Genomic DNA, 54,008 nt, shown 5'->3' with positions numbered 1-54,008 from the left:
GCAGGCGATCTCGTACGTCACCAGGGTGATCGGGTACGCGCCCTCGGCCTTGGTGGTGTAGTTGAGCTTCAGGGCCAGGTCGTTGCCCTGGCCGGCGGGCTTGGCCTCGGAGATCGCCTTGGAGGCGTTGTCAACGGTGGCCTCGACCGGGGCCTTGGCGCCGGTGTTCAGCTTGACCGTGGGGATCTTGGTGGAGGTGGCGTAGGACAGCTCGAAGTAGGAGATCGCGCCGCTGGTCTGCTTGACCTGCGAGGAGACGCCGGCCGAGCCGGACGCCGCCTGGCCGCCCTCGCCCTCCCACTTCTTCGCCGGCTCGTGCTTCCAGCCGCCGGCGGCCTTGAGGTACTTGGTGAAGTTGTCCGTCGTCCCGGAGTCGTCGGAGCGGTGGAACGCCTGGATCTTGAGGTCCGGGAGCTTGGCGTCCGGGTTCAGCTTCTGGATCGCCTTGTCGTTCCACTTGGTGATCTCCGAGTTGAAGATCTTCGACAGGGTCGGGGCGTCCAGGACGAGGTTGTCCACGCCGGGGACGTTGTAGCCGATCGCGATCGGGCCGCCGACCATGGGGAGGTCGATCGCCTGGCCGCCCTTGCAGACCTTCTTCGACTTCGCGATCTCTTCGGGCTTGAGCGCCGAGTCGGAGCCCGCGAAGGCGGTCTGGCCCTGCAGGAAGGTGGTCACACCCGCGCCGGAGCCGGTGGGCTGGTAGTTGATCTCGGTGCCCTTGCAGGCGCCGGAGTAGTTCTGGACCCAGACGTCCATGGCGTTCTTCTGCGCGGAGGAGCCGGAGGCGAGCAGCTTGCCCTTGCCCTCACACTTGATGTCCGCGGCCTTGGCGGAGCCGCCGCCACCGCTGGAGCCGCTGGTGTCGTCGGAGCCGCACGCGGACAGGGCCAGGGCACCGGTGACGGCGAGAGCGCCAACGGCGAGGGCGCGAACCCGGTTCTTGCGCTGAAGCTTCACTGTCGGGAGTTCCTTCCTGGGGCGCGCCGCTTCACCGGCGAGCTGGGGGACCTTCGGGGGTGTGATGACCAGCGCTGCTTCCAGCGTCGGCCCGCCGCGTCGCGCTTGCCATCGGGGCGTGATGCGCACTCGGTACGGCCGAAATTAGGCAGATCAGGTGAAGCGGCCGATGGAAGAGAGTGAACGCAAGGTGAACCTCGGCCGTCAGCTGGGGGCGGGGCGGGCGTGTCCGAAAAAGTCCGGCGGCGCGCCCGTATAGGGCTCGTTTGTTCGGTTTCTGCGGAGGGTGATGGCCTGTTTACGCACCCGGCCCGCCCATGCGAAAAACCCTCCCGTTCCCCTGAGGGGAAGGGGAGGGCCTGGTCCGCCGCGGCGCCGTCAGGGGCGGCTGCCGGTGCCCGGGGCGGACCCGGCGGACGGGACCCGCAGCTCCGCCACGACGGCGAGGTGGTCCGTGCCGGGGATCGTCCGCTCGTGGACGTCCACGGCCTTGAGGCCCCCGGCGAACAGCACATGGTCCAGGTGGAACAGCGGGAGGCCGGACGGCCAGGTGCGGACGAGGCCGCGGCCGAGTGCGTCGTGGACGTCGGCCGGTCCGGCCGCCAGGACCTTGCGGAACGGGCCGTGGTCGAGCGTGGCGTTGAAGTCGCCGAGCAGCACCTGCCGGCCCGGAGTGACGCGGGCCCGGCGGGCGAGCGCCGCGAGGTCATCGCTCCATCTGCCCTCGCGCAGCGGCAGCGGCGGAAAGGTGTGGACGGCCTGGATGCGCACCGGCCCGCCCGGCAGGTCCACGACGGCCCAGGGCATGGCGAAGGTGGTCGGCTCCTTCAGTACGCCCGTGGCGCGCAGCGGCAGCCGGGAGTACAGGCCCATGCCCGCCACCCCGGGCTCGGCCCGCAGGATCCGGTGCGGCAGCGCCTTCGCCAGGCCCGCGGCGTCGAACCGCCTGACCGCCGCGGGCGTCAGCTCCTCCACGGCCAGCACATCGGGCGCCTCCCGGCGCACCGTGGCGACGACGTCCTCGGCATCCGCACCGCCCGCCAGCACGTTGGCCGTCATCACGCGCAGGGTGTCCCCGGCGGCTCGGGCACCGGGCCGGACGGTCAGCCCGGGGTCCGTGACGAAGCGGGGTGCGAGCAGGGCGACGGGGACGGCCACCAGCACCGCGGCGACGGCGGCGGTGCGCCAGATCCGCAGGGCGAGGGCGCCGAGGAGGGCGAGGGCGGCGACGGCGGCGGCGTACGGAAGGAACACCGCCAGCTGCGGGAGCGGGGTGGCCGTGCCGCCCCCGAGTAGCCGGGCCAGCAGCGATGCGGCGGCAGCGGCCAGGGCCAGGCGGACCACCCACACCAGCAGGCGTACGAGCGGGGGCCTGTTCGTCATGCCGCGGTCCGGTCGGCCGGTGCCGTACGGGCGCCCGGGCCGTACGACAGGGCCGCCAGCAGAAGTGCGGGCAGCGCCGTGACGGTGAACACGGGGAGGCCGCGGAGGAGCGCGGTGGCGAGGACCAGGAGGTGGAGCAGGGTGCACACCACCGCGAGGGTCTTGGCTGCCCCGGCGAGCGGTCCGCGGTTGCGCAGCGCCGCGGAGAGCAGCACGGCGGCGGTCACCAGAGAGAGGAGCAGGGCGGCGCCCCCGCCGCCGAGGAGGACGACCCCCGCTTCGTTCGCCATGCCCTCCTCGCCCTCGAACGCGTAGGACGTGGCGACGAAGCCGGTCAGGAAGGTGAGCGTGACGGCTCCCCAGAGGGCTTCGACCAGCAGAACGCCGCCGGAGACGGCGGCGAGGATCCTCCAGGGCCGCGTCGGCGGGGGTGCGCTTGCGTTCATCGGTGGTGCTCCGGTCGCAGATACGGGTGCGCGGGAAGGCCCGGAGCCGGGACCTCGTGGGAGATCCCGGCCCCGGGCCCGGGCCTGGTCACCGTCCGCGGATCAGGCGGGCCGGCGGAGCCCGGCACGATACCGGTCAGGAACGGACCAGCCGGCCGTTCCTGATGATGCGCAGCTGGCCGTGGCGCGCCTTGTAGGAGCAGCGCTCCGAGGCGTCCGCGTACGACGACGGCTTCGGGTCGAGCGAGCGGCCCTTGTCGTTGTTGAACAGGTCCATCTTCTTTTCGATGGCCGGCTGGCCCGGGGTCTGCTCATGACGGTCGGCAAAACCCTTTGCCGTTCCCGCGCCCATGTCCTTGGTCATGCGCGCATTCCAGTAGGCGTGCCGGAATGCATCTCCGCGGCCATTGTGGAGAGAGCCGCTGTATCGCCGCTGTGCCTCGGCGAGGGCCTTCTTGGCGTGGTCGCTCGCCTTGTTGCAGATGCTGACGTGGCTGGGCACGGAACAGAACCGGAATTCTGCTTCGTTCATTCCGCCCGGGTAGCCGGACCGCACCGCCTTGCCGGGCTGCCCGTCCAGCGCCGCCGAAACCTCCCAGTGCAGCTTGGGCTGCGGCCTAGTGATGTCGGCGGAGGCCGTCCCCGCGAACCCGCCGACCGTGACCGCCAGGGCCGAAAAGCCGACCGCCAGCGACTTCAGCGAATTGCTTCGCATATTTCCCCGTACTCCCTGTTTTCTGTTTTTCCCCCGACCGGAAAAGGGCAGGGGTGGGGACGCAATCGCCTGGTCTTTTCCTGGACTTTGCCCCCGTGGCCGGGACTTTAGCAGCAGAACCGACCGGCCGGAAGGAAAATAAAATGGATGGAGTTATTCCGTTCCGTGAAATGGACGTGGTAATTCCGTTTCGTGGCTGCCTGCGCCCCGTGTGATGTCGTCCGCACCCCGACGCGACGGCCCGTCGCCCTGTTGAATTACCGGCAGGTATGGCAGCATCCGCGCCGGAGACGAACACGCGAATCGGTGCGGAACGACCGGAGGTGGCTGGTGGGGAGCCAGGGGGCACGGCAGGGCGTTCGGGACGTACGGGGCAACGGGGGCCGGAACGCCGGGCGGGGCGGCCGGGTCGTCGTGGGTACCGCGGTGGTCCTGTGTGCCATGGGCCTGCTCGGCGGAACGGCGACGGCGGCATACGCGGATCCCGGGGCGCGGGATCCGAAGGCGGGGGATCCGAAGGCGGGGGAGCAACGGAACGCGGCACCGGCGGCGGTGGATTCCGGTTCCGCCGGGGAGTCGCTCAAGCGCCTCGAGGCCGTACGGAAGAAGATCGACGATCTCTACCGCAAGGCGGAGCGGGCCACCGACGCCTATAACGGGGCCAAGGAGCAGGTCGAGCTCCAGCAGAAGGAGATCGTCAAGCTGGCCCGGAACATCGACCGCACCCAGCAGAGGCTGGCCGCCCTCAAGCGCCAGGCGGGCGCGCTGGCCAGCGCGCAGTACCGCAGCGGCGGAATGCCCTCCGAGGCCAAGCTGGTGCTCGGCGCCGACTCCGGCGCATTCCTCGACAACGCCACCCTGATGCGCAAGGCGCAGCAGGCGGCGAAGCGCGTGATCGGCCAACTCTCCCGGACGAAGGGCGAGTTGGAGGACTATTCGCAGGCCGCCACGGACCGCTGGGAGCGGCTCGAAGAGAACCGCAAGAAGAAGGACGGCGCGCGGCGGGACATCAAGAAACAGATCGACGCGGCGAAGAAACTCGAATCCCGGCTGGCCGCCAAGGAAAAGGAACGGCTCAAGAAGCTGGAGGACGAGCTGGCGCTGCGGCAGCAGCAGAAATGGCTTGACTCCGGTGTGCTGGAGGAGATCGACAACAAAGCGTCCCGCTTCGGCAAAAAGGCGATCTCGTATGCCACGGCACAGATCGGCAAGGACTATGTATGGGGCGCCGAAGGGCCGGACACCTTCGACTGCTCGGGTCTGACGCTGCGCGCGTGGCAGGCCGGCGGCACGACGATTCCGCGGACCTCGCAGGAGCAGTGGCGGCAGCTGCACCGGGTCGCGATCAAGGACATGCGGCCGGGTGACCTGATCATTTACTTCTCGGACGCCAGCCATGTGGGCATGTACATCGGCGACGGCGCGATCGTGCACGCGCCGCGTCCGGGCCGCCAGGTGACCATCACCGGCGCCGGTTCGATGCCGATCCTGGGGGTCGTACGGCCGGATGCCGAATCGGACCGATAAGCACCGGACCGATAAGCCGGGGACCGATTAGCGGGGGAGTGCGGCGGCCCGAATCGTGATCTGGGCCACCGATAAATGACCGGATTGATCGGTATCGGGCGGTTAACCGCCCGTCACTGCACACGGTCAGGATTCGGTCAGGCGGGGTGATATTCGTCATTCCGCTTTCCGCCCGCCCCGCCCCAAACACGCAGATGAGCCGCCGCATATGACATTGGCCGATTGCCGTCGGCCATTCCAAACCGCTCGGCACTGACGCTATGGTCGCCTCTCAGCGCCTGTTGGTGTCTCGACTCATTTGTCCGATGAGCGGGGCGAAAACGGGCACGGTGGTGCGTCGCTCGGCGTGCCGCCAGCCCCTCGGGGGGAGGGAAGGAACCGAGGAATGCCCGTACCCGTACCGCACCAGCGGACGGCTGTGCTGCCGCCACAGGCAGGACCGGTGGATGACGCCTGCGCGAATGCCGCGCAGCCGGCCGTCGCACCGGTGTCGGGTGATGCCTCTCCCCAGGAGATGGACGCCGCGGTGACGGCGGACGGTTCCGCCCACGGCGCGCTGCCCCAGGGCCTGACCCTGCTCCTCATAGGCGAGGACCCCAACAGCACCGTCCCCGACATGTGGGACTGGGCGGGCCGCCGGGCCCGGCTGCGCACCGCCCGCAATCTCACCGAGGCCGAGCGGCTGCTCACCGACGATGTGGACTGCATCCTGCTCGACCTGGCTCCACCCGAGCACGCCGGGTGCGATGCGGGCGATGACGGCTGCCCCGGCGACGAGCTCGGCGTCCTGCACGAGGTGCTGCGGATGGCGACCGGGCAGGCCGTCCTCGTCCTCACCTCGGAGACGGACGCGGAGCGCGCCGCCGACGCCGTACGCGTCGGCGCCCAGGACTATCTCTTCCGTGACGAGCTGGACGGCTCCGTGCTCAGCCGCGCCGTCCGCTACGCCGTCGAACGCAAACGCGCCGACCTCGCCCAGCGCCAGCTGACCGAGTCCCGGATGCTCGCCCAGGAGAACGCCCGCCTCGAGCGCGGCCTCCTGCCCACCCCGCTGCTCGACGGCTCCGATCTGCGGTTCGCCGCCTGCTACCGCCCCGGCCGCAGCCGCGCGCTGCTCGGCGGCGACTTCTACGACACCGTCCGCACCCCGGACGGCACCGTCCACGCCATGATCGGCGACGTCTGCGGCCACGGCCCCGACGAGGCCGCCCTCGGCGTCGAGCTGCGCATCGCCTGGCGGGCGCTGACCTTCGCCGGGCTGTGCGGCGACGAACTCCTCGCCACCCTCCAGAAGGTGCTGGAGCACGAACGTTCCGACGACGAGATCTTCGCGACCCTGTGCACCGTGGACATCTCCCCCGACGGCCGCCGCGCGGGCCTGTGCCTGGCCGGCCACCCCGCGCCGCTGCTGGCCCGTGCGGGACGCCCGCCGCGCCTGCTGCCGTACGAGTTCGGCGGCCCGGCGCTCGGCCTGCTGCCGCACGCCCGCTGGCCGCGCCGCCAGGTCGAGCTGGGCGGCTCCTGGAGCCTGATGATGTACACCGACGGCCTGATCGAGGGCCGCATCGGCGAGGGCAACCAGCGCCTGGGCCAGGACGGCATGACCGACCTGGTCAGCCGCCAGATGGCGGCCGGCCTCCAGGGCGAGGAACTGCTGGCTGCGTCGGTGCGCGAAGTGCGCGATCTCAACGGCGGCGAGCTGACGGACGACGTGGCCGTCCTGCTGCTGGACCGGAGATAGCCGGGGCCGGGTCTCCCGGCCGGGGGGCAAGGGGTTATCGCCCGCCGTTGTACGGCCCGTACGGACCGTCCGAGCTGGAGCCGCCGCGGCGCGGGCCACCGCCGCCGGAGACCTGGCGCAACGCCGGCCGGACGTCCACGGTGTAGACGATCACCGCGATCAGGCCGAGGACCGGCAGGAAGGCATCGACGGGCATCAGCAGGAGCAGCGCCGTGGCCAGGCCGAGGAAGATCAGCCACATGCCCTTGTTCTGCTTGTCTGCCGCACGGTAGGCGTCCTCGCGGCGCATCGCGGCATCGATCAGCATGACGGCGGCGTACACGCCCAGGGCCTTTCCGACCCAGTACAGAAGCTCCATGAAGCCGAACACCAGCACGCTGCCACCACCCGTTCGTTCTCTGTCGGTCCCGGCCTGTGCGGGCCCACCGTAACCGAACAACGGGCCGGGCACCCGGAGTGTGCCCGGCCCACTCGCCGGCTCAGCGCAAAGTGACAGACGTCACGACGTCATGACGGCACGCGCCGCATCACTTCGCCGCGGGCGGCGTGGTCTTCTTCGCCACCGGCTTGCGCGCCGCCGGAGCGGTCTTCTTCGCCCCGGTCGGCTTGTCGTCCGCGGTCCTGGTGCCGTTCGCGGTGGCGGTCTCCCGCTTGCTCGCGTCGTGGTTCACCGTCGGCTGCGACTGGGGCTCGGACTTCGCGGCCGGCTCGGGCTCGATGGCCACCGCGAGGTCCTCGAAGGTGTCGGCGGTCTGCCCGCGCCACTTGTCCACCGCGCCGTGGCCCCGCTTGGCCAGCTCGTCATACGTCTCGCGCAGTTGCACGGCGGTCTCGGCGGCACGGCCGACGCCCCGCAGCGCGACCTCCTGCACCTGGTCGAGGACCTTCTTCAGGTCGCCGTCCAGCGTGCCGAGCAGCTCGGCCACCTTGTCCTGAGCTTCCTTGGCCTGCTTGGTGACGCGGTCCTGCACGTCCTTCGGGTCGGTGGCCTTCACCGACTCGAAGGCCTTGGGTGCCTCCGCACGGATCTTCTCGACGAGTGTCGGCACCTCGCCGAGCTTTTCGACGGCCAGATCGGCGGCCCCGGCCAGGGCGTAGAGCGGGGTCGCGTCGGTGACGGTCTTGCGGAGGTCATCGGTGATGGCCATGCGTTCTTCCTCCTGGAAACGGAATCGGTTGCTCAGGTGGCGTGCGGGCCGCCGTCGGCCTCTGACTCTGGGGAGTCCGGACCGCGCCCGTTCTCATGCCCGCTCGCAGTGCGGTCCGCGCCACTTCCGAGTCCGTTCTCTTTACGGAACGACTCGTAGATCTGCAGCAGGACCTGCTTCTGCTTCTCGTTGAGCGACGGGTCGGTGCGTATCGCGGTCTGCACCTCGACTCCGTCGAGCCCCTGTCGCTCATCGAGGATCCCGGCCTGGACGTACAGCGTCTCGGCGGAAATCCGCAGGGCCTTCGCCAGCTGCTGCAGGATCTCCGCACTCGGCTTGCGCAAGCCGCGCTCGATCTGGCTGAGATACGGGTTGGACACCCCCGCGGCATCCGCGAGCTGCCGCAGACTCAGCTGCGCCGTGCGCCGCTGTTCCCGCAGGAACTCCCCGAGATTGCCGACGTTGAGTGATGCCATGACTCCATGGTGCACGCTTGTGCTAACTATTGCAAGCAAGCGCTAGCAAAAGTGGGGGTGGCGTGTTCTGGCCTGCCGATGAGGGCGCCGCGCCTCATGGCGGCCGTGCGATGCTGGTCCGGTGACGCTTCCGCTTGCGGACCTGGTACGGCTCCGCAGAGCCCGTGACCTGATGGACCGCGACTACGCGGAGCCGCTCGACGTCCCCGCGCTGGCGCGCGCCGCCCATATGTCGCCGGGCCACTTCTCCCGCAGCTTCCGCGCCGCCTTCGGGGAGACGCCGTACAGCTATCTGATGACCCGCAGGATCGAGCGGGCCAAGGCCCTGCTGCGGCGCGGTGACCTGTCGGTGACGGAGGTCTGCTGCGCGGTCGGGTGCACCTCGCTGGGGTCGTTCAGCTCGCGGTTCACCGAGCTGGTGGGCGAGAGCCCGAGCGCCTACCGTGCGCGCCGGCACGAGGAGGGTGCGGCCGTCCCGGCCTGCGTCGCCAAGATCTTCACGCGGCCGGTCAGGAACGCGGAACCGGTCGGGGCCGCAGAACCGGTCGGGAACGGAGAACCCGTCGGGAACGGAGAACCCGTCGGGAACGGAGAACCGGTCAGGAACGGAGAAGCGCAGCGGGCGGCCCGCCCGTAGCGTGAGCCGCATGGACATCAAGCTTTCGCAGTGCTTCATCGCCGTCGACGACCACGACAAGGCGCTCGCCTTCTACCGCGACGTGCTCGGACTCGAGGTGCACAACGACGTCGCGTTCGAGGGAATGCGCTGGGTGACGGTCGGCTCGCCGTCGCAGCCCGGCGTGGAGATCGTGCTGGAACCGCCGCTGGCGCATCCGAACGCCTCGCCCGCCGACAAGCAGGCCATGGACGAACTGCTCGCCAAGGGCCTGCTGCGCGGCGTCATCTTCTCGACCGACGACGTCGACGCCGCCTTCGAGCGCATCAGCACCGCGGGCGGCGAAGTGCTGCAGGAGCCGATGGACCAGCCGTACGGCGTCCGTGACTGCGCCTTCCGCGATCCCGCGGGCAACATGCTGCGCTTCGCCCAGAGCCGCTGACCCACTTGACCCACCTGACCCACCTGACCATGGAGACCCGATAGGCATGGCCAAGAGGACGGACGCGCAGCCGCCTGCACCGCATGCTGCCGACAGCCACGATCTGATCCGTGTGCACGGCGCGCGGGTGAACAACCTCAAGGACGTCAGCATCGAGATACCGAAGCGCCGCCTGACGGTGTTCACCGGCGTCTCCGGTTCGGGCAAGAGCTCTCTGGTGTTCGACACGATCGCCGCGGAGTCGCAGCGGCTGATCAACGAGACCTACAGCGCCTTCGTACAGGGCTTCATGCCGACCCTGGCGCGGCCCGAGGTCGACGTACTCGACGGGCTGACGACCGCGATCATCGTCGACCAGCAGCGGATGGGCGCCGACCCCCGTTCCACGGTCGGCACCGTCACCGACGCCCACGCGATGCTGCGCATCCTCTTCAGCCGGCTGGGCAGGCCGCATATCGGCCCGCCCAGCGCGTACTCCTTCAACACCGCCTCGGTCCGGGCGAGCGGCGCGATCACGGTCGAGCGCGGCGACAAGAAGACGGTGAAGGCGACCTACCAGCGCACCGGCGGCATGTGTACGCGCTGCGAAGGCCGGGGCACGGTCTCCGACATCGATCTCGCCGAGCTCTTCGACGACTCCAAGTCGCTGGCCGAGGGCGCGATCACTGTCCCCGGCTACAAGGGCGGCGGCTGGAACTCCCGGCTCTACAGCGAGTCGGGCTTCGTCGACCCGGACAAGCCGATCCGCAAGTACACCAAGAAGGAGCTGCACGACTTCCTCCACCGCGAGCCGACCAGGATGAAGATCGCGGGCATCAACATGACCTACGAGGGGCTGATCCCGCGGGTCCAGAAGTCGATGCTCTCCAAGGACAAGGAGGCGATGCAGCCGCACATCCGGGAGTTCGTGGAGCGCGCGGTCACCTTCACGACCTGTCCCGAATGCGACGGCACCCGGCTCAGCGACGGCGCCCGCTCGTCGAAGATCAAGAAGATCAGCATCGCCGACGCCTGCGCGATGGAGATCAGGGACCTGGCCGAGTGGATCCGCGGCCTCGCAGAACCCTCGGTGGCGCCACTGCTCACCGCGCTGCAGCACACCCTCGACTCGTTCGTGGAGATCGGCCTCGGCTACCTCGCGCTCGACCGGCCGTCGGGCACGCTCTCGGGCGGCGAGGCACAGCGCGTCAAGATGATCCGCCACCTCGGCTCCTCGCTCACCGACGTCACCTATGTCTTCGACGAGCCCACCACCGGCCTGCACCCCCATGACATCCAGCGGATGAACGACCTGCTGCTGCGGCTGCGGGACAAGGGCAACACGGTGCTCGTCGTGGAGCACAAACCGCAGACGATCGCGATCGCCGACCACGTCGTCGACCTCGGCCCCGGCGCCGGTACGGCGGGCGGCACCGTCTGCTTCGAAGGCACCGTCGACGGGCTGCGGGCCGGCGGCACCGTCACCGGCCGCCACCTCGGCGACCGCACCGCCCTCAAGTCGACGGTGCGCAAGCCCACCGGCAAGCTGGCGATCCGCGGCGCGTCGACGCACAACCTGCAGGACGTCGACGTCGACATTCCCCGCGGCGTGCTGACCGTCGTCACGGGCGTCGCCGGATCCGGGAAGAGCTCGCTCGTGCACGGGTCGCTGGGTCAGCGGTCGGGGGCTCCAGAGGAGGGTGTGGTCTCGGTCGACCAAGGCGCGATCCGCGGCTCGCGGCGCAGCAACCCGGCGACGTACACCGGCCTGCTCGACCCGATCCGCAAGGCGTTCGCGAAGGCCAACGGCGTCAAACCGGCGCTGTTCAGCGCCAACTCCGAGGGCGCCTGCCCCACGTGCAACGGCGCGGGCGTCCTCTACACCGACCTGGCGATGATGGCCGGCGTCGCCACCACCTGCGAGGACTGCGAGGGGAAGCGGTTCGAGGCATCGGTGCTGGACCACCACCTCGGCGGCCGCGACATCAGCGAGGTGCTGGCGATGCCGGTGACCGAGGCCGAGGCGTTCTTCGCCGACGGCGAGGCGCGCACCCCGGCCGCGCACAAGATCCTCACCCGGCTCTCCGATGTCGGCCTCGGCTACCTCACCCTCGGCCAGCCGCTCACCACGCTGTCCGGCGGCGAGCGGCAGCGGCTCAGGCTGGCCACCCACATGGCCGAGAAGGGCGGCGTCTACGTCCTCGACGAGCCGACCACCGGCCTGCATCTCGCCGATGTCGAGCAGCTGCTCGGCCTGCTCGACCGGCTCGTCGACGCCGGCAAGTCGGTCATCGTCATCGAGCACCACCCGGCGGTCATGGCGCACGCCGACTGGATCATCGACCTCGGCCCCGGCGCCGGCCACGACGGCGGCCGCATCGTCTTCGAGGGCACCCCCGCCGACCTCGTCGCCGCCCGCGCCACCCTCACCGGCGAGCACCTGGCGGACTACGTCGGCGGCTGACCGGGGCTGTTTCGGTGCGTCGGGCGGTACCGCTATGTGTGCCGGATCACTCTCCGGGGCCCGAGGGCGCCGATGATTCCGGAGCGGTGCGGCAGTCTCCATCGCCGTACCGCCGACGTCCGATGCCGTACATCCGACATCCGGCATCCGACGTCCGGCATCGGAACAGAGGGAGAGGAGCGCACCCATGCGCATCGTGGTCAGTGAGTTCATGAGCCTGGACGGCGTCGTGCAGGCGCCGGGCGGACCCGACGAGGACACCGACGGAGGCTTTGCCCACGGCGGCTGGTCGCACCCGTTCTTCGATCCGGAGGTGATGGGCGGCGTCTTCGACGAGGCGCTGAACAACGCCGAGGCGCTGCTGTTCGGGCGCCGTACGTGGCGGACGATGGCCGCGGCGTGGCCCGAGCGGGCGGGTGATCCGTTCGCCGACCGGATGAACGCCATCCGGAAGTACGTCGTGTCCGGGACGCTGGGCGAGGACGAGCTGACGTGGGCGCACACCACGCGCATCCCCGGCGGTGAGGCCGTCGCCCGTATCCGGGAGCTGCACGCGGCCGACGGCGGCGACCTGCTGGTCATGGGGAGCCCCACCCTCGTACGCACCCTCCTGGGCGAGGGCCTGGTCGACGAACTCCGGCTCATGATCGAGCCGGTGATCCTCGGCGGCGGCAAGACGATCTTCCCCGGCGACGGTGCGCTGCGCACGCTCGAGCTGGTCTCGGCCGTCACCAGCGGTACGGGCGTGCAGGTGTGCACCTACCGGCCGGCCGCGCAGGAGTAGGCCGAAGCCGGGGCCGCCGGCCCGGTCACCTCTCGCCGCGGCCGGGCAGTCCGGCGGCGAGCGGCGCACCGATCGCGGCGACGGCGGCCAGGACGAGGAGCGTGGCGCCCGTCGCGGCGCCGAGGCTCACCAGCATGGTCGCCATGGCCACGCCCAGCGTCGGGCCGATGTTCATCGCGGTCTGCTGGAGGCCGCCCGCCACCCCTGCGTGGGCCGCGGAGGCATGGCGCACGATGACGGCCGTCGCGGTGACCATCACCGTCCCGAACCCGGCGCCCAGAAGCAGGAAACCGCCGCTGACCGCCACCGTGGTCACCGTCGTCGACGACCGCCCGAAACCGGGGAGGGAGAGGAGGAGGACTCCGAGGGTCAGCAGGGTCATCGCCGCGGCGGTCGTGCGCCGGGGACCGTACCGGCGCTGCAGTACGGCCGAGGCGGGCGCGCTCAGCACCATCATCACGGCCAGGGGCAGTACCCGCAGCGCGCTCTGGAACGGGTCCAGGGCGAGGACGTTCTGCAGGAAATAGGTGCCGACGAAGAGGGTGCCGAACAGCGACGCCGAGGCGGCGAGGAGGATCGCCAGGGCCGCGGCGACGGTCGGCGATCCGAGGACGTCCGGCGGCAGCAGCGGGTCGGCGGTGCGCCGTTCGTGCCGGACGAACGCGATGCCGGCCGCCGTCATCGCAAGGAATCCGAGTGCGGTCCCCACGGTCCAGCCGGCGTCCGGGATGCCGATGAGGGTGTGCACCAGGCACACCAGGGCCACCGCGAGCAGACCGGCGCCGGGCAGGTCGAGACGGGTGGGGGTCGCGCCCCCGCGGGGCGCGGGTATCCGTACGAGCAGCGCCAGTACGCCGATGACCAGCGCGGGCGCGACGTTGAGGAAGAAGACGGCCCGCCAGCCCAGGTGCGCGGTCAGCGCGCCGCCGATGACCGGACCGGCGGCGGCCGCCAGCCCGATGGCGCTCGTCCGCAGCGCGATGGGCATGCCGAGCCGGTCGGGCGGGTATGCGGCGCGCAGCATGCCCAGGGTGGCCGGCTGGAGCAGTGCGCCGAAGATGCCCTGGGCGATCCGCAGACCGATCACCCAGTCGGCGCCGGGCGCCAGGCCGATCCCTGCCGAGGCGGCGCCGAAGCCCAGGATGCCGAGGGCGAAGACCTGTTGATGGCCGTACCGGTCCCCGAGCCGGCCCGCGAAGACGAGCAGGCTCGCGACGGCGATGAGGTAGCCGGTGCTGGTCCACTGGACCTGGACGAAGGAGGCGTGCAGGTCCCGTTGCAGGGTGGGCTGGGCGACGGTCAGCACGGTGCCGTCGAGGGCGACGATGACGGCGCCGACGATGCTGCCGGTGAGGGCGAGGCGCCGGTGGTGGCGTTGCCGTCGAGGGCTCAGGTGGTGGCGCTCGGGGCTCGCTGTCGAGGTCACCGGCCCTCCTCCGGGCCCAGGTGCGCATCGACCGCGGCGCGGAGCAGCGGCTCCACATCGGCGGCGCCGGTGGCGAGTTGCAGGCTGCCCCAGCCCCACAGCTGGGCGATGCCGTGCAGAGTGCTCCACAGCGCGCCCGCGACGAGCTCCGGCGTCCTGTCCGGCTCCCCCTCCGGCCAGGTCCGCGCGCGGGTGACGAGCCCGACGAGTACGCCGAAGAGCGGCAGGCTGGTGTCCCGCAGGCCGAGCTGATTGCTCTCCAGCAGGTCGTGACGGAACATCAGCTCGTACATGCCGCGGTGGCTGAGCGCGAAGTCCAGGTAGACCCGGGCCAGGGTGCGGAGTTGGGCGCGGGCGGCGGCCCGGCCGTCGGTGCTGCTGTCCTGGCTGCTGTCCCCGGGGCTGCCGTCGCCGCCGTGGCCGCCGAGCGCCTCCGTGGTTCTGGCGCCCAGGTCGGCGAAGCCGCGGCGGGCGATGGCGGACAGCAGGGAGAGATGGGTCGGGAAGTAGCGGCGCGGCGCCCCGTGCGAGACCCCGGCCCGGCGGGCGATCTCCCGTAGGGACAGGGCCTGGACGCCCTCCCGGGTCACGAGGTCGACGCCGACGTCCACCAAGCGGGCGCGCAGGCCCGGTTCCTGATCGCCGCTCAGGGGCGTGGGCGGTTCCGGCGGGGTGGGTGGCGTGGAGGCATGCATAGACAGTGTCTACCAGAGGTCGTAGACGCTGTCTACGCAGCGGTCGGAGGGTCGGTGCGCGTACGCCCTCCCCTCTCGCGGGGTCGGCATGAGAAGCTGAAAGCCAAAGAAATGACGAATTGATCACCACAAGCCGACGCGCCTCATTGTGAGGAATACCGGCGGCCCGCCCGGACCGATATGGGACCCCGGACCGACACGGCAACGGTGGCGATATTCCGGCTGTTTCCCGGCCGCTTTTCCGACCCACCGCGTCCCGGCCGCCGCCCGGCAGTGCCGTGGCCTTTCGCATATCGCATGCGAGGGTGAACGCCGCGTGACTGCACCACCCCGATCTGCCGGTCCCAGGGCGGCCGGTCGGCTCCGCCCGGGGATCTCGATGCGGAAGAGAGCTCCCGATGAAACACAACGCCGAGCGACTGCGCGCCTCTCCCCCGCCCGACACCGGCACCGCGGCGCGGCCGTCGGTGTCCGCCGGTGACTGCGGTCTGCTCCTTGTCAGAATTGTCTTCGGGCTGGTGATGGCGGGACACGGTGCCCAGAAACTCTTCGGGATATTCGGTGGCATGGGCCTGACGGGAACCGGCAAAGGGTTTGACGCATTGGGCTACCACCCTGGCAAGGTCTACGCCGTCATTTGCGGCCTTTCCGAATTCCTCGGCGGGCTCGGCCTGGCGCTGGGGCTGTTCACCCCGCTGGCGGCCGCGGCCGTGATCGGCGTGATGATCAACGCCATGGTCACCGTCACCGCGGCGCACGGCCTGTGGGCGCCCGAGGGGCTGGAGTACAACATGTCCATCGCGTCCGTCGCCCTCGCCATCGCCGCCATCGGCCCCGGCCGACTCTCCCTCGACCGCCCCTTCCGGTGGGGGAAGGGAGGCTGGCGTGAGGCGGGCGTCGCACTGGGACTGGGGGGCGCTGCCGCGGCCGTTGTGCTGGCCATTTAGAGCCGATCTACTGACGTCCAGAGATGGCGGGCCCCTGGCGGGCGGCCCGCCATCATGGCGGTATGACGATCACCCCGGGAGCCGCCGCGGCGGCACCGCCCTTCTCCCACGTCAAGATCCGTACCGCCGCGCTGGTGTTCTGCGGTGACGAGATCGCCCTCATCCGACGCGAGCGGCCCGGCGGGGACCACTACAGCGTTCCCGGCGGCAACGTCGAGGACGGCGAGAGCCTGCCGGAGGCGCTCCGCCGGGAACTGGCCGAGGAACTCGCCCTCGACACGGACCGGGCCGAGGGCGGTGAGCTGCTGTGGGTGATCGACCAGAGGGTGACCCGGCCCGGGCCCGCCCCGTCACCGCGCAAGCTGCATCTGATCCACCGCCTGCGCATCGGCGGGGACGTCCGCGCGGACCTGGCCACCGAGGAGTGCGACGAGCTGCCCGACGGGACCCACGACGTGGGCGCGATCGAGTGGATCGACTACCGGAAGACGGCCGGGCTGCCGGTCTACCCCCCGGTCGGACCGGCCCTCGCCGCGCTCCCGCACCCGCGTGCCACCGTCGCCGACGCCGGGCTGGAGGCCTTCACGGACGGCAACTACACGTGGCGTTGAGCTCCTCGAGCCGCTCACTCCTCGAGCCGCTCACTCCTCGACGGTGACCGCTGCCGGTTCCGCCGGCCGGGTCCCGATGATCACCGTGGCGTGGAGCTCGTCGGAGACGGCCACCTGCGGTACCAGTCCGCTGCGGGCAACGGTCTCCACGGCCCGCTCGGCCTGGCGTTCGCTGGTCTCGACGAGGAGATGGCCGCCGGGCGCCAGCCACTGCGGCGCCGCGGCGGTCACCCGGCGCAGGACGTCGAGCCCGTCCGCACCCCCGTCGAGCGCCACCCGCGGCTCGTGCTCACGGGCCTCCGCGGGGAGCAGACCGACCTCCTCGGACGGTACGTACGGGACGTTGGCGACCAGGATGTCGATACGGCCCCGGAGGGCGGCGGGCAGCGGCGCGAAGAGATCACCCTCGTACACCTCGCCACCGGCGGCGGCGACATTGCGGCGGGCACAGCGCACCGCCGCGGGCTCGATGTCCGACGCATGGAGCTCGACCCGCTCCAGCGCCGCGGCCAGCGCGGCGCCCACCGCACCGGAGCCGCAGCACAGGTCGACGGCGACGACAGGGGCCGGGGCGGGGCGGGCGGCCCGGCGGCCGAGGGCGACGGCCCGGCCGAGGAGGAATTCGGTACGGCGGCGGGGCACAAAGACCCCCGGGTCCACGGCCACCCGCAGGCCGGAGAACTCCGCCCAGCCGAGGACGTGTTCCAGCGGCAGGCCGAGCGCCCGCCGTTCCACCATGGCGGCGAGTTCGGCCGGGGTGCGCGCCGTGGCGATGAGCAGCTCGGTCTCGTCCTCCGCGAAAACACAGCCCGCGGCGCGGAGCCTGGCTATGACCATGGGACGGGAGACCGCTGGGGACCCGTCCGGTGACGTGCGGGTAGGGGCAGTTGGTGCATCCGTCAGCGGGAAGAGGGGTGCGCTGTGGAGGGTCGCGCTGGGGGAGGAGCCGGGGAGCGGGTCGGCGAACGGGTGGGAGGACGACCGGTGGTACGACATGCGGCGGTGAGCCTTTCGGGACGCTGCGGGGCGCTCCCGGGTCACATGTGCCGGACGGTCACCTGAGTCCGGCGGACCGTACGGCGTGAGACGGGAGCACCTGCCTGCTCTGGCGGGGAATCGGTCTCACCTCCTCGGTGGGTCCACTGCTGGGGACGGCAAGAGTATCTGATGGCGCGTGGGCGACGGGCCGGGCTGCGGGGCCCGTTCTACGCCCCGATGGTCCCGACTTCGACGGAGGCGATGCGCCCGGCGTCGTCGAAGGAGACGTCGACCGCGGCGCCGCCGGGCAGTTCGGCGCTGATCCGGCCGGGGCCGGGGCGCTGCGGCAGACGGTGCCGGTCGAAGTAGCCGGAGACCACCGACCGTGCCGGGCCGCCCGGGTGGACTCCGGCGCCGGTGAGCAGCATGCGCGGCAGCGTTACGGGGTCGGGTGCGGCCCTCGGCACCTGCGGGTCGTCCGGGACCATATAGAGCCGCGCGTCGGGGGAGGCCTGGACACCGATGTATCCGGCGGCACCGAGCACACCCATCGCCGCGAACGCGAGGGTCTCCACCGCCATCCGCGGGTCCGCGCACCCGCCCAGCCCGAGAACCTCCTCGGTGAACTCGGGCACCCCGTGCGCCTGCCCGAACTCCCGCAAGGACTCCGCCGCACCGACCACCGGGGTGCCCCGGAAGCCGGGGTTGGCCCAGCCCCACAGCCATGAGCCATCGGTCGCGTCATAGCTGCCCAGGACGGAGATGCGCAGGTCGCGACCCGCCTGTTGATAGAGCCGGCGGTCGAGGTCCGCGGTCCACGGCCCGGTCGGCATAAAGGCGTTGAACGTTTCGAGCTGTTCCACGGCCCAGGCGGCGTGCGGCGCGGCGACGTGCACCAAGGCGTCGCTGAAAGGGGAAGCGGCGGGCGGGACCGGAGAGTTCGCGTTCACGCCGCGACCCTAATGGGAGCCGTGGCCGAAGACGGCCGCGGGTCCGGCTCCGCCACCGGTCCCTGCCTTCCGCGCCGCGCGGTTGACTTGGAGTGCGCTCCAACTCCTACCGTCTGGAACGGGATCACGGGGAAGGCCCGGGAATCCGTCCACGGTACGGCGCCAGGAGGCAGCAGCATGACCAACATTTCCACGCGTCACCTTGGTGAGCTGGCGGTTTCCGCGCAGGGGCTCGGGTGCATGGGCATGAGCCACGGTTACGGGGAATCGGACGACGCGCAGTCGATCGCCACCATCAACAGGGCCCTCGACCTCGGCGTCACCCTGCTGGACACCTCCGATTTCTACGGCGCCGGACACAACGAGGAGCTGATCGGGCGGGCCATCGCCGGGCGGCGGGACGAGGTGGTGCTGGCGACCAAGTTCGGCTTCGCCAACCGGCTCGGTGAGCCCACCGCGATCCGGGGCGATGCCGCGTATGTACGGCAGGCCTGCGAGGCCTCGCTGCGTCGGCTCGGCGTCGATCACATCGACCTCTACTACCAGCACCGGGTCGACCCCGACGTCCCGATCGAGGAGACGGTCGGCGCGATGGCCGAACTCGTCGCGGCCGGGAAGGTGCGCCACCTCGGCCTGTCCGAGGCGGGCGCCGACACCATCCGGCGGGCCCATGCGGTGCATCCGATCGCCGCGCTGCAGAGCGAGTGGTCGCTGTGGACCCGCGATCTGGAGCACGAGATCGCACCGGTGTGCCGTGAGCTCGGCATCGGCCTGGTGCCGTTCTCGCCGCTCGGGCGCGGCTTCCTGACCGGGCGTTACACCTCGGTGGAGGGGCTGCCGGAGTCCGATGTACGCCGGACCCAGCCGCGCTTCGCCGACGGCAACCTCGAGCAGAACCTGGCCATCGTGGACAAGCTCAACGAGCTGGCCGCCGCGAAGGGCGTCACCGCCGGGCAGCTCGCGCTGGCCTGGGTGCAGCACCGCGGGGACGATGTGGTGCCGATCCCCGGCACCCGTCGGCAGAAGTACCTGGAGGAGAACCTCGGCGCGCTGGCCGTGGAACTCTCCCCCGAGGAACTCGCCGCCATCGACGCGGCGGCCCCGGCCGGCCGGGTCGCCGGCACGCGGTACGACGAGGTGAACCTGACGTTCGTGGGCCGCTGAGGCCGGCGGCCGGTGAGCCCCGGCCGCCGGCACCCCGCCGGGCCCGGTCAGGCCGGGGCCATTATCTCGTAGAGAATCCGGCCCTCATCGGCGAAGAACAGGCCGCGGGCGCACAGCGGATGGTCGGTCCGGCCGTTCTCCGGCTCGGTGGGGCTGCTGCCGTAGGCGATGCCCGCGGCCCGGAGGCGGGCGAGGATCCCGTCGAAGGTCTCGGCGTCGACGTCGAAGGCCAGATGGCTCCCCTGGGGATCCGGCACGGTCATGAAGTCGAGGGTGAGCGTGTCGTTCACGCGGACGGGGGCGAAGTGCCCCTCGCGGCCGGCCGGCGGGAGCTCCTCGAGCCCCATGACCGTCGCGAAGCGCCGGGCGGCCGCGAGGTGGTCGACGGCCGGGACGATGGTGTGGTTGAGGGTGACGGTCATCGGCTGCTCCCTGGGTCGTTGAGGGTGCCGTGCAGCAGTACGGCGATGAGCTCTTCCGGCGTCAGCGGGGCGTCGGCCTCGGCGGCCGGGGCCTGCATCCGTGTGAAGAGCAGGCCGAGGAAGGCGGCGGCGACCTTCTCCGGCGGCAGGCGCAGGGCGTCCCGGTCGGGCTCTATCAGGTCCATGACGCCGTCGCGCAGGGCCGTCATGGACCGTGCCCGGCTGTCCGGCGCCGGGCGGTCCGCGGGGTGGGCGGGCTCGCGGCCGCGGCGGTGACCGGAGGCGTGCAGCGAGCCGACCACGGCGCCCACTCGCTCCAGATGGGCGTGCAGCGCCTCGGCCGCCTCCGTCAGCCGTATCCCGAGTGGCTCGGCCAGGTCGATGGAGGCGAGCTCGCGCAGCACATGGTCCGTGCCGACCGCCTCCGCCACGCAGGCGTCCAGCACCTCGTCCTTGTCCTTGAACGCCCGGAAGATCGTGGCCTCCCCGATTCCGGCGGCGCGCGCGATCTGGCTGGTGGTGACGGCCGCTCCGTACTCCGCGACCAGCGGCAGCGCGGCCGTCACGATCATGATCCGGCGCTGCTCGACGCTCATACCGGGAGCGCGGCGGCGGGGCGCGGCGGCAGTCGGGGTCTCGGACGGCTGTGCGGCCGGCGGTGAAGCCGGGGCGGCGTGCGGCGTTCCTGAGCTTCGTTGCGTCATGACCTTCACGGTACGGAGTGAGTACTCACTCCGTCAAGGTTTTTCCGCCCAGGGACGGCCGGTGATCCGAGCGCAAGCGCATCCGTCACCCGGTATCTACACTTTTGTCCGTCCCTTCGAGCCCTTCGAGGGAAGGACGACGCGCCATGGGCATGGACTGGAAGCTCGAACTGGTGCCGGTTCCGGTGTCCGATATCGACCGGGCGAAGCGTTTCTACAGCGAGCAGCTGGGCTTTGTGGTCGACCACGACACCCGCGTCGGGGACGACCTGCGCATAGTGCAGCTGACGCCGCCGGGGTCGGGCTGTTCCATCGTCATCGCCGTGGGGGCGGGCGTCGCCGAGCCGGAGCCAGGCTCGGTGCAGGGGCTGCAGCTGGTGGTCTCCGATATCGCGGCGGCCCGCGCCCAGTTGGTCGGGCGGGGCGTGGCGGCCGGTCCCGTGCAGCACGTGGAGAACGGAGCGCTGGCCGACGGGCCCGGTGAGCCGTGGAACTCGTTCGTCTACTTCAGCGATCCGGACGGCAACGGCTGGGCCGTGCAGGAGCGGCCGGCCGAGGGGGCGGAAGCGTAGCTCCGTAAATTCCCGGCCGCCGCCGGTCACATTCCTTCCTCGGGTTCCGTCAGACCTATGACGACGCAGAAGTGGCGACGCAGAGGCGACGACGGAATCCCGAGGAGAGCAGTGATGAAGGCACGTATGCAGAACCCGGCCGCGGTCCTCCCCGAGGCCATGCAGCCGATGCTGGCCGTCCTCAAGGCGGCGAAGCAGGGCGGTGTCCCGGAGGCGACGCTGGAGCTGGTGCATCTTCGCGCGAGCCAGATCAACGGCTGCAGCGTCTGCGTGGACCTGGGCACAAGAAACGCCAAGAAGGCGGGCGAGACCGACGAGCGGCTGCATGCGGTGGCCGCCTGGCGGGAGGCCCCGTACTTCACCGACGCCGAGCGCGCCGCCCTGGCGCTGGCCGAGGCCGCGACCCGGCTGGCCGACCGTCCCGACCCGGTTCCGGACGCGATCTGGGACGACGCCGCCGACCACTACGACGAGCGGCAGCTCGCCGCCCTGATCCTGTGGATCGGCATGACCAACCTCTTCAACCGCCTCAATGCGACGACGCGTCAGGTCGCGGGGGAGGTGTCCTGGTAGGGAATTCCGGTTGCCTCCGGGCGTTCCGGTGCGCTTGCATCGCGTACCGATACGCTTGCATTGAAACGTCCGCCGCGAGGTGCGCGGCGGGTCGGGACGAGCGGAAGAGGCGGGGCGATGACGGTGACCGACGACCAACTGGCGCGTGCAGAGAAGGCGTTGCAGCTCTACGGACTGTCCGAAGGCGGCTGGCGGCGCACCCCGAGCGAGAACCTCCAGGAACTGCTGGTGGACCTCATGCGGTGGTGCGACGCCACGCAGCACGGCTTCGACCGGCAGCTGGACGCCGCGCGGAAGCGGCATGCCGGTGCGGGCGGCCGGACCTCCGCCGGGTGACGCCGCCGGTGCCGTCCGGTCCGGGTCGTCCGGTCCGGCGGTGGCTGCCACCCGGCCCCGGGCCGGCGTCACAGGCCCTGTGCCGCCATCCACTCCGGGTCGGGATCGATGTTCTGGATCACCTCGATCAGGGTGCCCTCGGGGGCCCAGACGTTGAAGCGGCGCTGCCCCCAGGGCTCGTCGCGCAGCGGTTCCGCGAGGGGGATGCCCTTGCCGCGCAGGGCCGCTTCCTCGGCCGCGGCATCCGCCACCAGGAAGCCGAGGAGTACGCCGCCGGTCCCCTGGCCGCGGAACCCCGCCGGCATGGCCTCATGGCCACGCTGCACGAAGTCGAGGGTGTAGTCGGGGTGTTGAGGGTGCTGAAGGGAGGCGTACCAGCCGAGCTCGGCGAGCGGCCGGAAGTCGAAGTGGTCGGCGTAGAAGCGGGTGCTGGCGGCGACATCGTCGGCGAGCAGGGCGGTGCCGGTCTTGGTGATGCGCATAGGGCTCCTTGTGTACGGGTTCGTGCGGTGCAGGTCGGAGCCGACGGCGGCACATCACCCGCCCCCGGCTAACCACTCCGGTCGTAGTGCTTCATTTGTAGTACTCTTCCTGTAGTGGTTGCAAGGGGTTTCGGCCCGGAGTTTTTGATCAAGTGGAGGCCGGGATGGTGCGTAACCCGGAGCGGCGTACGGCACTGGTGGACGCCGCGATCGAGGTGCTGGCGCGGGACGGGGCGCGTGGGCTGACCTTCCGGGCCGTCGACACCGCCGCGGCGGTGCCGAACGGCACCGCGTCCAATTACTTCTCCAGCCGCGACGACCTGCTGAGCCAGGTCACCGACCGGGTCCATCAGTGCATCGCACCCGACCCGGACGAGGTCGCCGAGGTGATGGCGGCCCCGCCGAGCCGGGCGCTGGTGGTCGAGCTGATGCACTGGATCAACCGCCGGGTGACGGAGAACCGTACGGGCTATCTGGCGATGCTGGAGCTGCGCCTGGAGGCGACCCGGCGGCCCGAGCTGCAGGCGGAGCTGACCCGGGTCATGCGGGAATCGCTCGACGAGAACCTCCGCTTCCACCTGGAGGGCGGTCTGCCGGGCGACCGTACGGCCGTGATGCTGATGTACCTGGCGATGACCGGGCTGATGGTGGAGCAGCTCACGCTGCCGGGAGTCGTGCCGGCCGAGGGGACGGACGAACTGGTCTCCGCCCTGGTCGACCGGGCGACCGGCCCGGAGCGCGAGTAGCCGGAGCGACGGGCGCGGCCGGGCTACGCGCCGTACGGCCGCGCCAGCCGGGCCTCCCGGAGTGCCACCGCCCACCACGTCAGCTGCTTCAGCAGGGCGTCGGCGGCCGTTGCCGCCGGGGCCGGGTCGTGCAGTTCGCCCCGCTCGTCGAAGAGGTTGCCGGCGAGCGGGAAGCTGACCGTCTCGCGGACCGTGGTGGCATGCAACTCGGCGAAAACCAGGCGGAGCTGCTCTACGGCGCGCAGGCCGCCGGAGATCCCGCCGTAGGAGACGAAGCCCACCGGCTTGGCCTGCCACTGAGGGCGCAGCAGATCGATCGCGTGCTTGAGCGGGGCCGGGAAGGAGTGGTTGTACTCCGGGGTGATCACGACGAACGCATCCGCCCGGTCGACCCGCTTGGCGAAGGACTCGTACGCCTCGGTGCCGCCGCGGAGCTCGTACGGGCGGACGGTGTCCAGGTCGATGACGTCGACGTCGATATGGGCGTGGGTCTCGGCGTGCCGGGTGAACCAGTTCGCGATGACGGGCGCGAACCGGCCCTCCCGGGTGCTGCCGACGATCACGGCGAGGGTGTGGCGGGGCTCGGGCATCGGGGACCTTTCGTGGCGGGAGCGCGCACGGATGGGAGTGCGCGGGCGGCGGTGTCGCCGTCCGGTCCCCGACGCTAAGACCTCAAGCAATGTTGAGGTCAAGGCGTGTCCTTTCCCGCTGACCGCCCCTCACCTCCCGCCTGCCGCCGGTCACTCCGCGCCGAACAGCTTCAGCAGCTCCGTCTTCTCGAACATCCGCGCCGTCTCGATCGCCGACGGCGCGCCTGCCGCCGGGTCCGCGCCGTGTGCGACCAGGACCTTGACGACCTCGTCCGCGCCCTTGAAGACCGCCCCGGCGAGCGGCGTCTGCCCGCGGTCGTTGGTGCGGTTGGCGTCGCCCCCGCGCTCCAGCAGGGCCGCCACGGTGTCCGGGTGGCCGTGGTAGGCGGCGAGCATCACCAGGGAGTCGCCCTTGTCGTTCGTCAGGTTGGCGGGCACGCCCGCGTCCACATACGCGGCGACGGTGTCGGTGTCCCCGTGCCGCGCCAGGTCGAACACCTTGGCCGCGAGCTGCAGCACCTCGGGGTCGTGCGCGTGCTCGATCGCCTCGGGCCCCTGCGGCTCGGAATTCGCGTCGCTCATGGTCGCCGGCCTCCTGCTGTGGTGGGTGGTGCCCCGATGCACGGGAGGTGCACCGGGGCACTCGTGCGCTGTCTCTGTCCTCGCCACCTTATGCAGGCCAGGGGGCGTGGGGCAGCGGTCGCGGCCGCCGTTTCGGAAGGGATCGCACGGCGCCACCGGGCCGGCCGGGCGATCCCCCTCGGAACACGGCGGGTCCCGGTCAGAACATGTCCGGGCACCACGGCCGGCGCGCCGTGTGCAGCAGGGCGTCGGCGGTGGCGAGTGCACCCGGCCGCGCCTCGTGGACCCGGCCCAGTGCCGCCAGCCGCGCGGCGGCCGCGTCACCCAGATAGAGCTCGGCCAACTCGCCCACACCAAGGGAGAGTTCGGCGGAACGGGTGGTCGGCGTACAGGTGGCGCCCTCCGGGCCCGCGTCCAGGAGGAAGCGGCCGCCGGCCAGCCTGGCGCGGTCCTCGACCTCCAGGACGAGGGTGCCGGCCACCGGGTACGTACGTGCCTCCAGGAGACGGGGCACATCCAGCGGGCGCAGCCACAGATAGTCCGAGTGCTCCTGGATGGCGGCGGCCCGCGGGTCGCCCAGGAAGTGCGGCAGCAGATCGTCGGGCGCGCGCTGGCCGGTGTGGACGTACTGCACCCAGTCGATGGAGCACAGGAACTGCCACAGCGCCCGCTCGGCGTCCGGCGAGGTCGCGATGAGCCGCTCGACATGCGCGCTGTTGTCCGGCCGCTTTGCCTCCCACCGGTCCTCGTACGTGTAGCTGGCCAGACCCTCGATCGCGCCGGACGGGGAACGGTAGACGGCGTGATGACGCTCCGTCGGAGGGTCGTGGGCCAGGCGCACGGCGCCGGTGGCCCGCAGCCACCACTTGTCGTTACGGGAGACCGCCCCCGGCACCTGGACGCGGAAGCGGTCATGGAGGCCGGGGCCGAACCCGCGGACCTCCTCCGGGGAGGCGAAGTCGATCCGGCCGCCGCTCTCCGGGGCGGCGTGCCGCGGGTCGAGACCGGCCCTCGCCGTATCGATACGCCAGGCGGACGTCCAGGTCGCCGGGCCGAAACCGAACCGCCCGTAGATGGGGTACTCGGCGGCGATCAGCGTGGCGGCGGCATCGCCGCGCTCCTTGGCGGCCCGCAGGTCGTTCGCCATCATCCGGCTCAGCAGGCCGCGCCGGCGGTGCGTGGGCAGCACGGTCACGGCCGAGACGGCGTCGGTGGGCACCGGGGCGCCGCCCACCACCGTCAGCTCCTGCGGGAAGCTGCGGAAGGTGGCCACGCAGCGCCCGTCGTCGTAGGCGCCCCACGTCCGCTCGGGGTCGTAGTCCGACCGGCGGAAGGCGATGTCCTCGTCGGAGGTCACCGGAGGTTTGAGAAAGCCGGTTGCCACCGCCACGGCCCAGCCGCGGAGGTCGTCGTCGCCGACTGTACGGATCTCTAAGCTCATGACGGCACGGTAATCACACCTGTGCCCGAACGTCGCATGGATTGGCCGCGCGGCAGCGTTCCGGAGGCCGGGCCCGGTGTGCCGCCCGCGAAGGGGTCCGACGGTGACGGGCTGCGGCCCCGCCGTCTCCCGTCGCCGTCGGACCGTCTCCCGCTGCCGTCAGAACGCCGCGGCCCGGATCTCCCCGACCCGCGCCCCGCCGCCCAGCAGCGGCACGTCCTCGATCTTCTCCAGCACGGGGTGGTTGATGCCCATCCGGCGCAGGACCCGGGCCAGCACCGGGCCCAGGGTGCGGGCCGCGCCGTCGTCGATCTTGAAGGCGAGGGCCCGGCCGTCGGGCAGGGCCAGCGCCTGGACGGCCTCGGCGCCCATCTTGGACAGGGTGCCGGGGAGGGCCTGCATCAGCCAGGTGTCGGGGCGGCGGGTGCCGGCGACGTACTCGGGGTGGGCGCGCATGGCGTCCGCGACCCGGCGCTCCGGGGTGCCCGGCTCGGCCAGGACGAAGTACCGGAAGGCGCGGGCCAGACCGGTCAGCGACAGCGACATCAGGGGCGCGCCGCAGCCGTCCGTGCCGATGTGTGCGACCTCCTCGCCGCTCGCCTTGCGCACGCCCTCGAGGATCATCTGCTGGAGCGGGTGGTCCTGCGCCAGGTAGGAGTCGAGCGGCCAGCCGTTGAGGGCGCTGGCGGCCAGCATGGCGGTGTGCTTGCCGGAGCAGTTCATGGTGAGCGGCTCGCGGACGTTGCCCGCGGCCAGGTAGGCCTCCGCCTCCGCCGGGTCCAGCGGCAGATCCGGGGGCGTCTGCAGCTGCCCGGCGGTCAGACCGTGCTCGGTGAGCATGGTGCGCACAAGATCGAGGTGGAAGGGCTCGCCGGAGTGGCTCGCGGCGCTCAGCGCCAGCCGCTCGCCCGCGAGGTCCAGTCCGGCCCGCAGCACCGCCGCGGCCTGCATCGGCTTGTTCGCGGAGCGGGGGAAGACGGGGGCGGCGGCATCGCCGAGGGACCACTCCACGCTGCCGTCGGCCGCCAGCACCACCAGGGAGCCGCGGTGGCGGCCCTCGACGAAACCGGAGCGGACGACCTCGGCGAGGACGGGGGAGGAGGTGGCTTCCGGGGACAGCGCAAGTGACGGTGCGGATATCGGCGCGGAAACGGGCGCGGAATCCGGTGCAGATACCGGGCTGGTGGGCGAGGTCATCGGCGGCCTTCCGGAGGATGAGGTGAACCCGCCGCCCGAGGGCTTGTGGCCCGGTCAGGACAGCAGGTCGTCGACTTGTGCTTCGCCTTCACGGTACCTGCGGGCAATCTCTCCACTGCAATCATCGGCCATCCGCTGCAGGGACTGGCGGCGCTGCGAGATCTGGCGCTCGTAGCGGATCAGCCGGGCCATCGCCGCATCCAGCTCCTCGTCCGTCCGCGCGCCCAGGTCGGACAGTTCCACCTCGCCGAGCATCTCCTCGGCCAGCCGGCGGTACTCCTCGCTGTGCGGCGTGCCCACCGTCACATGCCGCGCCGAGGAGCGGTGCCGCGACGGGACGTCCGTGAGGATCTCCGGGAGGCGGTCCAGCAGCGGCGAATGCGGGGTGGCCCGATGGGCGATCTCGGCCCGCAGGATGTCGATGCGGCCCTGCAGCAGCCGGCGCAGATAGCTCAGATCGGCCTCTTCCTGCTGTGAGTCGCGCCGCACCACCCGCAGCTCGGGCAGGGTCAGACCGGACAGGTCGGGCGGGGCGACGGGGCGGAACCGGTCGCGCTGCTGCGGCGGGCGGGGGTGCTGCGCCTGGCCTGCCTGGGGCATGGGGCAATCCTCGGTGCGGACGGGCTCGACGCGAGCCGTTGCCGTGGTCGTGGTCGTCAGGGCGGCCGGGGACGGCCCGGTCGGCGGCGCGGGCGCGGCCGGTGGCGTACGCGCGGCGGGCGTCGTACGCGCGGGTGGTACGGGACCGGGTGTGCGCCCGGATCCGGCAGTGGTCATGAAGCGTTCCGTCCCCTCATCGGGTGCGGCATCCAGGGCATGTTGTCCGTGAAACGCACCACGTGCACGCATCGTGCCACTCTGGGCGGTCCGTGTGCAGGGCGAGGGCACCCGAACGGCCCCGAAAGGGGGTAAGGCCGCCCGGGCACCCGGCCGCCTGTGTGATGCGAGGCCGGGCCCCGGCATGATGGGCCCCATGCGAGCTGTGGTGCAGAGGGTCGACGGCGCCCGCGTCGAGGTGGCGGGCGAGACGGTCGGGGAGATCGTCGGGGAAGGGCTGTGCGTGCTGGTGGGGGTCACGCACGAGGACACCCGCGAGAAGGCGGCACAGCTCGCCCGCAAGCTGTGGTCGGTACGGATCCTGCAGGGCGAGAAGTCCTGTTCGGACAACGGGGCGCCGCTCCTGGTGATCAGCCAGTTCACTCTCTACGGTGACGCCCGCAAGGGCCGCCGCCCCACCTGGAACGCCGCCGCCCCCGGCCCGGTCGCCGAGCCTCTCGTCGACGAGGTCGTCGCCCAACTCCGCGCCCTGGGCGCCCGCGTGGAGACCGGCCGCTTCGGCGCGGACATGAAGGTGTCGCTGACGAACGACGGTCCTTTCACGGTGCTCGTGGAGGTCTAGCGGCACTTCCGGCCCCCGGCGTCACGGCTGGACGATGACCTCTTGGGCCGCCGCCGTGTCGCCCGCCATCAGCTGCGCGTCAACCGGGACATTGCGCTTGACCAGGGCCAGGGCGATCGGGCCGAGCTCGTGATGGCGGGCCGAGGTGGTGATGAAGCCGAGCTGACGGCCTTCCGCGCCGTCGGCGGTCAGGCGTACGGGGGTGCCGTGCGGGGGGAGATGGACCTCGCTGCCGTCCAGGTGGAGGAAGACCAGACGGCGCGGGGGCTTGCCCAGGTTGTGGACGCGGGCGACGGTCTCCTGGCCGCGGTAGCAGCCCTTCTGGAGGTGCACGGCGGTGCCGATCCAGCCCAGCTCGTGCGGGATGGTGCGGTGGTCCGTCTCCAGGCCCAGCCGCGGGCGGTGCGCCTCGACGCGCAGGGCCTCGAGGGCGAGCACGCCGACCGCGGGTCCGTGGGCCGCCGCGAAGGACTCCAGGTCGGCGCGGGGGAGGAAGAGATCGCGGCCGTGCGGGGTCTCCCGTACGACTGCGCCCTCGGGCACCTCGGCGATCGAACCCGCCGGGAGGTGGACGACGGCGGTCTCCTCGGTGCGGTCGGCGACCTCGACGCGGTAGAAGAACTTCATGCTCTCCAGATAGGCGATCAGCGCCTCCTGGTCGCCGGGCTCGGTGTGCAGCCAGGTCGTCTCGCCGTCGTCGACGAGGTAGAGGGCGTGCTCGATGTGGCCGTGCGCGGACAGGATCAGCGCCTCGGTGGCCCGGCCGGGCGGCAGCTCGCTGACGTGCTGGGTGATCAGCAGATGCAGCCAGCTCAGCCGCTCGGGACCGCTGACGGTGACCACGCCACGGTGCGAGAGGTCCACGAAGCCGGAGCCGTCGGCGAGGGTCCGTTGCTCCCGGAAGAGATCGCCGTAGTGCGCGGCGACACCTTCGTCGGGGGCCTCGGCGGGAACGGCACCGGGCAGCGACAGCAGTGGGCTCTTCATGGAAGCCAGCCTACGGCGCGACTATGCGTCGTTCCGAGCGGCCTTCGCATTGGCTTTTTCGGTGCATGCCGCACAGCGCCCGAAGATCGCGAAGTGCTTCATATCCGTATCGAAGCCGAATTGGCTGCGCAGTTGGGACGTCAGCGCGTCGGCCACCGACTGGTCCGCCTCGATGATCTCGGTGCAGTCCCGGCACACCAGATGGATGTGGTGGTGCCGGTCGGCCAGGTGGTACGTCGGTGAGCCGTGGCCCAGGTGGGCGTGGCTGACCAGGCCGAGCTCCTCCAGCAGCTCCAGGGTCCGGTAGACCGTGGAGATGTTCACGCCGCCCGCCGTCTTGCGGACCTCGGTGAGGATGTCGTCAGGGGTGGCGTGCTCCAGCCTGTCCACGGCCTCCAGGACGAGCTGGCGCTGTGGGGTCAGGCGGTACCCGCGCCTGCGGAGGTCGCTCTGCCAGTTGGTGGTCACCACACAGCCAGTGTAGGAGGGCGGTCAGCCCGTGTGTACGTCCCGCAGATACTCCGCCAGTGCGGTGACCGCGGCGGGATTGCGCGGGCTCTCGACCAGATCGGCGTAATCCATGACGTAGATGCGGTGGTGCTTGATCGCCGAGACGTGCGCGAGGGGCGGGTAGGACTCGAGGAACGCCTTCTTCCGGGCGGCGGAAGGGGTGCCGTAGTCGTTGATGACGATGACGTCCGGGTTGCGTTCGACGACGGTTTCCCAGCCGACGGTCGTCCAGGAGTCCTTGAGGTCCTTCATGACGTGCCGGCCGCCCGCCTTGGTGATGATGTCGTGCGGTCCGGCGTAGCGGCCCGAGGTCAGCGGTTTGTCCTCGCCTCCGTCGTAGAGGAAGACCGACGGCCGCTCGCCCTCCTCGGGGGCCTTGGCCTGGGCGTCGGCGACCTGCTTCTTGTATTTCTTGATCAGTGCGGCGGCGCGGTCCTCCACGTCGAAGATCTTTCCCAGCGTCTCCAGGTCGGTGTAGAGGGCCTCCAGCGGCGGCATCACACCGCGTGAGCCGTCGCCGGTGCCGTTGCGGCAGGACTCGGTCAGGACGTAGCTGCCGATGCCGAGCTTCTTGAGGGAGGCCGGGGTGACACCGCTCTCCTCGCCGAAGCCGTAGTGCCAGCCCGCGAAGACCAGATCGGCCCTGGCGTCCAGGGCCATTTCCTTGGTGATGGCCTTCTTGGAGAGCCAGGGGACCTTGCCGTAGGCGGACTTCCACGGGACGGCGGCGAGATCGCCCCGGTAGGCGGGCATGATGTAGCCCGCCATGTGGTCCTCGAGGCCCAGCGCGAACATGATGTCGGCGATGCCCACGTCGTTGGTGACCACGCGCCGGGGCGCCTTGTCGTACGTCGTCCTGACGCCGCAGTTGTCGATGGTGACGGGGTAGTGGGCCGAGGGGCGGTCGGCGGCGTTCCCGGTGCCGGGGGCCACGCGTGCGCCGCAGCCGGTGAGCGCGAGGGTGAGGACGGCGAGCAGGGCGGCGGGGCGGCGGATGGGCATGAAGGACCTCATGAGGCGGACGGGGACAGGCGGTCGAACAGCAGCTGCGGGGCGCCCGTTTCGGGATGCCGTACGCGATGGGCGCGGACGCCGAACACCTCGGCCAGCAGCCCGGCGGTGAGCACGTCGTGCGGCGGACCCGAGGCGACGATGCGGCCGTGGGCGATGACATGGAGCTCATCGCAGTGCACGGCGGCCAGATTGAGGTCGTGGAGTGCGGTCAGCACCGTCAGCCCGCTCTCCCGCACCAGCGCCAGAACCTCCAACTGCTGGGCGATGTCCAGGTGGTTGGTGGGTTCGTCGAGCACCAGGACCTTGGGCTCCTGGGCCAGTGCGCGGGCGATCAGGACGCGCTGTTTCTCGCCGCCGGAGAGGGCGAGGAAGCCGCGGTCGGCCAGATGGGCCGCGCCGACCCGGGCCAGCATCCGCGTGCACACCTCGGTGTCGGCGGCGCTCGCCCGGCCGGAGCCGCGCTGATGCGGCAGCCGCCCCATCGCGACGACCTCGGCCACGGTGAAGTCGAACTCCGTGCTCGCCTCCTGCGGCAGCGCGGCCAGCAGCCGGGCGCCCTCGCGCGCATCCATGGCGTGCAGGTCCGCGCCGTCCAGCCGTACGGTCCCGGCGGCCGGCCGCAGCGCGCGGTACACGCACCGCAGCAGGGTCGACTTGCCGCTGCCGTTGGGGCCGACCAGGCCGATGAGCCGCCCGCTGTCGGCCCGTAGCGTGATGTCGTGGACGAGGCGGTTTCCGGCCACCGCGACGGACAGCCCCTCGATGTCGATCCGCATCAGGCACCGCCTCCGAAGGTGTAGCCGCGCCGCCGCATCAGCAGCACGAAGCAGGGCACGCCGATCACGGCGGTGAGCACGCCGACCGGCAGTTCCACCGGTGCCAGCAGCACCCGCGACAGCAGATCCACCCACACCAGCAGCACCGCGCCCAGCAGCGGGGCGACGGCCAGCACCCGGCGGTGGCCGGCGCCGACCAGCATCCGCGTCACATGCGGCACCATCAGTCCGACGAATCCGATCGCGCCGCTGACCGCGACCACCGCGCCGGTGACCGCGGCGGCGACCACGAACAGCTCGCGGCGCAGCCGCCCGGCGTCCACCCCGAGGGCGGCGGCGGTCTCATCGCCCATGGCCAGCGCGTTCAGCCGGCCGGCCGAGAGCAGCAGATGGGCCAGTGCGGCGGTCACCGCGGCCGCGGCGATCGGCAGCGAGCCCCAGCCCGCCCCGCTCAGGCTCCCGAGCAGCCACATCATCGCCGAGCGGGCCGCCTCGCCCCGGTCCGCGGTGAACACCATCAGCGTGGTGACCGCGGAGAAGCCGTAGTACATCGCGGTGCCGGTCAGGACCAGCCGCAGCGGGGTGAGCCCATGGGCCGTACGGGCGGCCGCGTACACCAGGGCCATGGCGATCAGTGCGGAGACGAACGCCGACACCGACAGCGCCCACACGCCCAGGGCGCCGAGCGCCCCGAAGAGGAGGACGGCATTGGCGCCGACCGCGGCGCCGGAGGAGATGCCGAGGACGAAGGGGTCGGCGAGGGCGTTGCGGACCAGGGCCTGGACGGCGACGCCGATGGCGGAGAGCCCGGCGCCGACGACCGCGGCCAGCAGGGCCCGGGGGAAGCGCAGCTCCCAGACGATGGTGTACGCGGAGACCTCGTCGGGCCCGATGGTGCCGCCGGTGAGCCCGGCGCCCAGATAGCGCAGCACCTGCGGCCAGCCGATTCCGGCGGCGCCGAGGCCGGTCCCGCACAGCAGCGAGCCGAGGAGGGCGAGGAGGAGCGCGGCCACCAGCGGGGTGGTGCGGACGGGGCGTGCCAAGGCGTACGCAATCGGCTCGGGCCGTGTCCGTACGCAAAGGAGCGGCGGGCCGTCGGCACGAGGCGGCGACGGCGGCGTCCCCTCGCAGTCCACGGCGAGTTGTCAGGATCCGGCGTCCCCGCGGGCGATCGGGCTTACGGAAGGGGCTTCCGTTTCACCGTTGCGGGTCAGCGCCGGACTCTCACCGGACTTCCCCCGCGGGGCGCGTCAAACGTGGGGTGGCGTCAGCCCTCGTAGGGCGTGCCGTCGGGCCGGAAGAAGGAGACCCCGTCCGGCATGTCGTCGGGCAGGCTCTCGGCCCACTGCTTGAGATCGGCGACCTTCTTCAGATGCGCCGACATGTAGGGGCGCAGCGGCACGTCCGGGGTGGCCTTCTCGCCGACCCACATCAGGTCGCTGTTGACATAGCCGTAGAGCCGCTTGCCGCCGCTGTACGGGCCGGAGGCCGCGGTGCGGGCGATGGCGTCGGTGGCCAGGTCGATCTGCGGCTTCTTGTCGGCCAGCTCGCCGTACCAGACCTCGACCACGCCCTGGTCGCGGATCATGACGACCTCGACCTTGCGGTCCGCGTCGACGCGCCAGTAGCCGCTCTCGGTCTCCAGCGGGCGGAGCTTCTTGCCCTCGTGGTCGAGCACCCAGCTGTGCGAGGTGTATTCGAGGAAGTCACGGCCGTCATGGGTGAAGGTGACCTCCTGCCCGAAGTTGCACTTCTCCGCGCCGGGGAAGTCGGCGACGCCGGCGCCCTCCCAGTTGCCGAGAAGGAAGGCGAGCGGCACCAGGGCCGGGTTCAGGTCGGACGGGATCTCGATCATGACAGCTCAGGCGATCTATAGAGAGGGGAGGGGGCTTTTCGGGGCGAGGGCCCTCGGGGCCGAGGGGGTCAGCGCTGGCCCTGGTACAGCTTCTTCCAGGTCAGGCCCGCGAAGGCGATCACGCCGACGGCGACCAGCACGAGCAGGGTGGTGAAGACTGCCTCAAGCACGAGCGCGCTCCTGGGAGTGAGGTGTAACGGAGGGACCGATGGTGAGTCTAGTCGGCGCCCGTCACGGCGGCGCTGTGAGGTCTTCCCCAAGTTCTGGAGGAGCAGGGACACCCCACGCAGACCCGCGGCCTACTCTTGCCGTATGGCGAAAAAGCTCGTGATCAAGGTGACGGCGGGGGCGGACGCGCCCGAGCGGTGCTCGCAGGCGTTCACGGTGGCGGCGGTGGCGGTGGCCAGCGGCGTCGAGGTGTCGCTGTGGCTGACCGGGGAATCGGCGTGGTTCGCGCTGCCGGGGCGGGCGGCCGAGTTCGAGCTGCCGCATGCGGCGCCGCTGCCGGAGCTGATCGACGGGATCCTCGCGGGTGGCGGGGCGATCACGGTGTGCAGCCAGTGCGCGGCCCGGCGCGGCATCGAGCAGAAGGATCTGATCGACAAGGCGGGCATCGCCGGTGCCCAGGTCTTCGTCAGCGAGATCATGCCGGAGGGCGTCCAGGCGCTGGTGTACTGAGGGCCCCGACGGCTTACCGGGGGTGCTGTTCGTCGTCCCGGTCGTCCAGCTCGCGCCACCAGCGGTCGGACTCCGGGTCGCCGCACTCGTCCCACCAGCGTTCCCCGGGCTCGCGGCGGTTGCCGATGATCGCCGCGACGGGCGGGATGACCATGGCGGCCACACACATCGCCACCGCGGCCGGTACGGACCACAGCCGCACCACGCTCCACGCCAGCACGAACAGCACCAGGCACACGCCCATCAGCAGGAAGTACCTGCGATGACGGCGTTGCGGCGCGGTCATCGGACGGTGCCCGTACATGCATCCACGGTAAATCCGCCGGCTGACGGATAACAGCCCGGAGGGCCGCACCCCGCGCAAGGCGTCCAAACCCTGGGGTGCGGCCCTCCGGCCGTGGTGATGCCGTGTGTCAGACGGCGATCGCGACCTCCGCCAGGCCGCCCTTCTGGGCGACGACGGTGCGGTCGGCGGTGCCGCCCGGGACGAGCGCACGCAGCGTCCAGGTGCCCTCGGCCGCGTAGAAGCGGAACTGTCCGGTCGCCGAGGTGGGGACCTCGGCGGTGAACTCGCCGGTGCTGTCCAGCAGGCGGACGTAACCGGTGACGGGCTCGCCGTCGCGGGTCACGCTTCCCTGGATGGTCGTCTCACCGGGCTTGATGGTCGAGGCGTCGGGGCCGCCTGCCTGTGCTCCACACATAGGGGTACTTCCTTGAGGGGTAAGGAGAAGCTCTTGGGGGAGCTCCGGTGATTACTTGTTGGCGCCGAGCTCGATCGGCACGCCGACCAGCGAGCCGTACTCGGTCCAGGAACCGTCGTAGTTCTTGACGTTGGTCTGGCCGAGCAGCTCGTGCAGCACGAACCAGGTCAGCGCGGAGCGCTCACCGATACGGCAGTAGGCGATGGTGTCCTTCGCCAGGTCGACGGACTCCTCCTCGTAGAGGGCCTTGAGCTCGTCGTCCGACTTGAAGGTGCCGTCGTCGTTGGCGTTCTTCGACCACGGGATGTTGCGGGCGCTGGGCACGTGGCCGGGGCGCTGCGACTGCTCCTGGGGGAGGTGAGCGGGCGCGAGCAGCTTGCCGCTGAACTCGTCGGGGGAGCGCACGTCGACCAGGTTGAGGCTGTCGATCGCGGCGACGACGTCGTCACGGAAGGCGCGGATGGAGGTGTCCTGCGCCTTGGCCTTGTACGCGGTGGCCGCGCGCTGGGGGACCTCGGAGCCGTCGACCAGGTCGCGGGAGTCCAGCTCCCACTTCTTGCGGCCGCCGTCGAGCAGCTTGACGCTGTCGTGGCCGTAGAGCTTGAAGTACCAGTAGGCGTAGGAGGCGAACCAGTTGTTGTTGCCGCCGTAGAGGACGACGGTGTCGTCGTTGGCGATGCCCTTGGCCGAGAGCAGCTTCTCGAAGCCCGCCTGGTCGACGAAGTCGCGGCGCACCGGGTCCTGGAGGTCCTTCTTCCAGTCGATGCGGACCGCGTTCTTGATGTGGTTCTTGTCGTAGGCCGAGGTGTCCTCGTCGACCTCGACGACGACCACCTTCGGGTCCTCGAGGTGGGCCTCGACCCAGTCGGCGTCCACGAGGACGTCGCTACGGCTCATCTTCTTCTCCTCCGGGGCAGTTGCGGGGGGCAGTGGCAGATTGCCCGCGGGTGCGCCGTATATGCGCTGCGGCACATTTGCCGGACCGAATCCGTACGGGGTGCTGCGCGCGGCGCTGCGCGGGGACATGCAGGGACGGCCCGAGGGGCCGCGCCGGGTGGCGACGGGGGAGCGGATTACCCGTCAGACAGGGCGACAGAGCATGGCGGCGACGCGGCACAGGTCCACTGCCCGCCGCTTCGTCAGTACCGCCTGCCTCCGTGGACGGAGACGGCTCAATGCGCTCTGCATGGGACCGATCGTAGGGACGGTCGGCCGGGCGTGTCACCGGCGTGTCAAATGGCGAGACGTGATTGTCCGCGTTGTGGGATGCGGTGCCGGGAGGAGGGGGTGCGGGCGGGTCCGCCGCGCCGGGTGCGCGGGTGGGGGGTCTGGCGTACGGACGGTGTCGTCTCAGTACGTGGACGCCCGTGGGGGGACTCCGCAGGCGGACGCCCGCCGCCGGGGTCAGCCGGGGAGCTTGACGTTCGTGCCGGAGGCGCTGATCGAGATGCCGTCCGACCTGGTCACGACCTTGTCCAGCGCGAGGTTGCCGGGCAGCTGGTCCAGCTTCCACACATGGTCGGTCTGCGAGCGCACGGCCGACTGGCAGGCCGCAAGGGCCCGGCACATCGCCGGGATCTCATCGGCGCGCAGCTTGACGGTGTTGCCGCTGACGGTGATCGAGCCGGTCACCTGGAGGTCGCTGACGAGCGGGATGCCGGAGACGTTCGGCGTGATCTTCACCTGGCTGCGGCCGTCCTTCTCACCGGCATAGCTGATCTTGACGCCGCCGCCCGCCGCCTTGGTCAGATCCGCGTACGTGATGTGGGCGTTCCCGGTCGCCGAGGCGGCGCTCTGGATCGAGGTGTAGTCGCTGCCCAGCGTGACGTCGTGGAACTGCGCGCTCAGCTTGTCCACCCGCAGGGTGCGCCCCTCGGCGCTGGTGGACATGCCGCCGAGCTCGGCGTCGACCTCGGTCAGATTGCGGCCGGCGATCTGGGTCAGGAACGGGAAGCCCTTGATCGAGACCTCCGGGGTCTTCGACAGCCCCTGACTGCTGCGTATCTTGTCCGCGGCCATGTCCTCGGCGTACCCCACGGCGACGCGGTCGCCGATCACGAGCAGCACGCCGAATATGACGACGATGGACAGCAGCACCTTCAGTGCACGCATCGAACCACTACCCCCACGCAAGGGCCGGACGCCGACGCCCGGCCACGTCATCAGAGCAATTGCGCATCGTGCAATTGCCGCAGGCCCCCGCCTGCGCACCGCCGACCCTAAACGAGTACGTCCGGTCGGCGCGTCCGGCCACCACCGGGAGAGCCGATCGCTCCCGGTGGCGGGCCGTCGGTCCGTCAGCCCAGCGCGCGGCCCAGGACGTACACCGCGGGCGCGGCGAGCGCCAGGGGCAGCGCCACACCGGCCGTCATGTGGACGAAGCGGGACGGGTAGTCGTAGCTGGCGACCCGCAGGCCGATCAGGGCGCAGCCGCCGGCCGCCAGGCCCAGCACCGCGCCGGGCGTCCCGAAGCCGGTCAGCTCTCCGGCGCCGATCCCGGCGCCCGCGGCCGCCACCAGGGCAACGGCCACCGAGACGAAGGACGGCAGCCGCAGCGCACGGGCGAGCGTCGCCACGGCGACCGCGGCGGCGCCGACCGTGACCGCGTCCGGGGCGGCGGCGAGCTGCCCGGAGGCGAGCACCGCGAGCGCGGTCGAGGTGAGGCCCGCGGTCAGCGCGTACATCCGCTCGTCGGCGCTGCTGCGGTTGCGCAGCTGGAGGACGAGGACGAACGCACACCACACGCCGAGCGTGCCGATGGCCACCACGGGCGCGTCCGCGCGCTCGGTGGCCAGCAGGGCGACATCGGTGGTCAGTCCGGCCAGGAAGGCGAGCGCGATGCCCTGGCGGGCGGGCCACATGCCGTTCAGCCGGAACCAGCCCGCCGCGGTGACCGCCTGCAGCAGCACCACCGGTACGGCCAGCACCGGCCGGGGCAGCTGCGCGCTCAGCCCGAGCAGCACGGCGAGCACGGCGGTCAGCGCGGCCGGCTGCATACCGGGCGGGATGATCGGGGACCGGCCCTCGAGACGGGCGCGCTGATTGGGCGCCAGATGTGCGGTGGAGGCGGGCGCCGGGCCGGGTGCGGGCGCGGCGGGCCGGGCCGGCTGCGGGTGCTGCCGGGCCTCCGGCTCCTCGGACGCCAGGGTGGCCTGGTGGTGCTGGGACGGCAGATACGCGGGGTCGGCCGGCGGCGGGGTGCCGTACGCATCCTGATGGCCGTACGCGTCGCCGCCGTACTGGCCGTTCCCGTTCCTGTTCCCGTACGACTCGCCGTACGGGGATCCGTACCCGGAGCCGTACGGCTCCCGCGGCGGGTATCCCGGGTACTGCTGCGGCTGGTTGTCGCTCATGTTCGTGTGCTCACCCTCCGGCGAACGGGGGCAGGACCTCGACCGTGCCGCCCTGGGACAGTTCGACCGTGGCATGGTCCCGGGATCCGACGGAGGTGCCGTTCACCAGGAAAGAGCAGCGCATGAGGACACGCGCGAACTCCGGGTTCGCGGCGTGTGCCGCGCGCGCCGCGTCCAGCGCCTCGGCGAGCGTGCCCGCCGCATACGGCTCCTCGGCCGTACCGGCCGCTGCCTTGGCCGCGGCCCAGTAGCGCACGGTGCCTGTTGTTGTCACGACGGCCCCTTCTCCTTCGTTGCCGCCTCCATCATGGCGTACGCGGCGACCGGCCCGGCTCTCGGCAAGGGCTGCGCAAAGGCGTGGGGGCGCCTCGCGCAAAACCGGATATTCAATTGCGCAAGGCATTTTTTCCCATAGGCTCACTGCGTGTTGGTCCGACTAGCGCGGGCGCATCTGCGGCCCCACAGGCGCTCGATATCTCTGATCGTCCTGCTCCAGCTGATCCAGACCCTGGCGAATCTCTATCTCCCGACCCTTAATGCCGACATCATTGACAACGGTGTCGTCAAGGGGGACACGGGATATGTCCTCCGCATCGGCGGCTTCATGATCGCGGTCACCGTGCTGCAGATCGTGTGCGCCATCGGTGCGGTCTATTTCGGCGCCCGTACGGCCATGGCGCTGGGCCGCGACATCCGCGCCGCTGTCTTCGACCGGGTGCAGTCCTTCTCCGCCCGGGAAATGGGCACCTTCGGCGCGCCGTCGCTGATCACCCGGACCACCAATGACGTCCAGCAGGTCCAGATGCTGGTGCTGATGACGTTCACGATGATGGTCTCGGCGCCGATCATGTGCGTCGGCGGTGTGATCATGGCGCTGAACCAGGACGTGACGCTGTCGGGCACGCTCCTGGTCATCGTCCCGGTCCTCGGGATCTTCGTCTCCCTGGTCGTGCGCCGGATGCGCCCGCTCTTCCGCGGGGTGCAGAGCCGTATCGACACCGTCAACCGCGTGCTGCGCGAGCAGATCACCGGCATCCGCGTCATCCGCGCCTTCGTCCGCGACCGGTACGAGCGCGAGCGGTTCGCCGGGGCCAACACCGGTCTCTACGACGTCTCGCTGCGCGTCGGCCGGCTGATGTCGATGATGTTCCCGCTGGTCATGCTGATCGTGAACCTCTCCAGCGTGGCCGTCGTCTGGTTCGGCGGACTGCGCATCGACAGCGGCGAGATGCAGATCGGCGCGCTGACGGCGTTCCTCAGCTACCTCATGTACATCCTGATGTCGATCATGATGGCGACGTTCATGGTGATGATGCTGCCGCGCGCCGAGGTCTGCGCCGAGCGCATCCAGGAGGTGCTGGCCACCGACACCAGCGTGGTGGCCCCCGAGCACCCCGTCACCGAGCTGCACCGCCGCGGCGAACTGGAACTCCGTAACGTCGAGTTCCGCTTCCCGGGCGCCGAGGAGCCGGTCCTCAAGGACATCTCGCTGACCGCCCGTCCCGGCGAGACCACCGCCGTCATCGGCTCGACCGGCTCCGGCAAGTCGACCCTCCTCGGGCTCGTACCCCGGCTGTTCGACGCGACCGGCGGCACGGTCCTGGTGGACGGCGAGGACGTCCGCACCCTCGACCAGGAAACCCTCGCCCGGGCCATCGGGCTGGTGCCGCAGAAGCCGTATCTCTTCTCCGGTACGGTCGCCACCAACCTTCGCTACGGCAATCCCGACGCCACCGACGACGACCTGTGGCACGCCCTGGAGACCGCCCAGGCGCGCGAGTTCGTCGAGCGGATGGACGGCGGCCTGGACGCCGCCGTCGCCCAGGGCGGCTCCAATGTCTCCGGTGGCCAGCGCCAGCGGCTCGCCATCGCCCGTGCGCTGGTCCGCAGGCCCGAGATCTATCTCTTCGACGACTCCTTCTCCGCCCTCGACTACGCCACGGACGCCGCCCTGCGCGCCGCGCTCTCCCGGGAGACGGACCGGGCCACCGTGGTGATCGTCGCCCAGCGGGTCTCCACGATCCGCGGCGCCGACCGGATCGTCGTGCTGGACGAGGGCCGGGTCGTCGGCACCGGCACCCACACCGAGCTGATGGCCGGCAACGAAACCTACCGGGAGATCGTGCTCTCCCAGCTCACCGAGCAGGAGGCGGCGTGACCACCGCGGACAGAAAGGCGGCCGCGCCCGAGGACCAGGAGGCGCCGAAGTCCGCGCCCCGGCGCGGACCCGCCCCGATGGCCGGGCCCGCCCGGATGATGGGCGGTCAGCCCACCGAGAAGTCGATGGACTTCAAGGGCTCCGGCAAGCGGCTGCTGCGCCAGATGAGACCCGAACGCGGCGTGATGGCCGTCGGGCTGCTGCTCGGCGTGGCGAGCGTGGCGCTGACCGTGGTCGCACCCAAGGTCCTCGGGCACGCCACCGACCTGGTCATGGCCGGCATCGTCGGCCGCCGGCTGCCCGAGGGGATCACCAAGGCCCAGGCCGCGGCGCAGCTGCGGGCGCACGGCCAGGGCGGGCTCGCCGACATGCTCGACGCGATGCCGGTCGTCCCCGGCCACGGCATCGACTTCGGTGCAGTGGGCACGGTCCTCCTGTGGACCGCGGTGCTCTACGCCGTGGCCTCCTTCTTCGGCTTCGTCCAGGCCCGGATCGCCACCCGCGTCGTCCAGCAGACGGTCTTCCGGATGCGCGAGCAGGTGGAGGAAAAGCTCGCCCGGCTGCCGCTGAGCTACTTCGACAAGCAGCAGCGCGGCGAGGTGCTCTCCCGGGCCACCAACGACATCGACAACATCCAGCAGACGCTGCAGCAGACCCTCAGTCAGATCGTGACGTCGCTGCTGACCATCGTCGGCGTCCTGGCCATGATGTTCTGGATCTCGCCGCTGCTGGCGCTGGTCGCGCTGCTCACCGTCCCGCTCTCCGTCCTGGTGGCCGCCAAGGTCGGCAAGCGCGCCCAGCCGCAGTTCGTCCAGCAGTGGAAGACGACCGGCAAGCTCAATGCGCACATCGAGGAGATGTACACCGGCCACTCCCTGGTGAAGGTCTTCGGCCGTCAGCGGGAATCCGCCGAGCTCTTCCGCGAGCAGAACGACGCGCTCTACGCCGCCGGGTTCAAGGCCCAGTTCATCTCCGGGATCATCCAGCCCGCGATGATGTTCATCGGGAACCTCAACTACGTCCTGGTGGCGGTGGTCGGCGGCCTGCGGATCTCCGCCGGTGCCCTGTCCATCGGTGACGTCCAGGCCTTCATCCAGTACAGCCGCCAGTTCAGCCAGCCGCTGACCCAGGTCGCCTCCATGGCCAACCTCGTCCAGTCCGGCGTCGCCTCCGCCGAGCGGGTCTTCGAACTCCTCGACGCCGAGGAGCAGGACCCCGACGCCGAGCTCCCGGCCCGCCCCGAGCACATCACCGGCCGGGTCGCCTTCGAGTCGGTCTCCTTCTCCTACTCCGCCGACAAGCCCCTGATCGAGGACCTCTCGCTGGCCGTCCACCCCGGCCAGACCGTCGCCATCGTCGGCCCCACCGGCGCCGGCAAGACCACCCTGGTCAACCTCCTGATGCGGTTCTACGAGGTCCGCGGCGGCCGGATCACCCTCGACGGCGTCGACATCGCCGCCATGTCCCGCGAGGAACTCCGCGCCAACATCGGCATGGTCCTCCAGGACACCTGGCTCTTCGGCGGCACCATCGCGGAGAACATCGCCTACGGCGCCCCCGAAGGCACCTCCCTCGACAAGGTCATCGAGGCCGCCAAGGCCACCCACGTCGACCGCTTCGTCCGCACCCTCCCCGAGGGCTACGACACCGTCATCGACGAAGAGGGCGGCAATGTCTCCGTGGGCGAGAAGCAGCTGATCACCATCGCCCGCGCCTTCCTCGCCGAACCCGCCATCCTCGTCCTGGACGAGGCCACCAGCTCGGGACCGCAGGACGGAGTCCGGAGGGCCGGCACCGCGGCCGACAACCAACCCCCGCCCGCCGCAGGCGCACCAGAGAAACCCCCACGGCGGGACAGCCGAAAACGTACGGCCCAGGCAAAGCGCAGCGGACCGGCAGCGGAGGGTTCAGCGATAGCTGCGGATCAGTCGCGCCAGGTGTCGCCCGGCAACCCGCAGCGGCTCGTCGTCGCGCAGCACCTGGGCGCTGACCTCGGCGCCGCCCAGGGTGTTGACGACGGTGGCGGCCAGTTCGCGGGCATCCGGGTCGGGGATGCCGGAGGCGCGCAGCTTGTCGTGGACGGCGGCCTGCCAGCTCTGGAAGGCCGCGGCGCAGACGCGCTGGATCTCGGGGCTGGTCCCGGAGGTCTCCAGGGCGGTGGTGGTGACCGGGCAGCCGTCGGCCCAGTCGGAGGCGCGCAGCGCGTCGGCGAGGGCGTCGAACACGGCGGGGACCGCCTCGGCCGGGTCCTCCTTGACGGCGAGGGCCGCGCGCAGCATTTCGGCGAACTCCCGGTCGCTGTGCTGGATCGCCGCAATCGCCAACTCCTGCTTCCCGCCGGGGAAGAAGTGGTACACGGAGCCCAGGGTGGCCCTGGCCTCGCGGGCGATCTGCTTGATGCCGGTGCCCTCGTAGCCCTGGTGCTGGAGCAGCCGGGCGGCGGTTTCGAGGATGCGGTCGCGGGTGCCGCGCGCGTCGCCGGCCCGGTCGTCCTGGGTCTTCTGCATTCCCTCACCCTAATTGAGTAGAGCGATCGTTCCAGTGCTGTGCTAGGTTCACCCCAGCTCTGGATAGAGCGTTCGTTCTAGTGACGTCCAGTCACTCCGGGAGGGGTATTCATGAGCCACGCGAGCAACACGAACAACACGAACAAGCAGGCGGTGACGGTCATCGGACTCGGTCCCATGGGGCGGGCCATGGCCGCCGCATATCTGAAGGCCGGGTACGCCGTCACCGTGTGGAACCGCACCACGGCCAAGGCGGACGAGCTGGTGGCCCAGGGGGCGGTACGGGCCGCGACACCGGCCGAGGCGCTGGCGGCCAACGAGCTGGTGGTGCTGAGCCTGACCGACTACGACGCGTGCCACGCCGTGCTCGACGGCGCCACCGCCGCGCTGGCCGGCCGGGTCCTGGTCAACCTCACCTCCGACACCCCGGAGAAGGCCCGCGCCGCCGCGCAGTGGGCGGACGGGCACGGCGCCCGCTACCTCACCGGAGGCGTGCAGGTCCCGCCGCCGCTCATCGGGCAGGAGGGCGCCGCGACCTTCTACAGCGGACCCCGGGAGGTGTTCGAGACCCACCGGGCCGCCCTGGAGGTGCTCACCGCCGCCGACTACCGCGGTACGGATCCGGGCCTCGCCCAGGTCTACTACCAGGCACTGATGGCCATGTTCTGGTCGTCCATGACCGGCTATCTCCACGCCGTCGCGCTGATGCGGGCGAACGGCATCACGGCCGAGGAGTTCCGGCCGCACGCCCTGAAGGCGGCCGATGTCTCGTACTTCATCGGCGAGATGGGCGCGCGGCTGGACGTGGACCGGCACAACACCGGGGCGGACCGGCTGGCCATGGACGCGGCCAGCGCCGACCACGTGGTGCACACCCTGAAGGACGCGGGCCTGGACACGGAGGTGCCCGCCGCGCTCGCCTCCTTCTTCCACCGGGGCGTGGCCGCGGGGCACGGCGAGGGGAGCTTCACCGGCCTGATCAGCGTGCTGGAGCGGCCTGCCGGGTGATCCATCCCGCGATCCGGGCCAGCAGTTCCCCGTCCGCCGCGTTCTCCGCATGACCGAAGCCCGGCTCGATCCACAGCTCCGTGGACGAGGGGTCGGCGGCGGACATCAGCATCCGGGGGTGGTCCAGCGGGAAATACGGGTCGCGGTCTCCGTGGACGAGGAGGAGGGGGGTGGGGGAGATGAGGGGGGCGGCCTCGGTGGGGGAGAGGGGGACCGGGTCCCAGTCCTCGGAATGGATGCGGGTGCGCAGGCCGAGGCGGGAGACGAGGCGGCCGGCGGGGCGGGTGACGGCCCAGTGGACGCGCCGCATCGGGGCGGTGCCGCGGTAGTACCAGCGGGCCGGGGCGCTGACCGAGACGACCGTGTCGGCGTACGCACCCGTGCGCTCCTCGTGCGCCCCCTGGCCGTGAAGCGGTGCCGGACGGCCGTAGAGAGCCGCATGCCGCAGGACGACCGAGCCGCCCATGGAGAAGCCGACGGTGGCGACCCGGCGGTGGCCCAGCGAGCGGGCCCACCGGACCGCGGCGGCGAGGTCGAGGACCTCACGGTCGCCGACGGTGGACCGGCCGCCGGAGCCCCCGTGACCGCGGAACGAGAACGAGATCACGTCCGCATGCTGGGAAAACGCCGCGGCGGCGCGACGGAGTGCGGGCCGTTCGAGGGCACCGGTGAAGCCGTGTGCGAGGACGATGGCCAGCCCGTCGCGGGCGGCGCGGGTATGCGGCGCCGGGCCCGGAATCATGGGCCTGCGCGGGGTGTACGCGGCCTCGATCCGGACGCCGTCCTCCGTCAACAGTGCCGCCCGATGACCACTCGAAGTGATCGACGGAACACAAGAACGCGCAAAATCGGCCTCGGGTCCGGAACTCATGTGAGCTATTCTGCTGGGCAAGAAGGATCCGGGCAGCGTAGCCCCCGGGTCCTTTTGTGCTTTCAGTCACGAGCCGCGCGACTGGTGAACCGAGAGCATCCGTACGAAGCAGTGCCGCAGACTCCCCCGGCCCCGGCCGGGTGGTGCCCCCGTCGCAGGGACCGAGGAGGAACCAGACGTCATGGGCAAGCGAAGCAGGCAGGACCGTGAGCAGCCGCACAGGGTGAAGCACGCCGAAAACCGGGTAGGTGGTCGGAAGTGAGTTCGCTTCTGCTGCTGACCAATGCACTCCAGCCGTCGACCGAGGTGCTCCCGGCGCTCGGCCTGCTGCTGCACAGCGTGCGGGTGGCCCCCGCCGAGGGCCCGGCCCTGATCGACACCCCCGGCGCCGACGTCATACTGATCGACGGCCGCCGCGATCTTCCGCATGTCCGGTCCCTGTGCCAGCTGCTGCGGTCCACCGGACCCGGCTGCCCGCTGGTGCTGGTGGTGACCGAGGGCGGACTGGCCGCCGTCACCGCCGACTGGGGCATCGACGACGTCCTGCTGGACACGGCGGGCCCCGCCGAGGTGGAGGCGCGCCTCCGGCTGGCGATGGGCCGCCAGCAGATCACCACCGACGACGGCCCCATGGAGATCCGCAACGGCGATCTCTCGGTCGACGAGGCCACCTACAGCGCCAAGCTCAAGGGCCGGATACTGGATCTGACCTTCAAGGAGTTCGAGCTGCTGAAGTATCTGGCGCAGCACCCGGGCCGGGTCTTCACCCGCGCCCAGCTCCTGCAGGAGGTGTGGGGCTATGACTACTTCGGCGGTACGCGGACGGTCGATGTGCATGTACGGCGGCTGCGCGCGAAGCTCGGCCCCGAGCACGAGTCGCTGATCGGTACGGTCCGTAACGTCGGCTACCGCTTTGTGACGCCGGAGAAGGCGGAGCGGGCGGCGGAGGACCGGGCGAAGGCCGCCGACGGCGCCGCGAAGGCGGCCTCGGACGACCGGGGGACGCCGCGGGACGGCGGCGGCTCCGGGAAGGCCGCCGCGGCACCTGCCGAAACCGTGACCCGCGGGCCTGCCTCCCGGTAGGACCACCCGCGTAGACTGCCGCGCGTGGCCAAGGTGACGCGGGATGATGTGGCAAGACTGGCGGGTACGTCCACCGCCGTCGTCAGTTACGTCATCAACAACGGACCAAGGCCGGTCGCCCCGGCCACGCGCGAGCGGGTACTCGCCGCGATCAAGGAGCTCGGCTACCGGCCGGACCGGGTCGCGCAGGCGATGGCGTCCCGCCGCACCGACCTCATAGGCCTGATCGTGCCGGACACCCGGCAGCCGTTCTTCGCGGAGATGGCCCATGCCGTGGAGCAGGCTGCCGCCGAGCGCGGAAAGATGGTGCTGGTCGGGAACGCCAACTATCTCGACGAGCGCGAGGTGCACTACCTTCGCGCGTTCCTCGGGATGCGGGTGTCCGGGCTGATCCTGATCAGCCAGGGCCCGAGCGAGCACGCCGCCGCCGAGATCGACGCCTGGGACGCCCGGGTGGTGCTGCTGCACCGGCGCCCGGATGCCATCGACGACGTGGCCGTGATGACGGACGACATCTGGGGCGCGCAGCTGGCGACCCGGCATCTGCTCGAGCACGGCCATCCGTACGTCGCCTTCCTCGGCGCTACGGAGGAGACCCCGAAGTCCGGCGACCCGGTCACCGACCACGTCGAGGGCTGGCGGCGGGCCATGCTGGAGTCCGGGAAGTCGCCGGAGGGCCGCTATTTCCAGGCGGCGTACAACCGCTACGACGCCTACCAGGTCGCCCTGAAGCTGCTGGCAAGCCCGCAGCGGCCGCCGGCGATCATGTGCGCCACCGACGACCAGGCGATCGGCGTGCTGCGGGCCGCCCGGGAGCTGCGGATCGATGTGCCGGGCGGGCTGGCCGTCGCGGGCTTCGACGACGTGAAGGAAGCCGGGCTGACCGATCCCCCGCTGACCACCGTCGCCTCGGACCGCCAGGCGATGGCGCGGGCGGCGGTGGACCTCGTCCTGGACGACGGCCTGCGGATCGTCGGCTCCCGCCGTGAGCGGCTGCGGCAGTTCCCGTCGCGGCTGGTCGTACGGCGGTCCTGCGGCTGCGACGCCTGACCGGACCGCCGGGTTCCTTACCGGGGTTCTTGCAGAAGGCCCCGGCGTTCACGCCGGGGATAAATGCTTCTCAGACTGCTCTGACCTGCACTGTTGCGTGAGCGTTCGTTCTGGTCGGGAGCGTTGTCAGTGGCCTCGGATAGCTTGTTGGCCATGCAGCTGCGCTACTCCTACCGGGCTTACCCGGACGCCTCCCAGCGTCGTGCGCTGGCGCGTGCGTTCGGGTGCGCTCGTGTGGTGTGGAACGACTGCCTGCGCGACCGCAGGGAAGCGCACGCGGCCGGGCTGCCGTATGTGAAGTCGGCGGACTTATCCCGGCTCCGTATCACCCAGGCCAAGCGGACGGAGGAACGTGCCTGGCTCGCCGAGGTGTCGGCGGTCGTCCTGCAACAGTCCTTGCGGGACCTGGATGCCGGCTACAAGAACTTCTTCGACTCCCTCAAGGGCAAGCGCAGGGGACCAAAGGTCGCGCCGCCCCGATACAAGTCGAAGAAGGACACCCGCCAGTCCATCCGCCTGACTACCAACGCGTTCTCCGTACGGGACGACGGCACGGTGTTCGTGGCCAAGGCCGGCGGCATCAAGGTCAAGTGGTCCCGGCCGCTGCCGGCGGCGCCCACGTCTCTGACCGTCACACAGGACTCCTGTGGCCGGTATTTCCTGAGCTTCGTGGTGGACACCGAACCCGACATCCTGCCCGCCCTGGACACCGAAGTCGGCATCGACCTGGGCCTGTCCACCTTCGCCGTCCTCTCCGACGGCACCCGCATCCACTCTCCGAAGTTCCTGCGCCGCGCCGAGAAGAAGCTCAAGCGGTTGCAGCGGGAGTTATCCCGTAAGGCGAAAGGATCGAAGAACCGGGCCAAGGCTCGTATCAAGGTCGCGCGGCAGCACGCCCGGGTGGCCGATCGGCGTCGGGACTGGCATCACAAGGCCTCCACACAGATCATTCGCGACAACCAAGCGGTGTATGTGGAAGACCTCGCGGTGTCCGGGCTCGTCCGTACCCGGCTGGCCAAGTCGGTGCACGATGCCGGATGGTCGGCGTTCGTCGGCATGCTGGCGTACAAGGCGGTCAAGCACGGCCGGTACTTCGGGAAGATCGGACGCTTCGAGCCGACCTCCCAGGTCTGCTCCACATGCGGCGTCAAGGACGGCCCGAAGCCCTTGCACGTGCGGGAATGGACGTGCAGGGAGTGCGGGACCGTCCACGACCGTGACGACAACGCTGCTCAGAACACCCTGGCCGCCGGACGGGCGGACAGGCTAAACGCCTCGCGGAGCGCAGGTAAGACCGGGACGAAAGTCCCGGCACAGCGCGGTGAAGCAGGAACACACCGAGACGGTCACACGACCGTGGCAGGAACCCCCGACCTTCAGGCCGGGGGAGACGTCAAACCGGGCATACCCACTTCTGCTGGGACTCTCAGGGCGTTCTCAGACGGTTCTCATGGACCGGGCGCAGAGTATTCATCATGACCGACAGCTACCGCCGAAGCGGCGATGAGATGCCACAGGACCGGCCGTACGCATACGGCAGCGAAAACGGCAGCGAAAACGGCACCGAGCACGGCACCGGCTTCGGACGGGCGGTTCCGCCGCCGCCCCCGTACGCGCCCGGACCCGCGCCCGGCCCCGTGCCCGCAGAGCCGCGGCGGAAGGTGCGCCGGCCGGTCGCGCTGATCGCGGCGGTGGCGCTCGTCTCCGGCCTCATCGGGGGCGGCAGCGCGGCGCTGATCGCCGGTGCGACCGCCCGGCAGAACCAGAGCGGCGCCGCCACGCCACTCGTCAACGCGGGCCAGAAGAGCGGCAGCGGGGTCTCGGCAGTGGCCAAGGCGGTCAGCCCGGCGATCGTGGAGATCAAGGCGCGGACCGCGACCGGGGTGTCCACCGGGTCCGGTGTCGTGATCACCGGCGACGGTGAGATCGTCACCAACAACCATGTGCTGTCCGGTGCGGACACGGTGAGCGTCACCTTCAGCGACGGCAGCCGGAAGACCGCCAAGGTCGTCGGCACCGACCCCGACAAGGACCTGGCGCTGATCAAGGTGCGCGGGGCCAAGGGCCTGACCGCCGCCTCGCTCGGTGACTCCGACAGGATCGCGGTCGGTGACCCGGTCGTGGCGATCGGGTCCCCGGAAGGGCTCACCGGGTCCGTGACCAGCGGTATCGTCTCCGCGCTCAACCGGGATGTGACCGTCCCCAAGGAGGAGAGCCAGGGCCGCCAGGACCCGCGGGGCGGCTGGCCGTTCGAGTTCGGCGGCAACGAGTACAACGGCGACACCGGCTCGTCGAAGACCTCGTACAAGGCCATCCAGACCGACGCCTCGCTCAATCCGGGCAACTCCGGTGGCGCCCTGATCAATCTGCAGGGGCAGATCATCGGCATCAACTCCGCGATGTACTCGCCGAGTTCGGCCTCGAGCAGCGCGTCGGGCGGCGCGGCGGGCAGTGTCGGTCTCGGATTCGCCATACCGGTCAACACCGTCAAGGCCGACCTCGACTCGCTGCGGGACGGCGGGAGCGGCGGCAGCAACACCGGAGTCTGACGGCTCTCCGGGGTCACCCCGTGCAAGGCTGGAGACAGCCGTCCGTTCCTCCCCCGTGCCTTAAGGGCATGGGAGGTACCCCCTTCCACCCGAGGTAACCACGCACATGAGCCCCGCCGAGCACGGTGATCAGCCCGCCCGCATCCTGATCGTCGACGACGAGCCGGCCGTCCGCGAGGCGCTGCAGCGCTCGCTGGCCTTCGAGGGCTATACGACGGAGCTGGCGGCCGACGGTCTGGAAGCGGTGGAGAAGGTCGCCGCCTACGGCCCCGAACTGATCGTGCTGGATGTGCTGATGCCCCGGATGGACGGGCTGACCGCCGCCCGGCGGCTGCGGGCGAGCGGGGTGACCGTACCGATCCTGATGCTGACCGCGCGCGACACCGTCGGCGACCGGGTCACCGGCCTGGACGCCGGGGCCGACGACTACCTGGTCAAGCCGTTCGAGCTGGACGAGCTGCTGGCCCGGATCCGCGCGCTGCTGCGGCGCAGCTCGTACGCGACGGCGGCCGGTGCGCGGCCCGACGAGGGCGAGACACTGGCCTTCGCCGATCTGCGGATGGACCTGGCGACGCGTGAGGTGACCCGGGGCGGCCGCCCGGTCGAGCTGACCCGTACCGAATTCACCCTGCTGGAGATGTTCCTGGCGCATCCGCGGCAGGTCCTCACCCGCGAGCAGATCCTCAAGGCCGTCTGGGGCTTCGACTTCGAGCCCACCTCCAACTCGCTCGATGTGTATGTGATGTACCTGCGCCGCAAGACGGAGGCGGGCGGGGAGCCGCGGCTGGTGCACACGGTGCGCGGGGTCGGCTATGTCCTGCGGGCGGAGGGCGGCGCGGAATGACGCGCTGGTACAGCCGGCTGCCGCTGCGGTCGCGGCTGGCGATGCTGGTGGGGCTGGCGGTGGCGGTGGCGGTGGCCGTCTCGGCCGCGGCGTGCTGGGTGATCACCCGGGACCGGCTCACGGGGCAGCTGGACGACACCCTCAGCTCGGTCACGGACGAGGCGAATGTCGCGAAGCTCTACGCGTACTGCCAGGGTCAGCCCCAGTCCTACGCCCCCACGCCGTACACCATCCGGCTGATCACGGCGACCGGCGCGGTCTGCCACGACCCGGACAAGCCCAGGATCCCGGTCCAGCGGGCGGACGTACTGGTGGCCGAGCGGCAGCCGACCAGCAGTGTGCGCACCGTCCGGGCCGAGAACGGCACCGAGATGCGGGTCTACGACAGGAGCGCCCAGGACACCGACGGCAACCGGCTGGCCATCTCCATCGCCACCCCCATGGACCAGGTCACCCAGCCCCTCAACCAGCTCGCCCTGGTCCTCCTGCTCGTCGCCGGAGTCGGGGTGCTCGGCGCCGCGACCGCCGGACTCTGGGTCGCCCGCGCCGGACTGGAACCCGTCGACCGGCTCACCGACGCCGTCGAGCACATCGCCCGTACCGAGGACCTGACCACCCGCATCCCGGTGGACGGCGAGGACGAGATCGCGCGTCTGTCGCGCTCCTTCAACTCCATGACCGCCGCACTGGCCGCCTCCCGCGACCTCCAGCAGCAGCTGATCGCGGACGCGGGCCATGAGCTGCGGACGCCGCTGACGTCGCTCCGCACCAACATCGATCTGCTGGTGCGCAGCGAGCAGTCCGGCCGCCCGATCCCGGCCGCCGACAAGGAGGCGCTGCTGGTGTCGGTGAAGGCGCAGATGGGAGAGCTGGCGGCGCTGATCGGCGACCTCCAGGAGCTGTCCCGGCCGGAGCGCGGCCCGGCCGCCGTCGAGGTCGTCGCCCTGCACGACATCGTCGGCTCGGCGCTGGAGCGCGCCCGGCTGCGCGGCCCGTCCCTGAGCATCACCGCGGACCTCGACCCCTGGTACGTACGGGCCGAGCCCGCCGGACTGGAGCGGGCGGTGGTCAACCTCCTCGACAACGCGGTGAAGTTCAGCCCGCCCGGCGGCTCCGTCGAGGTCCGGCTGGCCGGCGGTGAACTGACCGTACGGGACCACGGCCCCGGGATCCCCCAGGACGAACTCCCACATGTCTTCGAACGGTTCTGGCGCTCCCCGTCCGCACGCAGCCTCCCCGGCAGCGGGCTGGGCCTGTCGATCGTGGCGCGTACGGCGGAGCAGGCCGGCGGTGCGGTACGGCTGCGGTCCGCCGACCTCGGCGGTACGGAGGCGGTGCTGACCCTGCCCGGCGCGGCGACGCCGCCGCCGGAGATGCCCCGGTAGCCGGGTCCGCTACCTCCGGCCCTTCTTGGCCGCATCCCCGAACGGCAGGTTCGCCCCCGCCAGATCGGCGCGGATCCCGTCCTCCTCGACGGAGATGTTGCGCAGCCGGATGTCGCCGGGTGTCTTGGGCAGTTGGAAGGACAGCGAGAGCTGGTCGGCGAGCTGGGGCTTGGTCAGTCCGGTCAGGGTGCCGAGAATCTTCGGGTCGATGCCGACCTTCTCCAGCAGCCAGGGGTGGTCCACCACCACATCCACCAGATTGACCTTCATCAGCTTCTCGATGAAGCGCGGCGAACCGGTCAGCTCGTGCAGCTTTTCCTCGTCGTGCAGCGCCAGGTCGATATACGCCTGGGGAATGCCGATGCGCTGTGCGATCGCTGGAATGCCCAGCATCGCCTTGGCCTTGGCGGCCTCGCGGCTGAGCTGGGTGGCGGCCTTGCGGGTCAGCCGGAGGCCCTCCTCCTTGCCGGTGCCCGGGCGGTAGACGGCGACATCGCCGATGTCGAGGCGCATCCGGCTGATGTCGGTGGAGATCCCCCGGTCTCCGGCCCGCCGGATCCGCGCCTCGGCCCGCACGCGCAGGCGGTGGCCGGCGATCGGCAGCTGCCCGTCGGCCCGGACCGTGTCGCGCCCCATCTCGCTGAACTTCACCTGCGAGGCGCCCAGTTCGCGGTTCATGTCGTCGAAGGCGAGCAGCACGCTGCCGTGCATACGGCCGATCGTGGCGCCCTTGATGGAGGTGGGCAGATCGCCGTCGATCCGGATGTCGTCCGCGGTCGCCGTGAACTTCGCCAGCGAGACCCGGTCGGCGGCCAGGTCGGGAATGGTGACGTCCACGCGGTCGAGGTGCTTGTCCAGGACCTGGGTGAGGAAGGGGAAGCCCTGGATCTCGACTTCCGGAGCGGCCGTCAGATGCAGTGCGTCCTTCAGCTTCTCCTGGGTCTTGTTCTGCGCGTAGAGCACCGCGAACCGGTCGAAGAGGGCCAGGAACGCCGTGCACACGACCGCGGCCACCAGCAGCTTCACGGTGATCGGGACGGCGGCGAAGCGGCTGATTCCGCGCTTTCTGCGGCGGTGGTTCGGCGGCGTCCACTGCTCGTCCTCGTCGTCCGAACGCAGTCCGAGCCCCAGGGGATCGTCGCTGTCGTCACGTTCGTTGAGGTAGGTGCGGCGAATCGGCCCGAATTCCGGCTGGGGCTCCGGCTCCGGTTCCGGCTCGGGGTCGGCGAGGGCGGCGAGGTCCGCGTAAGGGTTGATCTTTTCCATCTCACGGGTGTCGCCGGGCGAGGGCGACGGGGAAGGCGAGGGCGAGGGTGAAGGTATGCGTGTGGGGGTTCGCATCCGAACATCTCACCACGAGCGGAACCCTTGTCCGCAACTCCTACCGGCAGTATGTGACGTACGCGAAAGTTGCTCCGCGGGCTTGGCGCAAATTTGTCACGCCGTTGAGGTGGTCCGAACCGGCGCCGTACGACAGGAACAAGTGACGCCGTCCAGGCGTTGCGCTGACGACCACCGCTTGGCGACAAAGGGGTTTCCATGATCGTCGTAACCGGAGCAACCGGCAACATCGGCCGCCGACTTGTCGGCCGGCTGCTCGAGGACGGCGTGGCCGTCCGTGCGCTGACTCGCGACCCGGCCCGCGCCGGACTGCCGCCCGAGGCCGAGACGGTCCGCGCGGACCTCACCGACGCGGCGGGCCTCGAACCGCTGCTGGCCGGCGCCGACGCCCTGTTCCTCAATCTCGCCGCGGGCGGCCAGGAGGCGGCCGGCGCGGTGCTGGACGCCGCGGTGAAGGCCGGCGTCCGCCGTGTCGTCCTCAACTCCTCGATAGCGGTGACCGGTACGCCCGCCGACGAGACGAACTTCATCGCCCGGATGCACGCGGCCCTGGAGCGCGCGGTGCGCGACTCCGGCCTGGAGTGGACCTTTGTCCGCGGTGGCGACTACGCCACGAATGCGCTCGCCTGGTCCGCGTCGATCCGCGAGTCCGGTGTGGTCCGCGATGCGCACCCGGGTGCCCAGGGCGTCCCCGTCCATGAGGCCGACCTCGCGGAGGTCGCCGCCGTCGCGCTGCTCGACCGCAGCGGCGCGCATCAGGGCCAGATCTATACCGTCACCGGTCCGGAGGTGCTGACCGTCGCCCAGCGGGTCGCCGCGATCGGCGGGGCCGTGGGGCGCGA

Annotated in this window: 59 protein-coding genes and 1 pseudogene (2 of these 60 cut by a window edge); 25 read left to right on the top strand and 35 right to left on the bottom strand. The window is 71.0% G+C overall.

Annotation, left to right across the window (positions count from 1 at the left end; all coding sequences use genetic code 11):
- The 4 genes from pstS to ADL29_RS05505 form a co-directional block, all read right to left on the bottom strand.
- Positions 1-960 carry the 5' portion of a phosphate ABC transporter substrate-binding protein PstS gene (pstS, locus tag ADL29_RS05520; protein WP_053922594.1) on the bottom strand. It extends 159 nt beyond the left edge of the window, so the window shows 960 of its 1,119 coding nt (coding positions 1-960); the start codon lies at positions 958-960; its stop codon lies off the left edge, out of view.
- A 378-nt stretch (positions 961-1,338) separates the two neighbouring features.
- Positions 1,339-2,343, bottom strand: a complete 1,005-nt coding sequence (locus tag ADL29_RS05515) for an endonuclease/exonuclease/phosphatase family protein (RefSeq protein ID WP_053922593.1) — start codon at positions 2,341-2,343, stop codon at positions 1,339-1,341.
- Positions 2,340-2,789, bottom strand: coding sequence for a hypothetical protein (locus ADL29_RS05510; protein WP_053922592.1), 450 nt, complete (start codon positions 2,787-2,789; stop codon positions 2,340-2,342). Before ADL29_RS05510 ends, ADL29_RS05515 begins: the two co-directional genes overlap by 4 nt.
- Positions 2,790-2,925: 136 nt before the next feature.
- Entirely contained in the window at positions 2,926-3,504 is a 579-nt protein-coding gene (locus tag ADL29_RS05505) for a DUF6973 domain-containing protein (RefSeq protein WP_053922591.1), read from the bottom strand.
- Positions 3,505-3,834: 330 nt separating this feature from the next.
- Here ADL29_RS05505 and ADL29_RS05500 point away from each other — a divergent pair, with 330 nt between their 5' ends.
- Both ADL29_RS05500 and ADL29_RS05495 read left to right on the top strand, forming a co-directional pair.
- Complete coding sequence (locus ADL29_RS05500; protein ID WP_425424200.1) at positions 3,835-5,031, top strand: C40 family peptidase; 1,197 nt, start codon at positions 3,835-3,837, stop codon at positions 5,029-5,031.
- Positions 5,032-5,416: 385 nt separating this feature from the next.
- A complete protein-coding gene (locus ADL29_RS05495; protein WP_053922590.1) occupies positions 5,417-6,772 on the top strand; it encodes a PP2C family protein-serine/threonine phosphatase in 1,356 nt (451 codons plus the stop codon).
- Between the two features lie 34 nt (positions 6,773-6,806).
- Here ADL29_RS05495 and ADL29_RS05490 read toward each other — a convergent pair whose 3' ends face one another.
- From ADL29_RS05490 to ADL29_RS05480, 3 genes are all read right to left on the bottom strand, one after another.
- Positions 6,807-7,148, bottom strand: a complete 342-nt coding sequence (locus tag ADL29_RS05490; protein ID WP_046926674.1) for a DUF2516 family protein — start codon at positions 7,146-7,148, stop codon at positions 6,807-6,809.
- A gap of 151 nt (positions 7,149-7,299) precedes the next feature.
- A complete protein-coding gene (locus tag ADL29_RS05485; RefSeq protein ID WP_046926673.1) occupies positions 7,300-7,920 on the bottom strand; it encodes a hypothetical protein in 621 nt (206 codons plus the stop codon).
- Positions 7,921-7,952: 32 nt separating this feature from the next.
- The gene (locus ADL29_RS05480) at positions 7,953-8,396 is read right to left on the bottom strand and encodes a helix-turn-helix domain-containing protein (RefSeq protein WP_053922589.1); all 444 of its coding nucleotides are present in this window, start codon (positions 8,394-8,396) and stop codon (positions 7,953-7,955) included.
- A gap of 172 nt (positions 8,397-8,568) precedes the next feature.
- Between ADL29_RS05480 and ADL29_RS05475 the strand changes: the two genes are divergently transcribed.
- From ADL29_RS05475 to ADL29_RS05460, 4 genes are all read left to right on the top strand, one after another.
- Positions 8,569-9,033, top strand: coding sequence for a helix-turn-helix transcriptional regulator (locus ADL29_RS05475; RefSeq protein ID WP_053922588.1), 465 nt, complete (start codon positions 8,569-8,571; stop codon positions 9,031-9,033).
- Between the two features lie 10 nt (positions 9,034-9,043).
- On the top strand, positions 9,044-9,454 hold the full coding sequence (locus ADL29_RS05470; protein WP_046930914.1) for a VOC family protein: 411 nt from the start codon (positions 9,044-9,046) through the stop codon (positions 9,452-9,454).
- 46 nt (positions 9,455-9,500) lie between these two features.
- Positions 9,501-11,897 (top strand): ATP-binding cassette domain-containing protein, encoded by a 2,397-nt coding sequence (locus ADL29_RS05465; protein ID WP_053922587.1) that lies wholly within the window; start codon positions 9,501-9,503, stop codon positions 11,895-11,897.
- Between the two features lie 187 nt (positions 11,898-12,084).
- Entirely contained in the window at positions 12,085-12,681 is a 597-nt protein-coding gene (locus ADL29_RS05460) for a dihydrofolate reductase family protein (RefSeq protein ID WP_053922586.1), read from the top strand.
- Between the two features lie 25 nt (positions 12,682-12,706).
- On the opposite strand, the gene ADL29_RS05455 is transcribed toward ADL29_RS05460, so the two are convergent.
- Together ADL29_RS05455 and ADL29_RS05450 are read right to left on the bottom strand one after the other, a co-directional pair.
- Positions 12,707-14,107: an MFS transporter gene (locus ADL29_RS05455; RefSeq protein ID WP_245689147.1), complete on the bottom strand. Its 1,401-nt coding sequence runs from the start codon at positions 14,105-14,107 to the stop codon at positions 12,707-12,709.
- Positions 14,104-14,802: a TetR/AcrR family transcriptional regulator gene (locus ADL29_RS05450; RefSeq protein ID WP_078970758.1), complete on the bottom strand. Its 699-nt coding sequence runs from the start codon at positions 14,800-14,802 to the stop codon at positions 14,104-14,106. Before ADL29_RS05450 ends, ADL29_RS05455 begins: the two co-directional genes overlap by 4 nt.
- A 398-nt stretch (positions 14,803-15,200) precedes the next feature.
- Here ADL29_RS05450 and ADL29_RS05445 point away from each other — a divergent pair, with 398 nt between their 5' ends.
- Positions 15,201-15,749 (top strand): DoxX family protein, encoded by a 549-nt coding sequence (locus tag ADL29_RS05445; RefSeq protein WP_078970757.1) that lies wholly within the window; start codon positions 15,201-15,203, stop codon positions 15,747-15,749.
- A gap of 62 nt (positions 15,750-15,811) precedes the next feature.
- Positions 15,812-16,360, top strand: a complete 549-nt coding sequence (locus ADL29_RS05440) for an NUDIX domain-containing protein (protein WP_053922634.1) — start codon at positions 15,812-15,814, stop codon at positions 16,358-16,360.
- 30 nt (positions 16,361-16,390) lie between these two features.
- On the opposite strand, the gene ADL29_RS05435 is transcribed toward ADL29_RS05440, so the two are convergent.
- Positions 16,391-17,197 (bottom strand): putative protein N(5)-glutamine methyltransferase, encoded by an 807-nt coding sequence (locus ADL29_RS05435; protein WP_053922585.1) that lies wholly within the window; start codon positions 17,195-17,197, stop codon positions 16,391-16,393.
- 368 nt (positions 17,198-17,565) lie between these two features.
- A complete protein-coding gene (locus tag ADL29_RS05430; protein ID WP_245689146.1) occupies positions 17,566-18,288 on the bottom strand; it encodes a DUF6882 domain-containing protein in 723 nt (240 codons plus the stop codon).
- Positions 18,289-18,465: 177 nt separating this feature from the next.
- Between ADL29_RS05430 and ADL29_RS05425 the strand changes: the two genes are divergently transcribed.
- Positions 18,466-19,452, top strand: a complete 987-nt coding sequence (locus ADL29_RS05425; RefSeq protein ID WP_053922583.1) for an aldo/keto reductase — start codon at positions 18,466-18,468, stop codon at positions 19,450-19,452.
- Positions 19,453-19,499: 47 nt separating this feature from the next.
- Here the strand turns inward: ADL29_RS05425 and ADL29_RS05420 are convergent, their stop codons facing one another.
- Positions 19,500-19,874, bottom strand: coding sequence for a VOC family protein (locus tag ADL29_RS05420; protein ID WP_053922582.1), 375 nt, complete (start codon positions 19,872-19,874; stop codon positions 19,500-19,502).
- The gene (locus tag ADL29_RS05415; RefSeq protein WP_078970763.1) at positions 19,871-20,446 is read right to left on the bottom strand and encodes a TetR/AcrR family transcriptional regulator; all 576 of its coding nucleotides are present in this window, start codon (positions 20,444-20,446) and stop codon (positions 19,871-19,873) included. The genes ADL29_RS05420 and ADL29_RS05415 overlap by 4 nt, the downstream gene beginning before the upstream one ends.
- A 284-nt stretch (positions 20,447-20,730) precedes the next feature.
- Here ADL29_RS05415 and ADL29_RS05410 point away from each other — a divergent pair, with 284 nt between their 5' ends.
- From ADL29_RS05410 to ADL29_RS05400, 3 genes are all read left to right on the top strand, one after another.
- Positions 20,731-21,150, top strand: coding sequence for a VOC family protein (locus ADL29_RS05410; RefSeq protein WP_053922633.1), 420 nt, complete (start codon positions 20,731-20,733; stop codon positions 21,148-21,150).
- A gap of 114 nt (positions 21,151-21,264) precedes the next feature.
- Positions 21,265-21,723 carry a carboxymuconolactone decarboxylase family protein gene (locus ADL29_RS05405; RefSeq protein WP_053922580.1) on the top strand — a complete coding sequence of 153 codons (459 nt, stop codon included), beginning with the start codon at positions 21,265-21,267 and terminating at the stop codon, positions 21,721-21,723.
- A gap of 117 nt (positions 21,724-21,840) precedes the next feature.
- Complete coding sequence (locus ADL29_RS05400; protein WP_053922579.1) at positions 21,841-22,059, top strand: hypothetical protein; 219 nt, start codon at positions 21,841-21,843, stop codon at positions 22,057-22,059.
- A 68-nt stretch (positions 22,060-22,127) separates the two neighbouring features.
- On the opposite strand, the gene ADL29_RS05395 is transcribed toward ADL29_RS05400, so the two are convergent.
- A complete protein-coding gene (locus tag ADL29_RS05395; protein ID WP_053922578.1) occupies positions 22,128-22,541 on the bottom strand; it encodes a VOC family protein in 414 nt (137 codons plus the stop codon).
- Positions 22,542-22,705: 164 nt separating this feature from the next.
- Here ADL29_RS05395 and ADL29_RS05390 point away from each other — a divergent pair, with 164 nt between their 5' ends.
- Positions 22,706-23,287: a TetR/AcrR family transcriptional regulator gene (locus ADL29_RS05390; RefSeq protein ID WP_053922632.1), complete on the top strand. Its 582-nt coding sequence runs from the start codon at positions 22,706-22,708 to the stop codon at positions 23,285-23,287.
- A 23-nt stretch (positions 23,288-23,310) separates the two neighbouring features.
- Here ADL29_RS05390 and ADL29_RS05385 read toward each other — a convergent pair whose 3' ends face one another.
- From ADL29_RS05385 to ADL29_RS05365, 5 genes are all read right to left on the bottom strand, one after another.
- A complete protein-coding gene (locus ADL29_RS05385; protein WP_053922577.1) occupies positions 23,311-23,877 on the bottom strand; it encodes an NADPH-dependent FMN reductase in 567 nt (188 codons plus the stop codon).
- 150 nt (positions 23,878-24,027) lie between these two features.
- Positions 24,028-24,459, bottom strand: a complete 432-nt coding sequence (locus tag ADL29_RS05380) for an ankyrin repeat domain-containing protein (protein ID WP_053922576.1) — start codon at positions 24,457-24,459, stop codon at positions 24,028-24,030.
- A gap of 199 nt (positions 24,460-24,658) precedes the next feature.
- Positions 24,659-25,900: a GNAT family N-acetyltransferase gene (locus ADL29_RS05375; protein WP_053922575.1), complete on the bottom strand. Its 1,242-nt coding sequence runs from the start codon at positions 25,898-25,900 to the stop codon at positions 24,659-24,661.
- Positions 25,901-26,059: 159 nt separating this feature from the next.
- Positions 26,060-27,097, bottom strand: coding sequence for an asparaginase (locus ADL29_RS05370; RefSeq protein WP_078970756.1), 1,038 nt, complete (start codon positions 27,095-27,097; stop codon positions 26,060-26,062).
- Positions 27,098-27,151: 54 nt separating this feature from the next.
- A complete protein-coding gene (locus ADL29_RS05365) occupies positions 27,152-27,874 on the bottom strand; it encodes an RsiG family protein (RefSeq protein ID WP_107094894.1) in 723 nt (240 codons plus the stop codon).
- 196 nt (positions 27,875-28,070) lie between these two features.
- Between ADL29_RS05365 and dtd the strand changes: the two genes are divergently transcribed.
- A complete protein-coding gene (gene dtd, locus ADL29_RS05360; protein ID WP_046926656.1) occupies positions 28,071-28,496 on the top strand; it encodes a D-aminoacyl-tRNA deacylase in 426 nt (141 codons plus the stop codon).
- Positions 28,497-28,517: 21 nt separating this feature from the next.
- On the opposite strand, the gene ygfZ is transcribed toward dtd, so the two are convergent.
- The 6 genes from ygfZ to ADL29_RS05330 form a co-directional block, all read right to left on the bottom strand.
- A complete protein-coding gene (gene ygfZ / locus ADL29_RS05355) occupies positions 28,518-29,483 on the bottom strand; it encodes a CAF17-like 4Fe-4S cluster assembly/insertion protein YgfZ (protein ID WP_053922573.1) in 966 nt (321 codons plus the stop codon).
- Between the two features lie 21 nt (positions 29,484-29,504).
- On the bottom strand, positions 29,505-29,954 hold the full coding sequence (locus ADL29_RS05350) for a Fur family transcriptional regulator (RefSeq protein ID WP_053922572.1): 450 nt from the start codon (positions 29,952-29,954) through the stop codon (positions 29,505-29,507).
- A gap of 21 nt (positions 29,955-29,975) precedes the next feature.
- Entirely contained in the window at positions 29,976-30,995 is a 1,020-nt protein-coding gene (locus tag ADL29_RS05345; RefSeq protein WP_053922571.1) for an ABC transporter substrate-binding protein, read from the bottom strand.
- 8 nt (positions 30,996-31,003) lie between these two features.
- A complete protein-coding gene (locus ADL29_RS05340) occupies positions 31,004-31,783 on the bottom strand; it encodes an ABC transporter ATP-binding protein (RefSeq protein ID WP_053922570.1) in 780 nt (259 codons plus the stop codon).
- Positions 31,783-32,826 (bottom strand): FecCD family ABC transporter permease, encoded by a 1,044-nt coding sequence (locus ADL29_RS05335; protein WP_053922569.1) that lies wholly within the window; start codon positions 32,824-32,826, stop codon positions 31,783-31,785. The genes ADL29_RS05340 and ADL29_RS05335 overlap by 1 nt, the downstream gene beginning before the upstream one ends.
- Before the next feature lie 224 nt (positions 32,827-33,050).
- Positions 33,051-33,638: a heme-binding beta-barrel domain-containing protein gene (locus ADL29_RS05330; RefSeq protein WP_053922568.1), complete on the bottom strand. Its 588-nt coding sequence runs from the start codon at positions 33,636-33,638 to the stop codon at positions 33,051-33,053.
- A gap of 312 nt (positions 33,639-33,950) precedes the next feature.
- Here ADL29_RS05330 and ADL29_RS05325 point away from each other — a divergent pair, with 312 nt between their 5' ends.
- A complete protein-coding gene (locus ADL29_RS05325) occupies positions 33,951-34,316 on the top strand; it encodes a DsrE family protein (protein WP_053922567.1) in 366 nt (121 codons plus the stop codon).
- Positions 34,317-34,329: 13 nt separating this feature from the next.
- Here the strand turns inward: ADL29_RS05325 and ADL29_RS05320 are convergent, their stop codons facing one another.
- The 7 genes from ADL29_RS05320 to ADL29_RS44425 all read right to left on the bottom strand — a co-directional run bounded on the left by ADL29_RS05320 (position 34,330) and on the right by ADL29_RS44425 (position 38,644).
- Positions 34,330-34,560, bottom strand: coding sequence for a hypothetical protein (locus ADL29_RS05320; protein WP_046930907.1), 231 nt, complete (start codon positions 34,558-34,560; stop codon positions 34,330-34,332).
- A gap of 169 nt (positions 34,561-34,729) precedes the next feature.
- Positions 34,730-35,017 (bottom strand): DUF1416 domain-containing protein, encoded by a 288-nt coding sequence (locus tag ADL29_RS05315; RefSeq protein ID WP_006603933.1) that lies wholly within the window; start codon positions 35,015-35,017, stop codon positions 34,730-34,732.
- 51 nt (positions 35,018-35,068) lie between these two features.
- The gene (locus tag ADL29_RS05310; RefSeq protein ID WP_053922566.1) at positions 35,069-35,914 is read right to left on the bottom strand and encodes a sulfurtransferase; all 846 of its coding nucleotides are present in this window, start codon (positions 35,912-35,914) and stop codon (positions 35,069-35,071) included.
- 183 nt (positions 35,915-36,097) lie between these two features.
- Positions 36,098-36,205, bottom strand: coding sequence for a putative leader peptide (locus tag ADL29_RS46480; protein ID WP_387869396.1), 108 nt, complete (start codon positions 36,203-36,205; stop codon positions 36,098-36,100).
- Between the two features lie 216 nt (positions 36,206-36,421).
- Positions 36,422-37,129, bottom strand: coding sequence for an LmeA family phospholipid-binding protein (locus ADL29_RS05305; RefSeq protein WP_053922565.1), 708 nt, complete (start codon positions 37,127-37,129; stop codon positions 36,422-36,424).
- Positions 37,130-37,314: 185 nt separating this feature from the next.
- Positions 37,315-38,370 carry a hypothetical protein gene (locus tag ADL29_RS05300; protein WP_053922564.1) on the bottom strand — a complete coding sequence of 352 codons (1,056 nt, stop codon included), beginning with the start codon at positions 38,368-38,370 and terminating at the stop codon, positions 37,315-37,317.
- A 10-nt stretch (positions 38,371-38,380) separates the two neighbouring features.
- Positions 38,381-38,644, bottom strand: a complete 264-nt coding sequence (locus tag ADL29_RS44425; RefSeq protein ID WP_244319084.1) for a MoaD/ThiS family protein — start codon at positions 38,642-38,644, stop codon at positions 38,381-38,383.
- Positions 38,645-38,794: 150 nt separating this feature from the next.
- Here ADL29_RS44425 and ADL29_RS05290 point away from each other — a divergent pair, with 150 nt between their 5' ends.
- Positions 38,795-40,528 (top strand): ABC transporter ATP-binding protein, encoded by a 1,734-nt coding sequence (locus tag ADL29_RS05290; RefSeq protein WP_053922563.1) that lies wholly within the window; start codon positions 38,795-38,797, stop codon positions 40,526-40,528.
- Positions 40,529-40,626: 98 nt separating this feature from the next.
- A pseudogene (locus tag ADL29_RS05285) lies at positions 40,627-42,291 on the top strand (ABC transporter ATP-binding protein); the annotation flags it as partial.
- A gap of 144 nt (positions 42,292-42,435) precedes the next feature.
- Here ADL29_RS05285 and ADL29_RS05280 read toward each other — a convergent pair.
- A complete protein-coding gene (locus tag ADL29_RS05280; protein WP_053922562.1) occupies positions 42,436-43,035 on the bottom strand; it encodes a TetR/AcrR family transcriptional regulator in 600 nt (199 codons plus the stop codon).
- A 111-nt stretch (positions 43,036-43,146) separates the two neighbouring features.
- On the opposite strand from ADL29_RS05280, the gene ADL29_RS05275 reads away from it, so the two are divergent.
- Positions 43,147-44,043 (top strand): NAD(P)-dependent oxidoreductase, encoded by an 897-nt coding sequence (locus tag ADL29_RS05275; protein WP_053922561.1) that lies wholly within the window; start codon positions 43,147-43,149, stop codon positions 44,041-44,043.
- Here the strand turns inward: ADL29_RS05275 and ADL29_RS05270 are convergent.
- The gene (locus tag ADL29_RS05270) at positions 44,015-44,914 is read right to left on the bottom strand and encodes an alpha/beta hydrolase family protein (protein WP_053922560.1); all 900 of its coding nucleotides are present in this window, start codon (positions 44,912-44,914) and stop codon (positions 44,015-44,017) included. The two genes, ADL29_RS05275 and ADL29_RS05270, sit on opposite strands and share 29 nt — an antisense overlap.
- 258 nt (positions 44,915-45,172) lie before the next feature.
- On the opposite strand from ADL29_RS05270, the gene ADL29_RS05265 reads away from it, so the two are divergent.
- The 6 genes from ADL29_RS05265 (at position 45,173) to ADL29_RS05240 (ending at position 51,825) form a co-directional block, all read left to right on the top strand.
- Complete coding sequence (locus tag ADL29_RS05265; RefSeq protein ID WP_053922559.1) at positions 45,173-45,997, top strand: response regulator transcription factor; 825 nt, start codon at positions 45,173-45,175, stop codon at positions 45,995-45,997.
- A 24-nt stretch (positions 45,998-46,021) separates the two neighbouring features.
- The gene (locus tag ADL29_RS05260; RefSeq protein WP_053922558.1) at positions 46,022-47,047 is read left to right on the top strand and encodes a LacI family DNA-binding transcriptional regulator; all 1,026 of its coding nucleotides are present in this window, start codon (positions 46,022-46,024) and stop codon (positions 47,045-47,047) included.
- A gap of 153 nt (positions 47,048-47,200) precedes the next feature.
- On the top strand, positions 47,201-48,526 hold the full coding sequence (locus tag ADL29_RS05255; RefSeq protein ID WP_107094893.1) for an RNA-guided endonuclease InsQ/TnpB family protein: 1,326 nt from the start codon (positions 47,201-47,203) through the stop codon (positions 48,524-48,526).
- A complete protein-coding gene (locus ADL29_RS05250; RefSeq protein ID WP_053922557.1) occupies positions 48,523-49,596 on the top strand; it encodes a S1C family serine protease in 1,074 nt (357 codons plus the stop codon). The genes ADL29_RS05255 and ADL29_RS05250 overlap by 4 nt, the downstream gene beginning before the upstream one ends.
- A 106-nt stretch (positions 49,597-49,702) precedes the next feature.
- Positions 49,703-50,440 carry a response regulator transcription factor gene (locus ADL29_RS05245; RefSeq protein WP_053922556.1) on the top strand — a complete coding sequence of 246 codons (738 nt, stop codon included), beginning with the start codon at positions 49,703-49,705 and terminating at the stop codon, positions 50,438-50,440.
- Entirely contained in the window at positions 50,437-51,825 is a 1,389-nt protein-coding gene (locus ADL29_RS05240; RefSeq protein ID WP_053922555.1) for a sensor histidine kinase, read from the top strand. Before ADL29_RS05245 ends, ADL29_RS05240 begins: the two co-directional genes overlap by 4 nt.
- A gap of 9 nt (positions 51,826-51,834) precedes the next feature.
- On the opposite strand, the gene ADL29_RS05235 is transcribed toward ADL29_RS05240, so the two are convergent.
- The gene (locus ADL29_RS05235; protein ID WP_053922554.1) at positions 51,835-53,166 is read right to left on the bottom strand and encodes an LmeA family phospholipid-binding protein; all 1,332 of its coding nucleotides are present in this window, start codon (positions 53,164-53,166) and stop codon (positions 51,835-51,837) included.
- A gap of 198 nt (positions 53,167-53,364) precedes the next feature.
- Here ADL29_RS05235 and ADL29_RS05230 point away from each other — a divergent pair, with 198 nt between their 5' ends.
- On the top strand, positions 53,365-54,008 hold the 5' portion of the coding sequence (locus ADL29_RS05230) for an NAD(P)H-binding protein (RefSeq protein WP_053922553.1). Its footprint extends 211 nt past the window's final position; 644 of the gene's 855 nt are visible here — the first part of the coding sequence; it begins with the start codon at positions 53,365-53,367; the stop codon falls past the right edge of the window.

Source organism: Streptomyces chattanoogensis, assembly GCF_001294335.1.
Classification (GTDB): domain Bacteria; phylum Actinomycetota; class Actinomycetes; order Streptomycetales; family Streptomycetaceae; genus Streptomyces; species Streptomyces chattanoogensis.
This window is presented reverse-complemented; position numbering and strand designations above follow the sequence as displayed.

Coding starts and splice junctions, on each gene's coding strand:
- ADL29_RS05385 (WP_053922577.1), bottom strand. CDS start 23,877: ATGCCCGAGCCCCGCCACACCCTCGCCGTGATCGTCGGCAGCACCCGG.
- ADL29_RS05275 (WP_053922561.1), top strand. CDS start 43,147: ATGAGCCACGCGAGCAACACGAACAACACGAACAAGCAGGCGGTGACG.
- ADL29_RS05435 (WP_053922585.1), bottom strand. CDS start 17,197: ATGGTCATAGCCAGGCTCCGCGCCGCGGGCTGTGTTTTCGCGGAGGAC.
- ADL29_RS05370 (WP_078970756.1), bottom strand. CDS start 27,097: ATGACCTCGCCCACCAGCCCGGTATCTGCACCGGATTCCGCGCCCGTT.
- ADL29_RS05510 (WP_053922592.1), bottom strand. CDS start 2,789: ATGAACGCAAGCGCACCCCCGCCGACGCGGCCCTGGAGGATCCTCGCC.
- ygfZ (WP_053922573.1), bottom strand. CDS start 29,483: ATGAAGAGCCCACTGCTGTCGCTGCCCGGTGCCGTTCCCGCCGAGGCC.
- ADL29_RS05325 (WP_053922567.1), top strand. CDS start 33,951: ATGGCGAAAAAGCTCGTGATCAAGGTGACGGCGGGGGCGGACGCGCCC.
- ADL29_RS05310 (WP_053922566.1), bottom strand. CDS start 35,914: ATGAGCCGTAGCGACGTCCTCGTGGACGCCGACTGGGTCGAGGCCCAC.
- ADL29_RS05380 (WP_053922576.1), bottom strand. CDS start 24,459: ATGAGCGACGCGAATTCCGAGCCGCAGGGGCCCGAGGCGATCGAGCAC.
- ADL29_RS05390 (WP_053922632.1), top strand. CDS start 22,706: ATGGTGCGTAACCCGGAGCGGCGTACGGCACTGGTGGACGCCGCGATC.
- ADL29_RS05505 (WP_053922591.1), bottom strand. CDS start 3,504: ATGCGAAGCAATTCGCTGAAGTCGCTGGCGGTCGGCTTTTCGGCCCTG.
- ADL29_RS05280 (WP_053922562.1), bottom strand. CDS start 43,035: ATGCAGAAGACCCAGGACGACCGGGCCGGCGACGCGCGCGGCACCCGC.
- ADL29_RS05255 (WP_107094893.1), top strand. CDS start 47,201: ATGCAGCTGCGCTACTCCTACCGGGCTTACCCGGACGCCTCCCAGCGT.
- ADL29_RS05440 (WP_053922634.1), top strand. CDS start 15,812: ATGACGATCACCCCGGGAGCCGCCGCGGCGGCACCGCCCTTCTCCCAC.
- ADL29_RS05245 (WP_053922556.1), top strand. CDS start 49,703: ATGAGCCCCGCCGAGCACGGTGATCAGCCCGCCCGCATCCTGATCGTC.
- ADL29_RS05315 (WP_006603933.1), bottom strand. CDS start 35,017: ATGTGTGGAGCACAGGCAGGCGGCCCCGACGCCTCGACCATCAAGCCC.
- ADL29_RS05305 (WP_053922565.1), bottom strand. CDS start 37,129: ATGCGTGCACTGAAGGTGCTGCTGTCCATCGTCGTCATATTCGGCGTG.
- ADL29_RS05480 (WP_053922589.1), bottom strand. CDS start 8,396: ATGGCATCACTCAACGTCGGCAATCTCGGGGAGTTCCTGCGGGAACAG.
- ADL29_RS05485 (WP_046926673.1), bottom strand. CDS start 7,920: ATGGCCATCACCGATGACCTCCGCAAGACCGTCACCGACGCGACCCCG.
- ADL29_RS05445 (WP_078970757.1), top strand. CDS start 15,201: ATGAAACACAACGCCGAGCGACTGCGCGCCTCTCCCCCGCCCGACACC.
- ADL29_RS05475 (WP_053922588.1), top strand. CDS start 8,569: ATGGACCGCGACTACGCGGAGCCGCTCGACGTCCCCGCGCTGGCGCGC.
- ADL29_RS05465 (WP_053922587.1), top strand. CDS start 9,501: ATGGCCAAGAGGACGGACGCGCAGCCGCCTGCACCGCATGCTGCCGAC.
- ADL29_RS05330 (WP_053922568.1), bottom strand. CDS start 33,638: ATGATCGAGATCCCGTCCGACCTGAACCCGGCCCTGGTGCCGCTCGCC.
- ADL29_RS05365 (WP_107094894.1), bottom strand. CDS start 27,874: ATGACCACTGCCGGATCCGGGCGCACACCCGGTCCCGTACCACCCGCG.
- ADL29_RS05240 (WP_053922555.1), top strand. CDS start 50,437: ATGACGCGCTGGTACAGCCGGCTGCCGCTGCGGTCGCGGCTGGCGATG.
- ADL29_RS05425 (WP_053922583.1), top strand. CDS start 18,466: ATGACCAACATTTCCACGCGTCACCTTGGTGAGCTGGCGGTTTCCGCG.
- ADL29_RS05405 (WP_053922580.1), top strand. CDS start 21,265: ATGAAGGCACGTATGCAGAACCCGGCCGCGGTCCTCCCCGAGGCCATG.
- ADL29_RS05515 (WP_053922593.1), bottom strand. CDS start 2,343: ATGACGAACAGGCCCCCGCTCGTACGCCTGCTGGTGTGGGTGGTCCGC.
- ADL29_RS05345 (WP_053922571.1), bottom strand. CDS start 30,995: ATGCCCATCCGCCGCCCCGCCGCCCTGCTCGCCGTCCTCACCCTCGCG.
- ADL29_RS05270 (WP_053922560.1), bottom strand. CDS start 44,914: ATGAGTTCCGGACCCGAGGCCGATTTTGCGCGTTCTTGTGTTCCGTCG.
- ADL29_RS05235 (WP_053922554.1), bottom strand. CDS start 53,166: ATGCGAACCCCCACACGCATACCTTCACCCTCGCCCTCGCCTTCCCCG.
- dtd (WP_046926656.1), top strand. CDS start 28,071: ATGCGAGCTGTGGTGCAGAGGGTCGACGGCGCCCGCGTCGAGGTGGCG.
- ADL29_RS05410 (WP_053922633.1), top strand. CDS start 20,731: ATGGACTGGAAGCTCGAACTGGTGCCGGTTCCGGTGTCCGATATCGAC.
- ADL29_RS05400 (WP_053922579.1), top strand. CDS start 21,841: ATGACGGTGACCGACGACCAACTGGCGCGTGCAGAGAAGGCGTTGCAG.
- ADL29_RS05395 (WP_053922578.1), bottom strand. CDS start 22,541: ATGCGCATCACCAAGACCGGCACCGCCCTGCTCGCCGACGATGTCGCC.
- ADL29_RS05320 (WP_046930907.1), bottom strand. CDS start 34,560: ATGGGCGTGTGCCTGGTGCTGTTCGTGCTGGCGTGGAGCGTGGTGCGG.
- ADL29_RS05250 (WP_053922557.1), top strand. CDS start 48,523: ATGACCGACAGCTACCGCCGAAGCGGCGATGAGATGCCACAGGACCGG.
- ADL29_RS05420 (WP_053922582.1), bottom strand. CDS start 19,874: ATGACCGTCACCCTCAACCACACCATCGTCCCGGCCGTCGACCACCTC.
- ADL29_RS05340 (WP_053922570.1), bottom strand. CDS start 31,783: ATGCGGATCGACATCGAGGGGCTGTCCGTCGCGGTGGCCGGAAACCGC.
- ADL29_RS05300 (WP_053922564.1), bottom strand. CDS start 38,370: ATGAGCGACAACCAGCCGCAGCAGTACCCGGGATACCCGCCGCGGGAG.
- ADL29_RS05460 (WP_053922586.1), top strand. CDS start 12,085: ATGCGCATCGTGGTCAGTGAGTTCATGAGCCTGGACGGCGTCGTGCAG.
- ADL29_RS05495 (WP_053922590.1), top strand. CDS start 5,417: ATGCCCGTACCCGTACCGCACCAGCGGACGGCTGTGCTGCCGCCACAG.
- ADL29_RS05375 (WP_053922575.1), bottom strand. CDS start 25,900: ATGAGCTTAGAGATCCGTACAGTCGGCGACGACGACCTCCGCGGCTGG.
- ADL29_RS05470 (WP_046930914.1), top strand. CDS start 9,044: ATGGACATCAAGCTTTCGCAGTGCTTCATCGCCGTCGACGACCACGAC.
- ADL29_RS05415 (WP_078970763.1), bottom strand. CDS start 20,446: ATGATCGTGACGGCCGCGCTGCCGCTGGTCGCGGAGTACGGAGCGGCC.
- ADL29_RS46480 (WP_387869396.1), bottom strand. CDS start 36,205: ATGCAGAGCGCATTGAGCCGTCTCCGTCCACGGAGGCAGGCGGTACTG.
- ADL29_RS05450 (WP_078970758.1), bottom strand. CDS start 14,802: ATGCATGCCTCCACGCCACCCACCCCGCCGGAACCGCCCACGCCCCTG.